Annotated in this window: 36 protein-coding genes; 20 read left to right on the top strand and 16 right to left on the bottom strand. The window is 43.8% G+C overall.

Annotated features, from left to right (window positions below; all coding sequences use genetic code 11):
- Positions 1-169 precede the first annotated feature (169 nt).
- The gene (locus K0625_RS20230; protein WP_220111309.1) at positions 170-922 is read right to left on the bottom strand and encodes a Nif3-like dinuclear metal center hexameric protein; all 753 of its coding nucleotides are present in this window, start codon (positions 920-922) and stop codon (positions 170-172) included.
- 236 nt (positions 923-1,158) lie between these two features.
- Between K0625_RS20230 and K0625_RS20225 the strand changes: the two genes are divergently transcribed.
- Positions 1,159-1,509 (top strand): hypothetical protein, encoded by a 351-nt coding sequence (locus K0625_RS20225; RefSeq protein ID WP_220111308.1) that lies wholly within the window; start codon positions 1,159-1,161, stop codon positions 1,507-1,509.
- A gap of 44 nt (positions 1,510-1,553) precedes the next feature.
- Here the strand turns inward: K0625_RS20225 and K0625_RS20220 are convergent, their stop codons facing one another.
- The gene (locus K0625_RS20220) at positions 1,554-2,030 is read right to left on the bottom strand and encodes an outer membrane lipoprotein (protein ID WP_220111307.1); all 477 of its coding nucleotides are present in this window, start codon (positions 2,028-2,030) and stop codon (positions 1,554-1,556) included.
- A gap of 55 nt (positions 2,031-2,085) precedes the next feature.
- Between K0625_RS20220 and aat the strand changes: the two genes are divergently transcribed.
- The 3 genes from aat to infA all read left to right on the top strand — a co-directional run bounded on the left by aat (position 2,086) and on the right by infA (position 3,852).
- Positions 2,086-2,796, top strand: a complete 711-nt coding sequence (aat, locus tag K0625_RS20215; RefSeq protein WP_220111306.1) for a leucyl/phenylalanyl-tRNA--protein transferase — start codon at positions 2,086-2,088, stop codon at positions 2,794-2,796.
- On the top strand, positions 2,786-3,496 hold the full coding sequence (locus K0625_RS20210; protein ID WP_438944517.1) for an arginyltransferase: 711 nt from the start codon (positions 2,786-2,788) through the stop codon (positions 3,494-3,496). The genes aat and K0625_RS20210 overlap by 11 nt, the downstream gene beginning before the upstream one ends.
- Before the next feature lie 137 nt (positions 3,497-3,633).
- The gene (infA, locus tag K0625_RS20205; protein ID WP_011865366.1) at positions 3,634-3,852 is read left to right on the top strand and encodes a translation initiation factor IF-1; all 219 of its coding nucleotides are present in this window, start codon (positions 3,634-3,636) and stop codon (positions 3,850-3,852) included.
- A gap of 128 nt (positions 3,853-3,980) precedes the next feature.
- Here the strand turns inward: infA and clpA are convergent, their stop codons facing one another.
- Both clpA and clpS read right to left on the bottom strand, forming a co-directional pair.
- The gene (gene clpA / locus K0625_RS20200; protein ID WP_220111305.1) at positions 3,981-6,239 is read right to left on the bottom strand and encodes an ATP-dependent Clp protease ATP-binding subunit ClpA; all 2,259 of its coding nucleotides are present in this window, start codon (positions 6,237-6,239) and stop codon (positions 3,981-3,983) included.
- Positions 6,240-6,275: 36 nt separating this feature from the next.
- Positions 6,276-6,584, bottom strand: a complete 309-nt coding sequence (gene clpS / locus K0625_RS20195) for an ATP-dependent Clp protease adapter ClpS (RefSeq protein ID WP_012325314.1) — start codon at positions 6,582-6,584, stop codon at positions 6,276-6,278.
- A 249-nt stretch (positions 6,585-6,833) separates the two neighbouring features.
- Between clpS and cspD the strand changes: the two genes are divergently transcribed.
- Positions 6,834-7,040 carry a cold shock domain-containing protein CspD gene (cspD, locus tag K0625_RS20190; protein WP_012142231.1) on the top strand — a complete coding sequence of 69 codons (207 nt, stop codon included), beginning with the start codon at positions 6,834-6,836 and terminating at the stop codon, positions 7,038-7,040.
- A 109-nt stretch (positions 7,041-7,149) separates the two neighbouring features.
- Here cspD and K0625_RS20185 read toward each other — a convergent pair whose 3' ends face one another.
- Positions 7,150-9,372: an NADP-dependent isocitrate dehydrogenase gene (locus K0625_RS20185; protein ID WP_220111304.1), complete on the bottom strand. Its 2,223-nt coding sequence runs from the start codon at positions 9,370-9,372 to the stop codon at positions 7,150-7,152.
- 412 nt (positions 9,373-9,784) lie between these two features.
- Between K0625_RS20185 and K0625_RS20180 the strand changes: the two genes are divergently transcribed.
- The 6 genes from K0625_RS20180 to K0625_RS20155 all read left to right on the top strand — a co-directional run bounded on the left by K0625_RS20180 (position 9,785) and on the right by K0625_RS20155 (position 15,508).
- The gene (locus K0625_RS20180) at positions 9,785-10,486 is read left to right on the top strand and encodes an rRNA large subunit pseudouridine synthase E (RefSeq protein WP_220111303.1); all 702 of its coding nucleotides are present in this window, start codon (positions 9,785-9,787) and stop codon (positions 10,484-10,486) included.
- A 38-nt stretch (positions 10,487-10,524) separates the two neighbouring features.
- Positions 10,525-11,001 (top strand): NUDIX hydrolase, encoded by a 477-nt coding sequence (locus K0625_RS20175; protein WP_220111302.1) that lies wholly within the window; start codon positions 10,525-10,527, stop codon positions 10,999-11,001.
- Between the two features lie 134 nt (positions 11,002-11,135).
- Positions 11,136-12,269 carry a tRNA 2-thiouridine(34) synthase MnmA gene (mnmA, locus tag K0625_RS20170; RefSeq protein WP_220111301.1) on the top strand — a complete coding sequence of 378 codons (1,134 nt, stop codon included), beginning with the start codon at positions 11,136-11,138 and terminating at the stop codon, positions 12,267-12,269.
- A gap of 3 nt (positions 12,270-12,272) precedes the next feature.
- Positions 12,273-12,887 carry a high frequency lysogenization protein HflD gene (gene hflD / locus K0625_RS20165; RefSeq protein ID WP_220111300.1) on the top strand — a complete coding sequence of 205 codons (615 nt, stop codon included), beginning with the start codon at positions 12,273-12,275 and terminating at the stop codon, positions 12,885-12,887.
- A gap of 28 nt (positions 12,888-12,915) precedes the next feature.
- Positions 12,916-14,286, top strand: a complete 1,371-nt coding sequence (gene purB / locus K0625_RS20160) for an adenylosuccinate lyase (protein ID WP_220111299.1) — start codon at positions 12,916-12,918, stop codon at positions 14,284-14,286.
- Positions 14,287-14,383: 97 nt separating this feature from the next.
- On the top strand, positions 14,384-15,508 hold the full coding sequence (locus tag K0625_RS20155; protein WP_220111298.1) for a ribosomal protein uL16 3-hydroxylase: 1,125 nt from the start codon (positions 14,384-14,386) through the stop codon (positions 15,506-15,508).
- A gap of 97 nt (positions 15,509-15,605) precedes the next feature.
- Here K0625_RS20155 and K0625_RS20150 read toward each other — a convergent pair whose 3' ends face one another.
- Entirely contained in the window at positions 15,606-16,049 is a 444-nt protein-coding gene (locus tag K0625_RS20150) for a DUF4826 family protein (RefSeq protein ID WP_012325322.1), read from the bottom strand.
- 260 nt (positions 16,050-16,309) lie between these two features.
- Here K0625_RS20150 and K0625_RS20145 point away from each other — a divergent pair, with 260 nt between their 5' ends.
- Positions 16,310-17,341 carry a Leu/Phe/Val dehydrogenase gene (locus K0625_RS20145; RefSeq protein WP_064792053.1) on the top strand — a complete coding sequence of 344 codons (1,032 nt, stop codon included), beginning with the start codon at positions 16,310-16,312 and terminating at the stop codon, positions 17,339-17,341.
- Positions 17,342-17,552: 211 nt separating this feature from the next.
- Complete coding sequence (locus tag K0625_RS20140) at positions 17,553-17,897, top strand: hypothetical protein (RefSeq protein ID WP_220111297.1); 345 nt, start codon at positions 17,553-17,555, stop codon at positions 17,895-17,897.
- A gap of 437 nt (positions 17,898-18,334) precedes the next feature.
- Here K0625_RS20140 and K0625_RS20135 read toward each other — a convergent pair whose 3' ends face one another.
- From K0625_RS20135 to ppsA, 4 genes are all read right to left on the bottom strand, one after another.
- Entirely contained in the window at positions 18,335-18,763 is a 429-nt protein-coding gene (locus K0625_RS20135; protein WP_220111296.1) for a MarR family winged helix-turn-helix transcriptional regulator, read from the bottom strand.
- 114 nt (positions 18,764-18,877) lie between these two features.
- Complete coding sequence (locus tag K0625_RS20130) at positions 18,878-19,321, bottom strand: DUF1285 domain-containing protein (protein ID WP_220111295.1); 444 nt, start codon at positions 19,319-19,321, stop codon at positions 18,878-18,880.
- A 52-nt stretch (positions 19,322-19,373) separates the two neighbouring features.
- Positions 19,374-22,445 carry a D-2-hydroxyglutarate dehydrogenase YdiJ gene (gene ydiJ / locus K0625_RS20125; RefSeq protein WP_220111294.1) on the bottom strand — a complete coding sequence of 1,024 codons (3,072 nt, stop codon included), beginning with the start codon at positions 22,443-22,445 and terminating at the stop codon, positions 19,374-19,376.
- A gap of 106 nt (positions 22,446-22,551) precedes the next feature.
- Positions 22,552-24,921, bottom strand: a complete 2,370-nt coding sequence (gene ppsA, locus K0625_RS20120; RefSeq protein WP_064792048.1) for a phosphoenolpyruvate synthase — start codon at positions 24,919-24,921, stop codon at positions 22,552-22,554.
- A 126-nt stretch (positions 24,922-25,047) separates the two neighbouring features.
- Here ppsA and ppsR point away from each other — a divergent pair, with 126 nt between their 5' ends.
- Together ppsR and K0625_RS20110 are read left to right on the top strand one after the other, a co-directional pair.
- A complete protein-coding gene (gene ppsR, locus K0625_RS20115) occupies positions 25,048-25,860 on the top strand; it encodes a posphoenolpyruvate synthetase regulatory kinase/phosphorylase PpsR (RefSeq protein WP_012325329.1) in 813 nt (270 codons plus the stop codon).
- A gap of 201 nt (positions 25,861-26,061) precedes the next feature.
- The gene (locus K0625_RS20110) at positions 26,062-27,126 is read left to right on the top strand and encodes a 3-deoxy-7-phosphoheptulonate synthase (RefSeq protein WP_220111293.1); all 1,065 of its coding nucleotides are present in this window, start codon (positions 26,062-26,064) and stop codon (positions 27,124-27,126) included.
- A gap of 89 nt (positions 27,127-27,215) precedes the next feature.
- On the opposite strand, the gene K0625_RS20105 is transcribed toward K0625_RS20110, so the two are convergent.
- Together K0625_RS20105 and K0625_RS20100 are read right to left on the bottom strand one after the other, a co-directional pair.
- Positions 27,216-28,397, bottom strand: a complete 1,182-nt coding sequence (locus K0625_RS20105) for a lytic polysaccharide monooxygenase (RefSeq protein ID WP_232847200.1) — start codon at positions 28,395-28,397, stop codon at positions 27,216-27,218.
- A 141-nt stretch (positions 28,398-28,538) separates the two neighbouring features.
- Complete coding sequence (locus K0625_RS20100; protein WP_220111291.1) at positions 28,539-31,928, bottom strand: glycosyl hydrolase family 18 protein; 3,390 nt, start codon at positions 31,926-31,928, stop codon at positions 28,539-28,541.
- Positions 31,929-32,336: 408 nt separating this feature from the next.
- Between K0625_RS20100 and K0625_RS20095 the strand changes: the two genes are divergently transcribed.
- Positions 32,337-32,765 (top strand): acyl-CoA thioesterase, encoded by a 429-nt coding sequence (locus K0625_RS20095; RefSeq protein WP_220111290.1) that lies wholly within the window; start codon positions 32,337-32,339, stop codon positions 32,763-32,765.
- 218 nt (positions 32,766-32,983) lie between these two features.
- Complete coding sequence (locus K0625_RS20090; RefSeq protein ID WP_220111289.1) at positions 32,984-33,643, top strand: response regulator transcription factor; 660 nt, start codon at positions 32,984-32,986, stop codon at positions 33,641-33,643.
- A 77-nt stretch (positions 33,644-33,720) separates the two neighbouring features.
- On the opposite strand, the gene K0625_RS20085 is transcribed toward K0625_RS20090, so the two are convergent.
- The 3 genes from K0625_RS20085 to K0625_RS20075 all read right to left on the bottom strand — a co-directional run bounded on the left by K0625_RS20085 (position 33,721) and on the right by K0625_RS20075 (position 39,312).
- A complete protein-coding gene (locus tag K0625_RS20085; RefSeq protein ID WP_220111288.1) occupies positions 33,721-35,010 on the bottom strand; it encodes an NAD(P)/FAD-dependent oxidoreductase in 1,290 nt (429 codons plus the stop codon).
- A 235-nt stretch (positions 35,011-35,245) separates the two neighbouring features.
- A complete protein-coding gene (locus tag K0625_RS20080; RefSeq protein ID WP_220111287.1) occupies positions 35,246-35,857 on the bottom strand; it encodes a fumarylacetoacetate hydrolase family protein in 612 nt (203 codons plus the stop codon).
- Between the two features lie 32 nt (positions 35,858-35,889).
- Complete coding sequence (locus K0625_RS20075; protein ID WP_220111286.1) at positions 35,890-39,312, bottom strand: hybrid sensor histidine kinase/response regulator; 3,423 nt, start codon at positions 39,310-39,312, stop codon at positions 35,890-35,892.
- Positions 39,313-39,488: 176 nt separating this feature from the next.
- Here K0625_RS20075 and acs point away from each other — a divergent pair, with 176 nt between their 5' ends.
- The 3 genes from acs (at position 39,489) to K0625_RS20060 (ending at position 43,636) form a co-directional block, all read left to right on the top strand.
- Positions 39,489-41,441: an acetate--CoA ligase gene (gene acs / locus K0625_RS20070; RefSeq protein WP_220111285.1), complete on the top strand. Its 1,953-nt coding sequence runs from the start codon at positions 39,489-39,491 to the stop codon at positions 41,439-41,441.
- Positions 41,442-41,561: 120 nt separating this feature from the next.
- Positions 41,562-43,304 carry a DNA repair helicase RadD gene (gene radD / locus K0625_RS20065; protein WP_220111284.1) on the top strand — a complete coding sequence of 581 codons (1,743 nt, stop codon included), beginning with the start codon at positions 41,562-41,564 and terminating at the stop codon, positions 43,302-43,304.
- A gap of 62 nt (positions 43,305-43,366) precedes the next feature.
- Positions 43,367-43,636: a GrxA family glutaredoxin gene (locus K0625_RS20060; RefSeq protein ID WP_220111283.1), complete on the top strand. Its 270-nt coding sequence runs from the start codon at positions 43,367-43,369 to the stop codon at positions 43,634-43,636.
- A gap of 99 nt (positions 43,637-43,735) precedes the next feature.
- Here K0625_RS20060 and K0625_RS20055 read toward each other — a convergent pair whose 3' ends face one another.
- Entirely contained in the window at positions 43,736-44,875 is a 1,140-nt protein-coding gene (locus K0625_RS20055) for a DcaP family trimeric outer membrane transporter (protein ID WP_220111282.1), read from the bottom strand.
- Positions 44,876-45,382: the final 507 nt, after the last annotated feature.

Below are 45,382 nucleotides of genomic sequence, written 5' to 3'. Positions count from 1 at the left end.
CATGTTTTTTATCCTCTATGACTTCGCTAAAAGTTAGAGTTCAATTAACATGAGTAGATATTCAGGCAAAGCCTAATTGATGATAACCACCTACTGAAGTAGGTGGTTTAGGGCTGAAAATAAAAAACGCCCAATTGGGCGTTTTTTGTTGCCGAAAAATAGCTAAAACCTACACAGGATTATCGATATCAACAAAGTGGTGAGTTAAACCAAACTCACCGGCCAAATGCTCACCTAATGCCTGAATGCCATAACGCTCAGTCGCATGATGCCCTGCTGCAAAATAATGAACACCAAGTTCAATAGCGCTGTGATAGGTACGCTCGGACACTTCACCGCTGATAAAGGCATCGACACCTAGGTCAGCTGCAATATCGATGTAATCTTGCGCCCCTCCACTGCACCAGGCTAATGTTTGGATCTCTCCCTCTTCATCACCAATATGCAGCGCTTCACGATTTAATACTTGCGCTAATCTCGAAGAGAAAGCTTTAGCACTCATCGGCTTATCAAGTCGCCCCTGCCACACTAACCCTTGTGCAACCCCTTCAAGCGCTTCTGCACCAGTAATATCGAGTCTACGGGCAAGCTCTGCATTGTTGCCTAACTTAGGGTGGCCATCTAACGGAAGGTGGTAACCGTATAGATTAATATCTTGACCTAGTAGAGCCTTAATTCTTCTCTGCTTCATGCCTGTTATCACTTGTGGCTCACCTTTCCAGAAAAAGCCATGGTGAACTAAGATAGCATCGGCATTTAACTCAATGGCTTTATCGATCAGTGCCTGACATGCGCTCACACCAGTCACTATTGTTGCAACCTCCTCTCGGCCTTCAACCTGTAACCCATTTGGTGCGTAATCTTTATATTTGGCGACCTGTAAAAATTCACTAAGATACTGACTTAACTCTGAACGTGTCATGAAGCGACCCTTTAATATTTTGCTGGCAGTGTAACCCATCAAGCGATATTTTTTAACTATACTGATTGAATGTAGTGCTAATCAAAGCCTTGCACAATTTAACGATATTAGTCCCAATATGGTCATAAAATCGATAAAAACAGCAGATTTACAGTGAAAATTGGACTTTTTACCAGTTTCACCTATAAAATCCCCCCAAACCTTCGAGTAAACATTAAAAAAAATAGGTTATAACTATGTCAAAACTGACCAAAGAAGAGGTGATCAGCGCGTTAGAGTCTGCCCTTGCAACGAAACAAGGTAGTGCTGTAACGATTGAGCAGAAAGGCAGCTGGTACAAAATCGATGGCGGTAAGTCACTTCGCTTTAGCGAACTGGAAGTTATGCTTACCGAACTATCCGGTGATGCGCCAGCTCCAAAAGCGGTAGAAAAGAAAGCTGCACCAGTCGCTAAACCTAAAGCTGCCTCTAAAAAATCACCAGCAGTTAAGAAAACCGCTCCAGCCAGCAATAAAGGTGGCAAGACACCTAAAGAGCTATGGCGTGAAAAATTGGCCGGAAAAGGTCAACTGCCTCGCGGTTTCTAATTAATCATTAGAAAACTAAAAGGAGCCTTTCGGCTCCTTTTTTATTACATCGCAATGTCTACTCTAACACTGCCTTGCAGATAAACCACCCTGACCTCATCTCCGGCATTAAAGATCATACCCGGATCTAAGTCTTGTATGATCATCACCTGCTTACCGTCTTCTTGCTTGATCATCAATTCGACCAAACTCAGCTCCTGATAATAGCTGTTGTCACCATATCGATTACCAACACCCGCACCAATTAATGCACCAAGAACAGTCGCCACATCTTGACCACTACCGCCACCCAATTGATGACCAACGACACCACCAATTAGCGCCCCACCAAAAGTTTTCCACCCTTGGTTTCGATCTTCAACGAGCTGCTTTTGGGTGATATTCCTCACCGATACAACACTGCCATACTGAACTTGCTCAACGGCGACCGCTTGATTTCGTTTATATCCAGCTTCAATCGGGCTAATTACACCAATAAACAGGCAAACGATAGCTAAGCTGGTGATCCAAGGTTTCAACATAATCATTTTTCCGCTAACTTATAATAAAGTCGAATTAAGATAATCTTACTCAATTGTGAACTCACTGTCTTATTTAAATCATGAACTCGAGCAGTTCCCCTCACCGGAATTTGCGCTCACCGATCCCAACGGTCTTCTTGCCGTAGGCGGAGATTTGCAACCCAAGCGCTTACTGAATGCCTATTATGAAGGGATATTTCCTTGGTTTAATATTGATGATCCTATTCTTTGGTGGTCCCCAGATCCAAGAGCGGTTTTTGTTCCAGGGAATATGAAGACCAGCCGTTCACTGCTTAAACATCTTAAAAAGCAACCTTGGCGTTACAGCATCAACCATGCTTTTTCTCAGGTCATTGAAGGATGTGCAGCCCCCAGAAGCTCACAAGATGGAACCTGGATAACCCCAGAGATCCAAGAGGCCTATCTTAAACTTCATGAACTAGGTAAGGCCCACTCTATCGAAGTCTGGCATCAAGATGAGCTAATAGGAGGTTTGTATGGTTTAGCCACTGGACAGGTTTTTTGTGGTGAGTCCATGTTCCATACACAAACAAACGCCTCTAAAGCTGCTATGCTTTTGTTACACCAGCACCTATTAAAACAAGGTTTTAAACTAATCGACGCTCAGGTTATGAATCCACATCTAGCGACATTAGGAGCCACAGCATTGAGAAGAAAAGACTTCATAAATCTACTGAAGCGTTTTAGAGATTTACCCGTTGCAGCTGATGCTTGGGCCAGATCCGAGGTATCACTTGAGCTATAAATCACACCCTATCGCCGTTGGCGTAACACAAGCCTTTACCTGTAGTTACCTTGAAGATGAATTAGAACAGCTCCTTGTCCTTCAAGAGGAAACCATTAACTTGGAGCTGTTTGAGCAGTTATTAGCTCTGGGCTTTAGACGCAGTGGCGGCACAATATACAAGCCACAATGCCCTAGCTGCAACGCTTGTATGCCGATCAGGATCCCAGCTAAAGAGTTCATGCCCTCAAAACGTCAGAAACGGACATTAAAAAACAATAAAGATATTGTCTGGAAAGTTATCGATAAACAGCAGGAGTATCATTACGCACTCTATGAGCGCTATATCAATGAGCGGCATCAAGATGGCCCTATGTATCCCGCCTCTAGAGAGCAGTATGAGCATTTTATTAATTCAGGCTGGCTTGAGCCTAGCTTTATCGAGCTTTGGCACAAACAGAGGCTGATTGGCGTTGCGGTCACAGACGTAATGCCCAATAGCCTCTCCGCTATCTACAGTTTTTTCTGTCCCGATGAACACAAACGCTCCTTAGGCTCACTGCTTATTCTCATTCAGTGTAGGCTTGCCAAACTCATGAATAAAGATTTTGTCTACCTTGGTTATCAAATCGATGAATCGAGAAAGATGAACTACAAACGAAGCTATCTACCTTATCAGATATTAACGCAAAGCGGATGGCAGCAAATAGCTGATGAATAACTGATATTTCAGTTTATGGATAATTTTCAATCAAAAACGAAATATCACTCTTACGACTACATTCCCTTTACAGCAAGGGGAATTTACGGCATGATATGCCCGATTTAATACTTGAAGGCTAACAGGATAACTGATTAATGGCGAAAGAAGACAACATTGAGATGCAAGGCACGATCCTTGAAACCTTGCCGAACACAATGTTTCGTGTAGAGCTAGAGAATGGTCACGTCGTGATCGCACACATCTCAGGTAAAATGCGTAAAAACTACATTCGAATTCTGACCGGTGACAAAGTTACGGTTCAGCTGACCCCTTACGATTTGAGCAAAGGTCGCATCGTCTTCCGTTCACGCTAAGTTAGCTAGTACAGATTTTAAAAGCCGGCCGTGCCGGTTTTTTTACTTTTTAATAAAGTATCGAATTAAAAAAGGCTGCAATCGCAGCCTTTTTTTATATCTAATCAATCGGTATAAAACTAAACGAATCAGTGACTCACTTTCTCAAGCGACTCAACAGAGATGGTGATCTCATCTTTGCTGATATCCACATGAGCCACACCACCTTTCTCAAGCTTACCGAACAAGATCTCATCGGCCAATGGACGTTTAATCAACTCAGTGACCACACGTGACATCGGTCTCGCGCCCATCGCTTTATCGTAACCTTTTTCAGCAAGTAAAGTTCTCGCCTCATCGCTGACATCCAAAGTAACCCCTTTCTCATCAAGCTGAGCTTGCAGTTCAACGAGGAACTTATCGACCACTTTAGCAATAACGGTAAGATCAAGATGATTAAACCAGATGATCTCATCCAGACGGTTTCTAAATTCTGGTGAAAATACCTTATTAATTTCAGACAAGGCGTCTTGACTATGATCTTGCTGTTTAAAGCCGATAGACTTTCTCACCGTCTCCTGCACACCAGCATTTGTCGTCATAACCAAGGTCACATGCCTAAAATCGGCTTTGCGTCCATTGTTATCGGTTAAGATACCATGATCCATCACCTGCAGCAGTAAGTTGTACACATCTGGATGTGCTTTCTCAATCTCATCCAATAACACAACACAATGAGGGTTCTTAATCACAGCGTCAGTTAACAAGCCCCCTTGATCATAACCAACATAACCAGGTGGCGCACCAATCAGACGAGATACCGTATGACTCTCCATATACTCAGACATATCAAAACGTACTAAGTTAAGGCCAAGGCATTTAGCTAATTGACTGGTGACCTCAGTTTTACCAACCCCAGTTGGACCTGCAAATAGGAAGCTACCAACAGGTTTATGCTCACCACTTAAGCCACTGCGAGACAAGCGAATAGCAGAGCTAAGGCTCTCTATCGCTTTATCTTGCCCAAACACAACCATCTTAAGGTTACGGTCTAGGTTTTTGAGCATATCCTTGTCAGTCGCCGATACGGACTTCTCAGGAATACGGGCCATCTTAGCGATAATAGCTTCAATTTCATTCTGACCAATGGTCTTCTTCCTACGACTCGCTGGCTGCATCGCCATGCGTGCGCCAGCTTCATCGATAACATCGATCGCCTTATCGGGCAGGTGACGATCGTTAATGTGCTTGTCTGATAGGCGTGCTGCAATGCTCAAGGCCGCCATGGTGTACCTTACCCCATGGTGCTCCTCATACTTAGACTTAAGTCCCTGTAGGATCTTGGTTGTCTCAGCAACGGAGGGTTCATTAATATCCACTTTCTGAAAACGTCTAGCCAACGCCCTATCTTTCTCAAAAATACTTTGATATTCCTGAAAAGTCGTTGAGCCCATACACCTTAATTTACCGCCAGACAGTAACGGTTTAAGCAGATTAGATGCATCCATCACCCCGCCGGAAGCTGCACCGGCGCCTATAATGGTGTGGATCTCATCAATAAATAAAATCGCATGTTCATCGCTTTCAAGCTCTTTAAGTAAACTTTTAAAGCGTTTTTCGAAATCACCACGATACTTAGTTCCAGCTAACAAAGCACCGAGATCAAGTGAGTAAACCGTCGCCGTACTCATCACCTCTGGCACTTCATTTTTAACTATTCGGTACGCTAATCCCTCGGCAATCGCGGTTTTACCCACCCCAGCTTCACCGACTAATAATGGATTATTCTTTCTTCTTCTACATAAGATCTGAATCGAGCGCTCAATCTCATCACTACGACCAATCAGGGGATCAATACTTCCCTGCACCGCTAGTTCATTGAGGTTAGACGCAAACTGAGACAGTTTACTCTTCTCCTCTTCGCCCTCGGTTTGATCTTCTATTCGCTCCTGTTGAGAGCTGTGCTCAATCTCATCTTTTGACACACCATGAGAGATAAAATTCACCACATCTAAGCGGGTAACTTCACCATTACGTAACAGATATACAGCTTGAGACTCCTGCTCGCTAAAGATAGCGACCAAAACATTTGCCCCAGTAACTTCATTACGACCTGAAGACTGAACATGAAAAACTGCTCTTTGCAAAACTCGCTGAAAACCTAATGTTGGCTGAGTTTCTCTCTCATCTTCTGGATCAGCAATAATTGGTGTTGTTTGCTGAATAAAATTAGATACATCCTCTCTCAATTTATCAAGATTTGCTCCGCAAGCCACTAAGGCCTCTTGAGCAGCTGGATTATCTATTAAGGCGAGCAGCAGGTGTTCCACCGTCATATATTCATGACGTGCATCTCTGGCTTGCTGAAATGCCAGATTTAAGGTGACTTCAAGATCTTTATTTAGCATAAGCACCCCCTAAATTTACAACTAAAATAACCCAATTCAGGCTTTCTCTAATGAACACAGTAACGGATGTTGGTTTTGTCTTGCAAATTGATTTACTTGTGCAACCTTAGTTTCTGCAATTCCAAAGGGGAAAATTCCACAAATTCCTTTCCCCTGATGATGGATTGCAAGCATGATATCTGTCGCTTGCTCCTCAGTTTTTTTGAAAAAGAGCTGTAACACCTCAATCACAAAGTCCATCGGAGTATAATCATCATTGTTTAAAATCACCTTGTACATCGAAGGCGGCATGACTTCCGATTCGACACGCTCTTCAACGTGCTCAATATTTCCTGCTTTACCCATGGTTCAATATTAGCCTCTAGTCATCACTTGTACCAATTAAAGAGATTATTCAGTAAAAACTCTTCCTCTACAATCTTCTATCAAGTTCATCAATTGATACAAATTTTACACACAAATGTTGACTTTTTGTTAAAATACTCTTGACATACAAACTCACTGCTTTCATTCTGTTCAACAGGCGGTGAATTGTCCCCGCTTATTTAGTTTTACTATCTTACTGGCAAGTAGACAACAGAAGGAAGTGGAAGTATGGCAAACGGAACTGTTAAATGGTTCAACAACGCCAAAGGATTCGGGTTTATCTGCCCTGAAGCTGGTGGTGAAGACGTTTTTGCACACTATTCTACCATTGAAATGGAAGGCTATCGAACGCTAAAAGCAGGCCAACCAGTCCAATTCGAAGTGGAAGCGGGTCCTAAAGGTATGCACGCGTCAGCTATTTCGCCAACCAATTAGTATTGGCGATGTAAAAAGTAAAAAAGGCAGGGTTTTCCCTGCCTTTTTATTTTCCACAAAAATAGTTCACAATTGATGCGAAGAGGGATCCCTCTTCGCAGTAACCAACTTATGCAGTAAACAATCCATTCAATGTCGCACTTGGACGCATCTCTGTCGACGCTTTATCGGCATCTAAACGGTAATAACCACCAAGATCTGCTGCTGCACCTTGCGCAGAGTTCAGTTCATCAACAATCTTAGATTCATTGTTAGTCAAAGATTCTGCCAGTGAAGCAAAGTGCGCTTTGAGCTCCGCATCTTGGCTCTGCTTAGCGACTTCCTGAGCCCAGTACATAGCAAGATAAAAATGACTGCCACGGTTATCGAGTTGACCGACACGACGTGAAGGCGACTTATTTTGATCTAGGAACTGACCGATAGCGGCATCCAATGTATCAGCTAGTACCTGAGCTTTAGGATTATTGTTCGTTTGACTTAGGTGCTCAAGAGACGCAGCTAATGCCAAAAATTCACCCAGTGAATCCCAACGCAAGTGCCCCTCTTTTTCAACTTGCTGAACATGCTTAGGCGCACTACCACCTGCACCAGTTTCAAATAATCCACCGCCATTCATTAGCGGTACGATAGAGAGCATTTTAGCACTCGTGCCTAGCTCTAAAATTGGGAACAGATCTGTTAGGTAATCACGCAATACGTTACCAGTAACAGAGATAGTATCAAGCCCATCTTTAGTACGCGCCAAGGTGAAACGTGTCGCTTCAACCGGAGACATAATGCGGATATCTAGCCCTTCAGTATCATGCTCAGGTAGATATTGATTAACCTTTTTAATGATCTCCGCATCATGACTACGGTTTACATCTAACCAGAATACTGCGGGTGTTGAAGATAGGCGTGAACGCTTAACTGCAAGTTTAACCCAGTCACGGATAGGCGCATCTTTTACCTGACACATTCTCCAGATATCACCAGCTTCAACGGCATGGGAAAGAAGTACTTCTCCTTGACCATTAATCACCTTGACGGTTCCTGCTGCTGGGATCTCAAATGTTTTATCGTGGCTACCATACTCTTCCGCCTTTTGAGCCATCAAACCAACGTTTGGTACACTGCCCATGGTCGTTGGATTAAATGCGCCATGCTCTTTACAAAAAGAGATAGTCTCTTGGTAAACACCCGCATAACAACGATCTGGGATCATCGCTTTGGTATCTTTTGGTTGACCATCCACGCCCCACATCATGCCTGATGTACGAATTGCAGCAGGCATTGAAGCATCGATAATCACATCACTTGGCACATGTAAGTTGGTGATCCCTTTATCTGAATCAACCATCGCAAGCTCAGGACGGCTTTCATATATAGCGGCAATGTCTGCTTCAATCGCGGCTTTTTGCTCAGCTGGAAGTTGAGCTATCTTGGCGTAAACATCGCCAACACCGTTATTAACATCGACACCTAGTTCTTCAAATAACTGTCCATGCTTTACAAACAACTCTTTATAATAAACTTTAACCGCATGACCAAACAAAATGGGATCAGAGACCTTCATCATGGTAGCTTTTAAGTGAAGTGAAAGCAGTACACCTTGGTTTTTAGCCTCATCGATCTCACGCTCAAAGTAGCTGATAAGTGCTTTTTTACTCATCACAGCAGCATCTACTACCTCACCAGCTAATAGCCCCAATGACGACTTCAAGACCTGCTCAGTGCCATCAGCTTTAGCCAGCACTATGTTGACCTGTTGATCTGTCTCTAGGGTTAATGACTTCTCACTACCGTAAAAATCGCCTTCACTCATATGTGCAACGTGGCTTTTAGAGTCTGCGCTCCATGCGCCCATTGAATGAGGGTTTTTCTGTGCATATTTCTTTACAGAACCTGGTGCACGACGATCTGAGTTACCTTCACGAAGAACAGGGTTTACTGCGCTTCCTTTGATCTTGTCAAAACGCGCTTTTATTTCACGCTCTGCATCATTTGCAGGCTCATCTGGGTATGAAGGAATATCGTAGCCTTTGTTTTGTAGCTCTAAAATACAGGCTTTAAGTTGAGGGATAGAGGCACTGATATTCGGTAGCTTAATGATATTCGCTTCTGGCTTACCAGCTAGAACACCTAGCTCAGCTAGGGCATCACCTATTTTCTGACTGTCTGATAGTTTTTCAGGAAAGTTTGCAATAACTCGACCCGAAAGAGAGATATCACGGGTTTCTACATTCACGCCTGCCGCTTGAGTAAAAGTTTTAATGATAGGCAGTAAAGATAGGGTGGCGAGTGCCGGTGCTTCATCTGTTTCAGTATAGATAATGGTTGAATTGTCGGTCATTTTTCGTCCTACATTATTGTAAAATAGAGAATTTAAAATATTATATTTTTACACTGCTTATTTTATGAACTGCAGTTGAATCTGTGCTTTTAATTAGCACTTTTATTGAGGCCTTGGTCATGCCCAGACCCGATAATCTTGTTATACCCAATTTAGGTATCAGAGGCATTGAAGAAAGGATAAGGTGCCGTATTGAGTGGGACTATTCCCTTCAAAATAGACACTGTCTAAACCTTCATATCACGTAATGCCGCTTAAGCTGAACTTCTCAAAATACTGTGACAACTTGGCTTAGATCACACTTTTGTCGCGCACATCATAAAACATTCTTGGCAATATTCAAATTCCACTAATGGCGAATGCAAAGTACACTGTAAACATTAAGTCATTTTCTGACAGAAGATAAGTTAGCGTGAGTCACACAATTAAACAAAAGTCTCAATCCAAAAGAGCGACCACAACCTCCAAAAGAGTCGATCAGAAGCGAGCTTCTTGGCCGAATAAAGCCCAGCCAAAATCTAAAGCTCCTCAAATGCGCTCTGGTAAAGGTAAAGCTGTTGAACCTGTTATCGTTCTTTTTAATAAACCCTTTGACGTGCTGTGCCAGTTTACCGATGAGCAGGGACGCCAAACATTAAAAGACTTTATCCCTATTCCCGGCGTATATGCGGCAGGAAGGCTCGACAGAGACAGTGAAGGACTGCTACTGCTTACCAATGACGGTAAGCTTCAATCTAAACTCACTGAGCCTAAGAAAAAGACATTTAAAACCTATTGGGCTCAGGTTGAAGGCGCACCAGATGAAGCTCAATTAGAGCTGTTACGTAAGGGCGTCGAACTAAAAGATGGCATTACGCTACCAGCAAAAATCAGCATCATATCGCAGCCCACTGTTTGGGAACGTGTTCCACCGATCCGAGAGCGTAAAGCAATCCCAACCACTTGGTTAGAGATCCAGATCTGTGAAGGGCGTAACCGTCAAGTAAGAAGGATGACTGCCCATATAGGTTTTCCAACCCTCAGACTCATTCGCTATAAAATAGGTCAATGGAGTCTTGATGATCTCACTCCAGGTCAATACCTGAGTATTGATATGAAAAATAAACCGGTGTAGAGCGAATTAATGTTTTCAACCAATTACAGAGTTACACCATGAAGCCAAGATACAGACCCAATGTGACTGTAGCTTGTATTGTGCAGTGCCAAGATAAGTATCTTATGGTTGAGGAGCTCATCGATGGGCAAACTCGTTACAACCAGCCCGCAGGTCACTTAGAGAAAGGTGAATCAATCACACAAGCTTGCGAGCGAGAGGTATTGGAGGAAACAGGGATCAAGCTCAAAGTTCAGGAGCTTGTTGGGATCTATCAATTTAGCCCTGATGACACACTAGCCTTTCTTAGGTTTACCTTTTTTGCTCAACTTTCAAGCTTCGCAAAAGCAACGCCTCAAGATACTGATATTCAAGCTGCACATTGGTTAACTTTTGATGAAATTCTGGCGCTAGAGCCTAAATTAAGAAGTCCGCTAGTACTGAGCAGTCTCGATGACGCCAGAAATAAAACACACTATCCGCTGGAACTGCTCAATAGCCAGTATCTCAGGTTAGCTCCAAGCCAGAATGCGTGATAGAATACGCCCCCGAAAATATAGCTTCTTTTTTAGATGACTTATCTAGCCTCACATGGGTTTAACTCAAGGCTATATATCACGGCTCATCTCTCTTTCAAGCTATCTAGGTATATTCAACGGTTTTAGGAACTATGGCGATAATCGAACCAACTGCGGCATTAATCGAACCCACTGCTAATAAAAAAGTCATTGTCGGCATGTCCGGCGGTGTTGACTCATCTGTTTCGGCTTACTTGTTACTTAAACAGGGCTATCAAGTCGAAGGTCTTTTCATGAAAAACTGGGAAGAAGATGACACCGATGAATATTGTGCTGCGGCTGATGACCTTAAAGACGCGCAAGCGGTATGCGATAAGCTGGGCATAAAACTGCACACAGTAAACTTTGCCTCTGAATATTGGGACAACGTTTTCGAATACTTTCTGGCAGAGTACAAGGCTGGCAGAACGCCAAACCCAGATATTATCTGTAATAAAGAGATAAAATTTAAAGCATTTCTTGAGTTTGCAGATGATATTTTAGACGCTGACTACATCGCCATGGGGCACTACGTCCGCCGTAGCGATGCCAGCGGTCAAAGTCAGATGCTACGAGGTATCGACGGAAATAAAGATCAAAGCTATTTCCTCTATACACTGAGCCATGAGCAAGTTTCCCGCTCACTCTTTCCTGTCGGTGAGCTTGAAAAAAGTGAAGTCAGAGAGATTGCCAAAGAGATGGGACTTATCACCCATGATAAGAAAGACAGCACAGGGATCTGCTTTATCGGTGAGCGTAAGTTTACAGACTTCCTCAGCACTTTCCTGCCTGCACAGCCTGGTAATATTGAAACTGCTGAAGGTGAAGTCATTGGAACCCATCAAGGCTTGATGTATCACACCCTTGGACAACGTAAAGGCCTAGGGATCGGCGGAATGAAAAACAGTAACGATGATCCTTGGTATGTGGTAGATAAAGAGATGGACCGCAATGTGTTAGTTGTGGGCCAAGGTGGGAACCACCCTCGCCTTATGTCAACGGGCTTTTATGCAGACCAACTTCATTGGGTTGACCGTATTGGGCCTGATAATGGCGCAAAAATTACAGTTAAAACTCGTTACCGTCAAAGAGACGTAGCCTGCAGCTTACATTACGATGGCGAAGACAGGATAAAAGTACTCTTTGATGAGCCTGTTGCAGCAGTGACACCGGGCCAATCAGCCGTTTTTTATGATGCCGAAGTATGCTTAGGCGGCGGTATCATCGATTCACTAATCAGAGAATAAGATGTGAGCGAGCTTTTAGATGAACGCACGATGGCATTTGCAGGGATCTTACAGGCTATTGGCCAGGTTCAGCATATTGCCAGACACGGTAATTCAGACAACGACAGTCTAGCTGCGAGTCTGAATACTGTACTTGTTACCAATCCTGACTCCACCTCAGATGTATACGCTGATAAGACGGCATTGAATAAAGGCTATCAGCTTATCGTCAATCAACTTGGTGATAGTAAAGATAAAGATGTTGAGATCACCCGCTACTTAGTTGGGATTTTAGCCCTTGAACGTAAGTTATCTCGCGGTAACGCCATGGGGCTCTTAGCGGAAAGGATCAATCAGGTTCACCGCCAACTGCATCACTTTAGCATCACTGATGAACAAGTGATCGCAAACTTTGCAGGGATCTACAGTGATGTGATCAGCACACTTGGTCCTAAAATTCAGATATCAGGTAATCCTGAGTTTCTGAAACAGAGTCAGGTTCAAGAAAAAATTCGAGCATTACTGTTATCGGCCATGCGCAGTGCAGTTTTGTGGCGTCAACTAGGTGGCAAGCGTAGACATCTGGTCTTCGCCAGAAAGTCCATCCTAGATATTGCTAATAAAAGTCTTACCCTATAATAAGTTAAGTTCATTAAGGAGCTTCATAATGGAACTATCCGCACTAACTGCTATCTCTCCTGTAGACGGTCGTTATGGTAGTAAAACCGCCTCATTGAGAGGGATCTTCAGCGAGTACGGCCTGACCAAGTACCGTGTTCAAGTCGAAATTAACTGGTTAAAGCTACTCTCTAGCTGCCCAGAGATTGAGGAAGTTCCTCCATTTAGCGAAACCGCTTTGGCGCTACTTGATAGCATCAAAGATAACTTTAATGAAGCCGATGCCCTGCGTATTAAAACCATTGAAGCAACAACAAACCATGATGTTAAAGCAGTTGAATACTTCATCAAGGAGCAGATCGCAGATAATGCCGAGCTTGTTGCCATCGATGAGTTTGTTCACTTTGCCTGTACCTCAGAAGATATTAATAACCTATCCCATGGTTTAATGCTTCTTGAAGCCCGTGAGCAGGTACTTGTTCCATACTGTCAGCAGATTGTCGATGCGATTAAAGGCCTAGCAAGAGAGCACCGCTCTGTGCCATTAATGTCGCGTACTCACGGGCAGCCAGCTTCTCCATCGACTTTAGGTAAAGAGATGGCGAACGTTGCTATTCGTCTTGAGCGTCAACTTAAGCAGATCGAAAGCGTTGAAGTGATGGGTAAAATCAATGGTGCTGTTGGTAACTACAACGCCCATCTATCAGCATACCCTGAGGTTGATTGGCACGCAGTTTCTGAGCGTTTTGTCACTAGCCTAGGCCTTAACTGGAATCCATATACGACTCAAATCGAGCCACACGATTACATCGCTGAGCTATTTGATGCAATAGCGCGTTTCAACACCATCTTGATCGATTTCGATCGTGATATCTGGGGCTATATCGCATTGGGTCACTTCAAGCAGAAGACCATTGCAGGTGAGATTGGTTCTTCAACCATGCCTCATAAAGTTAACCCTATCGACTTTGAAAACTCAGAAGGTAACTTAGGCATCGCTAACGCGCTAATGCAGCACTTAGCGGCTAAACTGCCTGTTTCACGCTGGCAGCGTGATTTGACTGACTCTACAGTGCTACGTAACTTAGGTGTTGGTATGGCTCATGCTTTGATTGCATACCAATCAACCCTAAAAGGGATCAGTAAGCTTGAAGTAAATGAAGAGCAACTTCGTGCAGAATTAGACAAAAACTGGGAAGTATTGGCTGAACCTGTACAAACCGTGATGCGCCGCTACGGCATCGAAAAGCCATATGAAAAACTAAAAGAGTTAACGCGTGGCAAGCGTATCGATGGTGAGCAGCTAGCTCTGTTTATCGACGGCTTAGCGCTACCTCAAGAGGTTAAAGTTGAGCTTAAGAAGATGACACCGGCTAACTACATCGGTCGTGCGGAAGCTTTTGTAGATGAGATGAAGTGATCTGCATTTAGATTAAACACTAATAGTATCGATACGAAAGCGGTAAGCTAACACTTACCGCTTTTTTTATAGATAAACACATAACCGAATTAAGTATATGTATAAACTAAATCTGAATGTGCCTGAGTTTTTAACTCAATACTGGCAAAAGAAACCCTTTGTCATTAAAGGAGCCTTTACTAACTTTATCGACCCAATTGGTGCCGATGAGCTTGCAGGGCTTGCATGCGAAGAGGAGATTTCATCTCGAATCGTGCTAACAAAAGAGCGCGACTGGGAGATCATTCAAGGCCCTATCGAAGATTATGATCAGTTTGGTGAAAAGAACTGGCAACTACTGGTTCAAGCCGTAAACCACTGGTACCCAGATACGGCTCCGCTTATTGATGCTTTCAGGTTTATTCCCGACTGGCGCTTTGATGATCTCATGGTCTCCTTTGCCACTCAAGGTGGAGGAGTGGGTCCCCATATCGACAACTATGATGTCTTTCTGCTCCAAGGTGAAGGCACTAGACGCTGGCGAGTTGGTGCTAAAGGAGATTATACGCCAAGGGGCGGCGATACCAATACCGCGTTGATTGACGATTTTGAGCCCATTATTGATCTGGTTCTCGAAGCTGGGGATATGCTTTACATACCACCAGGGTATCCCCATTGCGCAGAAACGCTCACTACCGCATTAAGTTACTCTATTGGATTTCGAGCCCCAAGCCAGCAGGAGCTATTTAGCAGTATTGCCGACCACCTGCTCGATACCAATACTGGCTTAAAGCGCTTTACTTCATCGAGTGAACCCACATCGGCGTCAACAGTCCCCCTCGAGCATCAACAAGGTATGTTAAGCCAGATAAATGAACTGTTTAGTCAGCCTGAATTTTACCAAACAGCGTTAGGACAACTGCTAAGCCAAAATCGATTTGAGCTTGATTTATCAACTCCCGATACCCCATACGATCTTGACGACTTGAACCATGCCCTGTCTGAAGGTGCTGAAGTCCACAGAGTGGGTGGTTTAAAGGTGCTACAACTCGAAGGTGACAGCAATAGACTCTTTATTAATGGAGAGGTGTTTAACTGCGAGCAACTCAAGCAGAGTGATATTACAAAGTTAGCTGACACATTTGCTCTCGATAACCAGCAAGCAACCGCCCTGTGTCAATCAAGTAAAATTAAAGAGCTCATTCTAGCGTTACTTAATCGAGGCTACTATTACTTAGCTTAGGCCTTAGCCTCTATTAAGAGTATTAAACTAAAATGGCACCTATATTAGGTGCCATTTTTATCTGCTGCTTGTTTAAAACAGTAGAGATTTTACATCACTAGCCCCAGAGCTTTTCATCACCTTGGATCTGATAAAGGCTCTCTGCACGGGAAACCAAAAGTTGAGCAAACTTAGCTTGAGTGGGATCTTGAGTTGCCCCTGATTTAATCAGATTCTCCGCCTTCATCTGCCACATCATCGAAAAGTGACGCAGTGCATCACGAGCAGTTTCTGCAACTTTAACATCGACATAATCACTGGGGAGATCACCTGACATAACCCAAAAAGTTTGCTTAGTCGGTTGCTTAGACTCCATCTTCCAAACCGCAACATAAGGGGCTAAATAGCGGCTATCATCAGCAATCACTTTACTTGGTATCACGCCCTTTTCAGCTAGAAATCGATTCGCTTTTTGAAAGTGCTCTCTAATCCACTCCTGCCTCAAAGCCTCTTGTTGCTCTGCATTTAACTCTGGCGCCTGAGTGTCTACTTGTTCAGTCATATCTGCATCCTATCTTATTGTTATATGTAAACCTGTAACCGCTTTCCCAAAAATAACGTGACCGACTCGTGATAAACACCACTCAGATTGACGTTAACGTAAAGTGGAAAGCAAAATTGCCACACAGATCACAATTAATCCAAACCTTTACTTTGTTGAGAGTATCCCTAAATGCTATCGTTCTGCAATAATTTTAATAAGGCACCGAATAAACTCTTTATTAAGTGCTTGTGTTTAAATCCCTAGGGGAGAACCGTTACGTGGCTGTATTCAATCATATCTCTTTTGACGAACATGAACAGGTCGTTTTTTGTCAAGATAAGGAGAGCGGCTTAAGAGCCATCGTTGCTGTCCATAATACTAATTTAGGCCCAGCTGTTGGCGGCTGTAGAATGTGGAACTACGAGTCTGACGATGAGGCACTCAACGATGTGCTTCGTTTATCACGCGGTATGACGTATAAAAATGCCCTTGCAGGCTTGGAGATGGGGGGTGGAAAGTCTGTCATTATTGCCGATCCAAAGACCCAAGACAGAGAAGCCCTATTTCGCGCTTTTGGCCGCTGTATTGATGGATTAGGTGGTAAGTATTATTCAGCTGAAGATGTGGGTGTGTCGACTGCCGACATTATGATCGCTCACGAAGAAACTCCCTATATGGCTGGACTTGAAGGAAAAAGTGGCGATCCTTCACCTTTTACCGCTTTAGGTACCTACTTAGGGATCAAGGCTGCTGTCAAGCATCAACGTGGTATCGATAGCCTTAAAGGGCTTAAGATTTCCGTTCAAGGTGTTGGTCATGTGGGTTACTACTTGTGCCGTCATCTGCATCAAGAAGGCGCTGAGCTAATCGTTACCGATATCAACCAGTCCTCTTTGGATAGGGTTGCTACAGAGTTTGGTGCGACCGTTGTGGCTCCTCAAGATATCTACCATCAGGATGTCGATATTTATGCGCCTTGTGCTCTGGGCGCAACGATCAATGACACCACGATTCCGCTGCTTAAGGCCACTATCGTTGCCGGATGTGCAAACAACCAGTTAGCAGAAGCCAGACACGGTGAGAAACTAAAAGAGCTTGGTGTCTTATACGCTCCTGATTACGTTATTAATGCGGGTGGGATCATTAATGTCTCGTTTGAGAAAGATTACGACGCGACATTAGCAACTCAAAAAGTTGAAGAGATCTATAACACGCTAACACGTATTTTTGTACAAGCAGATAAGCAAGATCGCACCACGGCATCGGTTGCCGATGACCTTGCTCGCGCCATCATTGAAGCCGCTAAATAGTCGCTTAATTTTGTAAAAATACGACCAAATGATCATAAAGCAACCAAGGGGTAGAATATCAATTCTATCCCTTTTTTTTATGCCAAAATTTATTTTCGCAAGCCTACCAAAGAGATAGTTAAACAGCACAGAAAATTAATCATTGTGAACTGGATATTGTCATATTTGTCTGCTTGACTTAGAGGCTCGTTACCTCGCTTAGGAAAACAATATGGTTACTTTCAAGTATGATCTCAATCAAGATATTGTTGAACTTCAAGCAAGCAATTGGTGTGGGCTTGAACAGGTATACATTAACGGGAAACGAGTCTCGAGAAAGTTAAACTTTGGACAGCACAGTGAGCATGAAGTTAAACTCCATGATGGGAATCCTTGTAAATTTCAACTGCTTATTGATCCTGCATCTGAGCAGATGGTATGCAGGATCTACAGGAAAAACAATCTTGTTGCCAGTATAAAGCAGGGTAAGGAGAACTTGAGTCAGAGCAGAAGATCACTGCAAAACTGGGCAATATTCTTCACACTCTCTAGCTTATTGTTATTACTGTTAAATTAAAAAAGAGCAGGCTGCCAAGCCTGCCCTATCCTTTTTAGCCTAATGACTCACACAGGCATTTCCATTAAATAATACCAATCAGTATAAGAAGTTGATCTACTCAGAGTGTCTTTTGGCAAACTAATTCAAGGCGAATGGATGATATAATGGTTGTTCCCTTGTGAATGCATTCAACGCAGAAGTAGGCAGCCAAAAACACTCCTTACAGGCGAGTTTTAGCAGTTCTGATGCTGTGTTAACGAGCTTGACCGTAGAATAACTATGCTCTTCACTCGTTGCCTTGCCTCAGGACCGCTAAACTCTCGCTGAGCGATCAAATCTTTATACTGATTGGTATACTCTCCTCTCTTTAGACTAATACCACAACTGTACAAGTCATAAAGGGATAAACAGAAACTACCAGCCTCATACCAGTCAATATAAGAGGTTGAAAACGGTTAGGCTTGGTCTGGGGGGAAGCGGTTAATTTTATTAAGTAGGCTTACAAACGCGAGACGCTCATCCATTGATAAGTTCTCTAAAAAGTGTTCGTTGACTCGCTCTGCTTCAACAATAAGATCTTGCTCTAACGCTTTGCCTGAGTCTGTGAGGAATATTTTAAAAGCACGACGATTATCGGCTTCTTGATGACGAGTAACAAGCCCTTGAGTCTGAAGCTGATCCAAAATACGTGTCATTGTATAGTTGGCTACATCACAACGTTTGGAGAGTTCAGTCTGAGTGATCCCCTCCTCTTGCCATAGGGCAAAAAGAACCGGCCACAACTTAATATCCAACTGGTAACGTTTAAGCTTTTGATCCAATGCATTTTGCAGATCAACATTCAAATGAGAAACCAGATAGCCTAAACTTTCTGACTGTTTCAAGCAGCACCTCCACAATACGAGCACCTGATTTAATATTACCACTTAGTTGGCAAGAAACTAGCAATAGCGGAAACAAATTCACATTTAAAGTGTAATGTATTGTTTTAAAATAGATTAATTATCTACTAAGATAAACTCATTAATAAAACGGTAGTAGCATGCACGACCTAGTTTTGCAGTGCACTCTCTTTCAAGTGTGAGCGTGATCTCTTCATCCTTGATATCAAAATCTTGAATTCCTGAGGTTTTATGCATGATGCCCAGTGAGGTCACGACATCAATCCCCACCTCATTGCATCGCTGGTAATCCACAATAACCAAGGGGTGATCGACGACTTCTACTTTGAGTTTTTCAGCAGGAGTAATGAGGAAATATTCGCCATCAATTTGATAAAGAATTGATGAGAACAGGCGCGCAAATTTACTGGGCAATGGCTCCTCAAGATAGAACCAATCCCCTTTACTATCTATCTTAAACAACACCGCTTGAGTACACAACTCTGTCTCTTTTGTCAGTTGAGTCAGAGTTTGCTCTACGCAGATTCTCTTATCACTCATACCACCTCCATGAGGCCAGAACAAACTCGCCTCATCGCCTATTGAGATTGAATTATATTAAGCTAAGTAGCGCTTCAAGAGGGTGTTTAGGCTTAAAGCCACCAAAACGTTTAACCTGACTGCGACAGGAGTAACCTGAAACTAATATCTGCTCCTGAGGTAACGCCTTTAATGCCTGCTCCCAAGACATACTAAAGAGTTCGCGGGAACGTTGCTGGTTCTCCAGTTCATGGCCATAAGTTCCCGCCATGCCGCAGCACCCCATATTGGCCGTTTTAAGCTCTGCACCAAAGTGTGCAAATATCAACTGCCACTCTTTTGCGGTATTGGGCTTAGCCGTTGACTCAGTACAGTGGCTAAACCAGGTGAACTCAGGTTTCGACTCGGGCTTTAACCCAGAGCTTGGCCTGTTGACAGTGTGGGACTTTATCGCCTCCAATAACCACTCGTTTGCTAGCTTTACTTCAAAATCACCACACTCATCACCGAGTACCTCTCGGTATTCATCACGATAACAGAGCACCATAGCGGGATCGACGCCTACCATAGGGATATTAAGTTTATGCACCTGAGCTAAAAAATCTGCCGACGACTTGGCCGTTTTAGCAAATTTATCTAAGAAACCTTTAATGTGAATAGGCTTTCCATTTGGCTTAAAAGGAAGCAGAACAGGTTTTAAGCCCATTTTCTCAATCAGTTTAATAAAACGATAAACCGTGCCTGCCTCGTAATAACTGTTAAATGGGTCTTGCACAACCAACACATATTCACAGCGTTCGCCATCAGGAATACCTGCTAACGTCTCAAGATCATATCCCCTGCTACCATGGCCATCCAGACGCTGTTTAAGGGTAGGTACTGATAATGCAGGTGCATCCACATACCCTAGTGCTCGTTTTATCACCCACTGGCTAACAGGGTTCTGAGAAACGGCGTTCGTTAGCTTTGGCATACTGGCCATGACAGGAAGCGCATCTTCTATGCCCGCAACCAAGTAATCCTTTGTTGGGCGCAGATACCTCTGATAATAGATATTAAAAAACTGAGCCCTAAACTTAGGCACGTCGACCTTAACCGGACATTGAGATGAACATGCCTTACAGGCTAGGCAGCCCTTTAGCGATTCCATCACTTCATGGGAGTAGTCGTATTCACTCTCTATCTTTAAACTATTTTGTGCTCTTTGAAGCAACCCTAATGGTTTGGCTTTAGCTAGAGCATCAAGATCCACCCCTTCACTTTCAAGTAAGCGAAGCCATTCACGCATTAAACCCGCTCGGCCTTTCGGTGACTGTACTCTGTCACCGGTCACTTTAAATGAGGGACACATGGGTGAATAATGGCTGTAATTAAAACATAACCCATTGCCGTTACAGTTCATCACATCAGGGAAAGCATCACGAGTCTTAATTGGGATCTGTCTGTCAAAACTACCACGCTTAGCACTGTCAACATTGTAGATAAGCGCCCCCGCCCCTTTAGGAGCAACAAGCTTACCTGGATTGAGCTTGTTATGAGGATCGAAGAGGCCTTTTACCTCCTCAAGTAAACTATAGAGCTCATCACCAAAAACTGCAGGGCCGTATTCACCACGTACCCCTTTACCGTGTTCTCCCCACATTAAACCGCCATACTTGAGGGTCAAGTCAGCAACCTGATCCGACACTGTCTTAAGCAGCCTTTCATCATTAACATCACACATATCCAGTGCAGGCCTAACGTGCAAAACACCTGCATCGACATGGCCAAACATGCCATATTGCAACTCATGGCTATCAAGTAGCGCTCTGAACTCCATAATGAAATCGGCGAGCTTTTCTGGTGGTACGGCAGTGTCCTCAGCAAATGCCAGTGGCTTACGCCTTCCTTTTGTTGCACCAAGCAGACCTACCGCTTTTTTCCGCATAGCATAGATCATGTTAATACTGGGTTTATCGCTGGTAACCTGATAGCCAAGTAATCCACCAGCAGAGGCTTTTATCTGCTGCTCAAGAACAGATTCAAGTGCTGCAACTTTGGCTTCAACCTCCTCTTTATCTCCAGCAAACTCAACCATATTAAGACCATCGATAACACTACCAGGCACCTCTTTTATCAAGTCTGAAACCGAATGCCAGATAATGTCTTGCTGGGCAAGGTTGAGCACTTTAGAGTCGACCGTTTCAACCACCGTCGCTTTAGCTTTGACTAAGTCTGGCGCGTGCCTCAATGCCGACTCAAACGAGTCATACTTGATATTGACCATCATGCGCACACTTGGCAGTGGTGTGATATTAAGTTTAGCTTCGGTGATAACCGCGAGGGTTCCCTCAGATCCTGTTAAGATCCGAGATAGATTGAACTCACTGAGCTCATCATTCCACACATTTTTCAGATCATAACCTGTCAGAAAGCGGTTTAATTCAGGAAAACGCGCTTCAATTTCAGCGCGGTTATTACGACAAATTGAAGCTACCTCTTCGGTTAACTTTTGCCCCAAAGCATTCTGCGTAATGTCGTCTATACGAGCCAGTTCATCATTTGATACAGCGCAGGTCTCAAGTACGCTGCCATCATAAAGCACACTCGATAACGCAAGCACATGATCGGATGTTTTCCCATACACTAAGGAGCCAGCACCTGATGCATCGGTATTAACCATGCCGCCTATGGTGGCTCGATTGGATGTAGAGAGATCTGGACTAAAAAAGAAACCATGAGGGCGCAGCGCATCATTAAGTGCATCTTTCACCACACCAGCCTGCACCTTTACCCAGCCCTCCTCAGCATTGATTTCAACCACTTTGTTAAGGTAGCGCGACAAGTCTAAAATTAATCCGTGGGTAAGTGATTGACCATTGGTTCCCGTGCCGCCACCTCTGGCACTAAACACCACTTTATCAAACTCACTTTTTGCCGCTAATGTCAGAGCAATGCTGACATCTTGTTGATCTCTTGGATAGATAACCGCTTGTGGTAAAAACTGATAGACCGAATTATCTGTGGCTTGGGCTAAACGAGCACTATAACGTTTATCAATATCACCACTGAACTCGCTCTGGGCTAACGCACCAAGAAAGGAGAGGTATACAGGTTCAAGCGTTTGTTCATGGGATAATTTAGGCAAGCTCACGTTCGGTGACATAGTAGTTTCTATCTATATTTTTTTATTAGTTGGCTAAACAGTATAAACAAAAAAAAAGCCGCTAAGTAGCGGCTTTTGTGATTAGCTTATTCTATTTTAAGAATAATTAAGCGTGCTCTTTACCTAGGTACAACCAAGTATCGATAACGGTATCTGGGTTTAGTGATACAGTATCAATCCCCTGCTCAACCAACCAAGCCGCAAAATCGGCATGATCTGAAGGACCTTGACCACAAATACCAACGTAAGCGCCCTTAGCTTTAGCCGCTTTAATTGCCATTGCTAGCAATGCCTTAACCGCATCGTTACGCTCATCAAATAGATGACTGATGATACCTGAGTCACGATCTAGACCTAATGTCAGTTGTGTCAAATCGTTTGAACCGATAGAAAAGCCATCGAAATGCTCTAAGAACTGATCAGCTAACAGGGCGTTAGATGGAAGCTCACACATCATGATGACACGAAGTCCATCTTTACCACGCTCAAGACCTTGCTCTTTCAGTAGCTCTATCACCTGTGATGCTTCACTGACTGTACGAACAAATGGGATCATGATCTCAACGTTCTTCAAGCCCATCTCATTACGAACGCGTTTAATCGCTTCACACTCAAGTGCAAAACAATCACGGAAGGATTCAGAGATATAACGGCTAGCACCACGGAAGCCCAACATTGGGTTCTCTTCCTCTGGCTCATACCTATCGCCACCCACCAAGTTAGCGTATTCGTTTGACTTAAAATCAGACATACGAACAATCACTTTCTTTGGATGGAAAGCTGAAGCTATCGTCGCAATCCCTTCAACCAAACGCGCAACATAGTACTCAACAGGAGAATCGTAACCTGCAATCATCTCATGTATTTCAGCCTGAAGCGCAGCATCTTGTTGGTTAAATTCAAGAAGAGCTTTAGGGTGAATACCTATCATGCGGTTAATGATAAACTCAAGACGCGCTAGACCAACCCCTTCATTAGGAAGACGAGCAAAATCGAATGCTCTGTCAGGGTTACCTACGTTCATCATGATCTTCATCGGCAACTCAGGCATTGAATCGACACGAGAGCGAACAACATCAAACTCTTGAACACCTTCGTAGATAAAGCCAGTATCACCTTCGGCACAAGAAACTGTCACTTCCTGACCGTTCTTAATACGCTCAGTCACATCACCACAACCTACAACGGCTGGAACCCCAAGCTCACGAGCGATAATCGCTGCATGACAAGTACGTCCGCCACGGTTGGTGACAATCGCGCTAGCGCGTTTCATGATAGGTTCCCAATCTGGATCTGTCATGTCAGTAACAAGTACATCACCGTCTTGGATCTGGTCCATATCATCGATTGATGACAGCACTTTAGCAACACCGCTACCTATCTTATGACCGATTGCGCGGCCTTCACAGATAACATCGCTCTTAGTCTGTAGATGATAACGTTCAATTAACTGCACATCTTCACGAGAACGAACTGTCTCTGGACGAGCTTGAACGATATAAAGCTTGCCATCATTACCATCTTTAGCCCACTCGATATCCATTGGACGACCGTAGTGCTTCTCGATGATCATAGCCTGCTTAGCCAGCTCCATCACTTCATCGTCATTCACTGAGAATTGGCGACGTAGATCGGCTGGTACATCTTCAATCTTAACCTGTTTACCATGTTCAAGATCATCTGAATAAACCATCTGTATCAACTTGCTACCAATATTACGGCGTACAACCGCTTTATTGCCTGCAGTTAAGCTTGGCTTATGCACATAAAATTCATCTGGGTTAACCGCACCTTGAACAACCATTTCGCCTAGACCAAATGAAGAGGTAATAAATACCACATCATTGTTACCAGACTCAGTGTCCATGGTGAACATAACACCAGAAGCGGCGGTATCAGAGCGAACCATACGCTGAACACCGGCAGATAAGGCAACACCTTTATGGTCATAACCTTGGTGAACACGGTATGAAATAGCTCTGTCGTTAAACAAAGAAGCAAAAACATGCTTAATTGCGACCAAAACAGAATCATAACCTTTAACGTTCAGGAATGTTTCTTGTTGGCCAGCGAATGATGCATCAGGCATATCTTCAGCAGTCGCAGATGAGCGAACCGCAAATGAGGCATCTTTAGTTTCTGAGGAGAGCTTATCGTATGAATCACGAACAACTTGCTCAAATTCGCTATGGAATGGGGTATCGATCACCCATTGTCTGATCTGTGCACCGGCTGTAGCGAGTGCGTTCACGTCATCTACATCTAAAACATCTAGAGTGTCGTATATCTTCTGGTTAAGTCCACTTTGTTCAAGAAACTCATTGAACGCGTGAGAGGTGGTTGCAAAACCGCCAGGCACTTGAACACCTGCGTTAGATAAATTGCTAATCATCTCTCCAAGAGAAGCGTTTTTACCGCCTACCTTGTTGACGTCACCCATGCTTAATTCTTGATACCAGAGTACATATTGTTGCACAGTTCTATCTCCGCAAGTTTATTTCAGTGTGGCCCCTTCACAGGAGGGCAGCGGCATTTTACACTCCAGCACAACGCACGTAAATCTATAATTTTATTTGTAATTTTATTACTACAAGAGGTCAAAATGTTACGTAAAGTATTTTATATCTCAGACGGGACAGCGATCACAGCAGAGGTGTTTGGGCATGCAGTTTTGTCTCAGTTTCCTGTTGAGTTTGAAGCACTTACCATTCCATTTGTTGAGACAGAATCTAAAGCAAATGAAGTAAAGGCTCAAATCAATGATTGTTTTATTACAACAGGTGAACGCCCTTTAGTCTTCCACTCCATCGTTAAAGCGGAGATCAGAGACATCATCTATAGCAGTGAAGGCCTTGATTACGACTTTTTGAACACTTTTGTGGCCCCATTAGAGCAACAATTAGGTATTTCTGCGACTCCCGTCGTTCATCGTACTCATGGAAACATGAACGAGAGCTATGAAGCGCGTATCGATGCAATAAATTATGCGATGGATAACGATGATGGACAGACTTTAAAACATATCGATAAGGCCGATTTGGTACTGCTTGGTGTATCTCGTTGTGGCAAAACACCAAGTAGTCTCTACCTTTCAATGCAGTTTGGTATAAAAGCCGCTAACTACCCTTTTGTCGAAGATGACATGGATAATCTTAAGCTACCCGATGCACTAAAAAAGAATAAGAGCAAACTATTCGGTCTAACCATCGATCCCGTGCGTCTGCATGAGATACGTCAAAGTCGCATGGAGAACAGCCGATACTCATCATTAAGGCAGTGCCGAATCGAGGTGAAAGAGGTCGAAATGATGTATAAACGCGAGCGGATCCCTTTCGTTAATACGACCAACCACTCTGTTGAAGAGATCGCAACGAAAATTTTAGCCATGACAGGACTCGAACGCCATATGTTCTAATCATGACTGCCTATATAAGATGCAATATTGGCTCAGCCATTCGACCTATATAGGCAGAACAGTCCCTTTTTGGCAATTAATATGCACGGTGCACCATAAATACTCCAATTTTTCCCGAGTTAGGCACTGTGCATCCTGTCATGATTCGTTATAATCCGATGCAATCAGGCAAAATGCCCATACGAACGCTCGGTATAATGAATGACCATTAAAACAGATGAACTACGCACCACTTTATTATGTAAAGCTATCTCTCCAGCTAAGTTAGCCTCTGAGTTTCCGTTAACACAAGATGCTGCCGATTACTTAGTACAACAACGCCGTGAAGTAGAAGCCATTTTAAAAGGCGATGATCAACGACTATTAGTGATCATCGGCCCATGCTCAATCCATGACACGACAGCTGCAATAGATTATGCAAAGCGTCTTGCTACGCTGCACCAAGAGTTAAAGGATGATCTATGCATTTTAATGCGTGTCTACTTTGAAAAGCCTAGAACGACTGTCGGCTGGAAAGGCTTAATTTCAGACCCAGATCTCGATGGCAGCTTTAATGCCAACAAAGGCTTACGTTTAGCACGTCAATTATTACAAGAGATCACTGAGCTTAAACTGCCTATCGCCACTGAGTTTCTCGATATGGTGAACGGTCAATATATTGCTGACCTCATCACTTGGGGCGCTGTCGGAGCCCGTACTACTGAAAGCCAGATCCACCGCGAAATGGCATCAGCACTCTCCTGCCCTGTCGGTTTTAAAAATGGTACCGATGGCAACATTAATATCGCTATCGATGCGGTGCGCGCAGCTAAAGAGCCACATATTTTCTACTCACCAGATAAAGATGGTGCCATGGCAGTGTATCGCACCAGCGGTAATCCGTATGGCCACATCATTCTACGTGGCGGTAAACAACCTAATTACCATGCAGAAGATATCAATACTGCAGCAGAGCAGTTAAGTGATGTTGGTGTTTCTCATCGCATGGTCGTGGATTTCAGCCACGGTAATAGTCAGAAGAAACACGCCCAGCAGTTGAATGTAGCCGATAGTATCATGGAGCAGATGCGCCAAGGCTCAACCGCTATCGCTGGTATTATGGCTGAAAGTTTTATCGAAGAGGGCAACCAAAAAGTCATTGCTGGTGAGCCCCTTGTCTATGGTAAGAGCATCACTGATGCCTGCCTGCATTGGGAAGACTCTGAAACACTACTTCGTGCACTGGCAAAAGCATCAAGAGACAGGATTAACTTGCTTAACAAGTAGTTCCTATCGGTATAGTTTCCTATTTCTAAAAAAGGCTTCCCAGTGTCAACTGTGAAGCCTTTTTCTATACCATTAGAATGTAAAACCAACTAGAGGCAAGGGCCTAAATCTTTCCACACGCCCCATTCTCTTGAGCTTGATGGCACATCCCCTTTCGTCCACCACAGTGCTTGATAACGAATAGAGTTATAGACGACCTCCCCACCAGTATTATAAACAGTAGCCACATTCCATGGCGTTAACTGGCAACTCGGTGGCTCACTGATGGTTTTCACATCGAGCCTAAAGGTGATGTCTAACTGTTTGCTCCAGACTTTATTTAGCGCTAAGTCATCAGAGTAAACCAGCTCACCACTGGCTCCCTTAACTCCAACCTGCACTAATTCACCATGTTGTGACATCACAGACTCGGCTAGCTGACGAGCCCACAACTCTGTCTGCAAGTTTGCCGAAGTCACCTGCAACTTATCAAACACTAGCTCATCACCTTGTGCACTAAAGAGACGAAACCAGACCTCATCCCCTTCATTAGCGGTTAACCCGTTAGCAATATATTGCTCTAATGCGGCCCACTCCTGAGGCTGAGAATCATTAATGATGTTGATGTCGCTGCAGTTGTAAAAACCTTCACCAGCAGCATCTTCACGCTGCCAACGGGTATACAAAGTTGCAGGCCCTACTCTATCCAAAGGAAGAGAGATCATGATTTGGTATACCTTTTTCCCATTGACCTCACTGACTCCAACATTGCCTACCTGAGTTATTAGATCCAGCTTCTCCCAGCTGAGCACCTCATTTGCCACATCAAAGGTTTCATCAGACAGATAAAACTCCCAGAAACTCGGGTTATGGGGCGTGTGAGCATCAAATATAATGGAGACTTGTCCATTGATATCAGGAGTCACATCTGTTCGTTGCCAATGCATAGACGGTGTATCCATACCGGACTTTTCACTATCTCCACCCGCGCACAATTGACCGTTTGGAATCGCCTGTTTTACTGCTGCGAGATTATGATAATCAACCACATTTTCAGAAAATTCATTGTTTTGAACCAACTGCTTAGTTCCAGTCTCTAAAAAGGCCGCCCTACAAGCCAAGTTAGGGATTGCGGAGCCATCATCTGGCCACCAATAGCCGCCATCATCAACACAGAACTGTTGACGAGCTTTTGGTGAATCCATATAGCCGTGGGCATGCAACTCTTGAGTTAACACGCTACTAATAAGCAAGACACCAAGTAGAGAGGATAAACATGTTATCTGTTTCATAAATTTCTCGATGTTAATAAAATGAGAGAAGCTCATCAGAAAATGAGCTCTCATTGGATAGGAAGATGCCTCTTGCAATAAGAGGCAAAAATCATTTAAAGCGGTATATTCAGCACATGCCGCTCTCATGTCTTGGTAGGATTAATCTATGTTACAGACAAAATCCCAATCACCACTTGCGGCACTGGGTTTGGCATTCGTCCACCAAAGTGCAACAAATACTGCAGCCTCATCTTTCATCCTATCTCCACCAATAGCGTGACTTGGGTTACCAGCCCAGTCAGTTTGAGGAAAATTAGGATATGCTGGAATAGTTGCAGGGTTCACATTGGCTGCACTGCACAGATCTGATGTTGGTGGTGTTGTGTCTCCACAACCTGGCGCTGTTGGATCAAGCTCACATTCGTCTGGCACAGTGTCACCAACTTGACCAAAGTCATAGGTCACTCCATCAAATGTGACAGTGAAGTTCGACGGCATGGATACAGGCAGGTAATACTTAATCGTGCCACCAAAGTCGGCATCTGGTGCAATGGATTTGTAGCTTGGCAGAGTAAACTGCACACGATGGAAGTCATTTTCTAACCCCCCTACGTTACCAGCTCCCACATTTGACCCATCAGATATAACAGTCAAATTCATACCAGATTGGTCACTAATTTGAGATGAGGTAGAGGTTGATATATCAAACTCAAATACAGCGCCACCAGGAATGGTACTTTGGCTGTTGTTGGTGATAGTCAAAGTTGGCGTAATTGGGTAATTACTATCACCCACTTTATAGCCAGATAAGCTCGCACTCATTGCTATGGTATTGGCCAAGGCTGGAGAGTTACTCACCTTATTGCCATATGGCGTTGCAGCAGCAAATTTATCGTAGGCAATAGTCGTCATTGTCTCACCGATAAAGTACTCGCCTTGACCACCATTGCGCTCTGGATACCAATCAAAGTCACCAGCAAGCTCCCAGAACATCACACCGCCGATCCCTTTGTCTACCACATACTGAACCTTAGCGTTCATCGCTTGCTCATCTTCAGTAGACAAATAGACTTTTTTAGCCGGGTTCCAGAGCCATGATGATTGAGCCACATTATCGTAATGGCGCTCATAGGTTCCTGTCAGTTGATCGGCAGGATCGTTCACAGGATCGAGTCCATAAACGGGTAGATAACTACCAGCAATCCCCTGCTCTAAGTTCTTCGCATGCCACATAGGATTAGAGCCGGCAAACATCTCATTACCCGCTTTATCAAGATCATGCCAAAGGTTGTCTATTCCCTGTGCACCATAGCCACATTTGTTATCACCTTCACCCGTTCCATCTGGGCAAGTCGCTTGATCTGGCAGTGCTGCTTTACCCCACAGACCATTGACACCGCCTGTGACTCCCTGCCAACCGCGAGTATAGTAAGGCAAACCTATATTGATGCGCCCAGCAGGCATGGCGCCACGGAAGTAGTGGTAAGCCCAGTCAGTATTTAAGTAACCTATCCCGCCATACTGCGCCGTTGAATACACATCCCAAAATGCCAATTCAGCGTCTTCACCAGTATCGAAAAGTGCAGCATTGTGACCGACAAAATCATTCCAAGCGCCATGAAGGTCATAGCTCATGATATTGACGTAATCGAGAAAACGTGACATTTGATATGCTTCCATACCACGCAACAAGTAACCAGAAGCGGGCGCGGCAACAGTTAACATGTAATGTTTACCATCTTGCTTACTGGCAATATCCAACTTTTCTCGCAATGTTTTCATTAGCAAATCATATTGGGCAAACAAGGTCGCCCTTAGGGGATCTGCCACAGCAAAATCATCAGGGTTACCCGACTTAGCCATAGAGGTTGCGTATTCATAATCGATATCTGCACCATCGAAACCATAGGTACGTAAGAACTCAACCACAGAATCTGCGAAGGTGTTTATCCCTGCCTGAGTCTTGGTCATCTCGTAGAAGCCACCACTGGCGACTCGCACGCCATTCTCATCAAAATAGCCCCCCGTCTCAGCCCAACCACCAATTGAGATGAGCGTTTTCACTTGTGGGTGTAACTTCTTGTATTTATTGAGTAGATTAAAGTGGCCTTGATAACTGTATTCAGGATCCATCTCGGCGCCCGCAACACCCGACCATGTCATGCCAGTAGCAGGATTATCGACGCTGTTTGGATTGCCGACAGAGACTTTATTGTCACTATTAACATGAGCAAAGGCGTAGTTGATATGAGTGATCTTATCCCATGGAATATCATTTACCAGATAGCTAGGTTGACCATTGGTACCATTTCTCCAAGAGGTAAAGTAACCAATCACACGTCGTGCATGATCGGCGCCCATCTTCTCGCGACCCTGCTCATCATAAATATCACAATAAACTGAGTCCCCCTCTAAACCATCTGGACGACAAATTTCGTGGCTAGTTGGCCTATCACCAACATAGCCCATCACGGCAGATGAGGACGTATTTGCACCTAAGTTATCTGTCGCCTGCGCTGTAATCGAGAGATCACCAGCCTCTATTCCAGTGTAGAGTGCCGTAAACGGCGCTACAGTATCGGTTTCAATAAGTAGACCATTTGCATAGAAACTCACACTTACCACCTCACCATCAACATCTTGCGCATCAGCACTAATAGTAAGTTCACCATTAATAGGTAAAGAAAAGTTGGCATTTGGTGCTGATAGAACAACACTGGGTAGCTGATTAGCTGCGCTAACATTGATATTTACCAACTCAGAGACAGCGCTGTTATTTTGTAGATCAAAAGCACGAGTTTGCAGTGTATGACCTCCTTGGCTTGAAGCTGTCCAGTTGAACTCATAGGGAGAAGTAAGATCAGTGCCTGAAACCACGCCATCTACAAGCAATTCAAGCTTAGCGATGCTATCACCCGCATCTGGATCGGAAGCCGTTGCAGAGATAATAAGATTATCGCCAGAGGTGACAACGCTGTCATTTGAGGGCGAAACAATCGAAGTGACAGGAAATTGATTTTGCCCATTAATAACTGTAACTGATACGCTTTTCTCTGTGCTGGCACCATCATTGTCGGTAGCGGTTAATGTCAGAACCACACCGCCTTTCTCCTGAGCAACCCAAGGGGAAGTAACCACAACTCCATTAGCCGTCCACACCTGAGAAGTTAAGGTACCATCACTGTCAGTCACCTCAGCATCAAGAATAACAGAGTCATTTAAGAGCACGCGTGCATCGGCTAAAGGGGAGAGAATATTAACCACAGGGGGTTGATTTGATATGCCATCACATTGACCTAAGGTTTCCCAAACTCCCCATTGTCCAGCCTCAGATGGAGACTCATTCGTTGTCCACCACTTATTTTGATAGAGGCTATTTGATTGCGTGACTTGTGTCGTGGTGGCGTATACGGTATCAGCAGACCAAGGTGCGACCCCTTGGCAATCGACGGCGTAAGCCTGATTAATCACCCCTTGACTCATCAAGGCCGTGCTTATTAACAGAGCTAAGCGGCGACGCCTGCTCAAATATGCAGTTTTGTTACTCATGGTATTATTCCTATTATTATTTAGTTTTACCGAACAACCTAAATATAGAGACAACTCACTCACAACATAACCACAGAGGCAACAGCATCGGCTATATTAATCTACACATAAAACAAGGGTTTGGTTATTATTTTATTATATTAATACCGACCTAGCTTATAACACTTTTAAATTTAACCTTATCTATCAATAACTAAGAAATAAATTTTATTTTGTTAATTATTCAAAAATATTAACTTTAAAATCAAATATAGCTTACTGATTATTGTTTTTTCGCACACATAATAATATTAAATTAGCAGTAATCTATTTTAAAATGCATTATTAATCACCTTATCTAATGTTTCTTTAAAGCCACAAAATGATATAATTTGGGGCTGTTTAAACCGCATAACCTTAGGTTGCCGTATGCCATTGACTCACTCCCCTGAAACTCGCTCAGATGCCATGAATAAACGAATTCAAAACTCTGAAGCAAGAGTTATAAAAGCTATTTTTCCCTCTATTACTAACCACCACAACACACTATTTGGTGGTGAAGCACTGTCTTGGATGGATGAAACAGCGTTTATCGCAGCGACTCGATTCTGTCGTAAGCCTTTAGTCACTGTCAGCTCAGACAGAATCGACTTTAAAAAAGCGATCCCAGCGGGAAGCTTGGCTGAGATCATCGCCAACGTCATACACGTAGGTAACACCTCCCTTAAGGTTGAGGTGAATATTTTTGTTGAGGATATGTACCAAGATGTGCGTGAACACGCCATCAGAGGTGTATTCACTTTTGTTGCTGTAGATGAAAACCGAAAGGCCACTAAAGTCTGGACTGACAATTTATAATAAAACTGCAGTTAAGCGACTGCATACTTTGTCTTTATCTGGTCAACCACCACACTACTGGTGGTTGTTTTTTAGCCGCAAATCATTAGACTTAAGTCTAACAAACCGAATTTAAACACAATTTTTTCTCTAATAACCAATAAACCAATAGAATCGAATGTCATTTTTCTGTTACATTGGCTTAATCTTCACGAGCAACTAACACAACTATAAAAGCCATGAAGCTAGAAAATTTAAATATAATCATCGCAGATGATCACCCGTTATTTCGCAATGCACTTCGTCAGGCTCTGAGCGGCCCCTTTGCAGATACTCATTGGTTTGAGGCAGATAGCGCAGAAGCACTTCAAACTCTGCTTGAAAAAGCTGATGTTGAATATGATCTTGTCTTACTGGATCTTCAGATGCCGGGCTCACACGGCTACTCAACGTTAATTCACCTACGCACCCACTATCCTGAGCTGCCTGTTGTTGTTATTTCGGCCCACGAAGACAACATCACCATAAGCCGAGCAGTACACTACGGCAGTGCAGGTTTTATTCCTAAATCTTCATCCATGGATTCTCTTGCAGAAGCCTTAACTTCAGTACTCTATGGAGATATTTGGCTGCCACAAGATGTTGAGCTACAAGATATTGAGGAGGATGCGACGGCGCTGATCGCCAGTAAGTTATCGGATCTCACTCCACAGCAATACAAGGTGCTGCAGATGTTTGCCGAAGGGCTGCTTAATAAACAGATCGCTTATGACTTAGGTGTGTCAGAAGCCACCATCAAGGCTCATGCCACCGCAATATTTCGTAAACTCGGAGTACGAAATCGAACTCAGGCCGTGATATCACTGCAGCAGCTTGAGATGGAAAAAGTCGAACTGTAAATATCAAAACCAGTTTCCATTAAAAAGCCGATCATTTGATCGGCTTTTTATTTCAAGTTAGCAAAAGTTATTTCAAGTTAACGGAAGTTTTCCATCATACGATAATAGAGCATGCCTAATGCCATCCCTTGGTTACCTAACCACTCACCAACCGGTAAGCGTATATGTTTCATACCAGCAAAAAGATCAAACTCTGTCAGCTCCCCAATGATGGCATTGGCCATGATCTCTCCCATGATGTGACTCGTTGCGACTCCATGTCCCGAATAACCTTGGCAGTAAAAAACATTTTTGGATACCTTGCCTAGCTGCGGAATTCTGTTTACCACAATCCCAGCCATACCTGTCCATTCAAACTCAATCTCCACCCCTTTCAATCGAGGAAAAGTACGCTCAATTCCTGGGCGTAACTCTTTAGCCAGATCTTTCGAATCACGACCAGAATAGTTAGTTCCTCCGCCAAACATAAGCCTATGATCGGCCGTCATTCGAAAATAATCCAGCACAAAGCGACTGTCATATACCGCAATATCGTGCGGGTTAATCGCCTGAGCCACCTCTGGAGTCAGCTTCACTGTTGCGCAGTTGCCCAGTGATGCGGGAAATAACATACCAGCTAAACGCTTTCTCGCCAGCTTATGGTAGGCATTACCCGCTAACAGAACGCTATTAGCCGTTATCGAGCCATGAGCCGTAGTCACGACCGGTAAGTTGCCATCAGTAATATCGATAACAGGAGAGTTTTCGAAAATAAGCGCTCCATGATGCTCAGCCGCTCTAGCTTCACCAATACACAGATTCACCGAATGCAGATGCATATTACGCTTGTTGAGCAAACCACCGTGATAAAGTGGTGTTTCCAGATATTGAGGAATATCTTTCTTAGAGAGCAAAGAGACCTCATCCCCCATGCCACGTTTCACCGCCTCATCATAAGTTGCTTGCATCTCAGCCATATGGGTAGGTTTATAAGCGGTATGTAGATGACCAAACTTAAGGTCACACTCAATGTTGTATTTATGAACGCGAGATTTAATGATCTCATGACCACGCCAGCGCAGATCCCAAACAAACTTTTCAGCCTCACAACCTAACTTGTTGTTTAATTGCTTGGTCATAGCTTGATCACCAGACAAACTGCCTGTTACCTGACCGCCATTTCGTCCCGTTGCTCCCCAGCCAATTTTATTCGCTTCTACAATAGCGACCTTATAGCCTCGCTCAGCAAGCTCAACTGCGGTTGCAACACCAGTAAACCCTCCGCCAACAATCACCACATCAACTCGATGCTCTCCCTCCAATCTAGGATATTGAGTCTCATCATTAATCGTCGCATTATAATATGAGTTACACCTTGGCTCTGGCATGCAAGCTCTCCGTTTGTTAAAACAAACTTTACGTTTTATATTTTTTACACTGTTAGCCCGAGTATATAGAAGGAATTATATTCGTCAATCCTATTGCCCTGTTATTTGAAATAAGAAATTGTGCAGGGTGAGAGAATCGAGGTGTATCTTACAAGTAGAGTAATAAGTAATTTATATTTTACAAAGTAGCCTTAAAAAGAGATCTGAAAGCGGGCCAGACTCATGACCCGCTCTCTTACTTAGCTTTCCAAGATGCCTTAGTCAGTTCAACCTCTGCGTCAAATAGAGTTAACTCAAAGCGATCACTCTGATGGATCTCGCCGACACCTTTTGGAGTCCCTGTCATCACAACATCGCCATCCTCTAAACGCATAAATGAGGTTATTTCATTCAAAATATGCTCAGGAGAGTTCATCATCAACTCAATATGACCACTCTGGGCTAAATTACCATTGATGGTTAGTTTAAAATTGAGATCATTACTTATCTTCTCGATATAAACAAAAGATGAAAATAGCGCAGAGCCATCAAACGCTTTTGCTCTCTCCCAAGGTAAACCTTTGGCTTTCAACTCGCTCTGCAGTGCTCGTTTGGTCAAGTCCAATCCGAGCCCAACAGCACTAAACCTGCCCTTCTCATATAAAAAGCTAAGTTCAGCCTCATAGTGCAACACTTCTTGGTGAAAACTCGCTAGCTCTGTCGAAATGGCTGAGTTTGGTTTAACAAATAGCAGAAGCTCATCGGGAACGTCATTATTTAACTCACGAATATGCTCCACATAATTTCGTCCAACACAGATAATTTTGGAAGGACTAATATTTTTACCATCGACACACACTGTATTCACAGCAACTCCTGCTTCTAAAAATCTAAATGACACTACTTAACTAAACTCGAAATCAACGCCCTCAATGCTGCTGGCTTAACCATCTTGGCCATATAGTGATACCCTTGGCTATGCACATCATCAATCAAACGTTTACTGGTGTTGGCTGTGATCAATATGCCAGGAAGATGACTGCCATACAGAGCACGTATACCGTTGAGGGCATCGACACCATTTTGCCCATCGTCAAGGTGGTAATCCGCTAAGACAATATCGGGAGCAACACCTTTAAGACCAAGTTTAATACGCGCATCAGCCAGATCTTTAGCGCTAATAACCTCACACTTCCAGCGACTAAGTAGGCTCTCTAATCCGGCCAAAATAGCTTCTTCATTATCAATACAGAGCACTTTAACGCCAGCTAAAGGTTGTAACAGGCTTGGGATCTTCTTAGGTTGAGGCTCACTGACTGCTTTACCTAGTGGCACCCGAATCGAGAATACTGAGCCCCGACCTAACACAGATGAGACATCTATTTTATGATTTAAGACCCGGCTTATTCTGTCAGCAATCGCTAAGCCTAGCCCTAAACCACTCACACTGTTGCTGGTAGGATTATCGAGTCGTTTAAACTCTTTAAAGATCTCTTTGGTCTCAGCTTCATCTATGCCACAACCTGTATCAAGCACTTGGATCTCGAGCTCATCCCCTCTATGCCTACAACCAAACAGCACCTTACTTCCTCTGGCATATCGATACGCATTAGTGAGAAAGTTCTGTAACACCCGCCTCAATAGGTTGAGATCTGAATTGATACTGGTACTAGAGGAGACCATTTTAAATTTAATCTGATTATCATTGGCCATGGCTGCGAACTCGACTCCCAACCCATCGATCAACTCAGAGACAGAAAAGTCACGACGATTGACCTCAATCATGCCAGAGTCTAGTTTGGAGATATCAAGCAGATCGGTAAGCAGCTCCCCCGCTATTTTAAGAGAGCTATTGACATGTGACAGGGTCGTTCTGCCCTCTTGATCTAAATTAGGGTATTGAGACAACGAAGCGGTAAACAGCCGCGCCGCATTTAACGGTTGCATCAAATCATGGCCCACGGCGGCAAGAAACTTACTCTTAGACGCGTTTGCCATCTCCTCTTGAGCTTTGGCCTCAAGCAGTTGACTGTTTAGCATCGCCAACTCGTAAGTCCGCTCCTTTACTCTTGCCTCTAGCGTGTCATTCATCTCTTGAAGCGCTTTAGCATGCTCTCGATATTGAGTAATATCGGTAAAGGTCATCACAAAACCACCACCGGGCATAGGATTACCCTGAATTTTGATCACCTTGCCATCTTTGCGTCTGCGCTCAGAGACATGGGCAGTACCGTCGCGCATATGCTGAACCCGTGTATTGACCTTCTCTTCAATGTCGCCTTCACCACAAAAGCCTCTGCTAGCATTAAAACGCACCACATCGCTTATCGGCATCCCCTCCTGCAAAAACGAAGCTGGATATTGATACAACTCAGCATATTTATAGTTCCAGGCCACCAGATTAAGATCTTTATCGACCACACTCATCCCCTCATAAGCGTGCTCAATCGCCCCCCTAAGCATATCTTGACTTAAAATAATTTTGGATGACGCTTCATCGACTAAACTAAACACCTCATCGAGGGCGAGATCTCGTCCCTGCTGCACTGAATCCATAACCAATGAAGCACTAGAACCACCGAGGACACCCGCTAACATATGCTCGGTATGGGCGATCAATTCAGGAGGCGCAGATTTATGCCAACTGTCACTTTTTACCGCCTCCTCTGAGAAACGAGAAAAACTCTCATAGGCACGCGTTGGACTGACAAATCGACTGGCTAAGATCAATAGATCTTGCTGAGAAACGGCCGCAGCTTTACGCGTACTATTGCTTTTCAGATTTCCAGGAGAAACAAACTCACTGGCCTGTATCCGCTCAACAACGCCGGCTCTAAACCAGATTGAACCCAACATATAGCAGGCACAATTTGCCAACAATGCCGTTAAAATATCGCGCACATTAGGGTTAATCGAATCCAATAAGCCAAAATCATTATTAAAGACACCTGAAACATCGCTCGCGCCCTTCAACAAGATGTAACACCAGAGGCCAAAACCAACGATAAGTCCCATTAAGACTCCCGAGCGATTGCCATGCTTCCAATACATACCACCAATCAAAGCTGGTGCTAACTGAGCAAAGGCACCAAAGGAGAGCATACCAAGACCCGACAGTGAATCACTGTCAATAAATGACAGGTAACTAAAGTAACCTAATCCTAAAATGATAATGATAGAGAGTCGTCGTGCATTAAGTAGAAACAGAGAGAACTGACTGAAATTTTTCTGCCTGATCTTGCCAGTTCTCAACATCATAGGAACCAGCCACTCATTACTGACCATAACACTGATGGTTACCACCGCGACTATCACCATTCCCGTCGCTGCAGACAAGGTCCCAAGCAGAGCGATCACCGCGATTATGGGCTGGTCGAGCGCAAGAGGCATATTAATAACATAGGTATCTGCCGCAACGCTATCGCCTAAAATTAGCTTCCCGGCCAAGGCCAAAGGGGCGACAAACAGCCCAAAGAGCAGCAGATAAAGAGGAAATAACCAACGCGCTTTAAGCAAGGTGTTTTCGTTACTGCACTCAACCATCATGACGTGAAACTGTCGCGGCATACATAAAAACGCCGCCATACCAACCAAGAGTTGCGGCATCAAAGCGCCAACACTTAACTCAGGGGCACTAATAAGGTTTTTTTGCTCAGCTTGTTGCCAGATATCACCAAAACCATCGAAATAACCAAAACTTATTACTATGCCCACAATCAAAAAGGCAGCGAGTTTGACAAGAGATTCAAACGCGATCGCCAGCATCATCCCAGGGTTATGCTCTGTAGCATCAAGCTTGCGAGTACCAAACAAGATAGCAAACATGGCCAAAATGGCAGTGATAATAAGCGAGACCTTAGCGCCATCGAAAGGTGAGTCCTCAGGCTGGAATAAGTTAAGACTAAATACCATCGCTTTTAGCTGCAAAGCGATATAAGGCATGATACCAAACAGCGCAATAAGAGTGACGATAGCCGCAAGAAGCTGTGACTTGCCATATCGTGCAGCGATAAAATCCGCAACCGAGGTGATGTTATGGGCCTTAGATACGATCACCATCTTACGCAGTAACCCAAAACCAAAGGTAAAAATAAGAATAGGCCCGACAAAAATAGGCAGGAATGACCAGAGATCTTGAGCCGATTGTCCCACTGTCCCTAAAAAGCTCCATGATGAACAGTAAACAGCCAAACTGAGGCCGTACACCCACACTTGAATTCGCTTAGTAAATTGACTGAACCAGCGTTCAGCCCCCCAAGCTAAGAGAAACAATAAAAAGACATAAAGGACGGCAATCACGCCAACGAAAATGGTTAAGTTCATAAAGCTCTCGTTTTTTCCTCTATTGTGCGTTAATTATCTGATTAAATCTAGTTCACCAACAACTCTCAACGCACTAAAAACAAAGGAGATTATTACACTAGACCAAGGTCTAATAGTGCTATAAGGTGATATGACTCCATACTTGAGCCACGCATTATTAGATTAAGGGAAGCCCAATGAGCACGCAGTCTCTCTACAAAGTTTCAAGCGAAATAGCTGAAAACGCACATGTAAATGAAGAACAGTATAAAAAGATGTACCAAGAGTCGATTGTGAATCCTGAAGGTTTCTGGAGAGAGCACGGTCAACGTATCGATTGGATCAAGCCATATACCAAGATTAAAAAAACCTCGTTCGACGATCATAATCTGTCGATTAACTGGTTTTATGACGGCACATTAAACGCGTCAGCCAACTGCTTAGATCGCCACCTTGAAAAAAGTGCTGATAAAGTCGCTATCATCTGGGAAGGTGATGATGCAAAAGATCAACGAACAATTACTTATGGTGAGCTTCACAAAGATGTTTGTAAGTTTGCCAATGCACTGCGTAGCCAAGGCGTAAGACGTGGTGATGTTGTTACAGTTTATATGCCTATGGTCCCTGAAGCGGCCGTGGTGATGCTTGCCTGTGCTCGCATCGGCGCTATCCACTCAGTGGTATTTGGTGGTTTCTCTCCTGATTCGATCGCCTCTCGCGTGATTGACGGTAAATCCAAAGTCGTTATTACAGCCGATGAAGGTGTACGTGCAGGCCGAATCATTCCTCTTAAAGCTAATATCGATGAAGCCTTGTCTCATCCTGATGTTGATTGCGTCGAAAAAGTTATCGTTTATGAGCGCACTGGCGGTGATGTAAACTGGGTAGAAGGTCGAGATATCAAGTGGAATGCATTAATGGATACCGCCTCTGAGCACTGTGAAGCTGAAGAGATGGGCGCGGAAGATCCGCTTTTCCTACTCTACACCTCAGGCTCAACAGGCAATCCAAAGGGCGTTTTGCATACTACCGGCGGTTACATGGTTTATGCTGCAATGACCCATGAATATGTCTTTGATTACAAAGATGGTGAGGTTTACTGGTGTACCGCGGATGTCGGTTGGATCACTGGTCACTCCTATATGGTATATGGTCCATTGGCAAATGGAGCAACCATTCTTATTCATGAAGGAGTACCTAACTACCCTAGCCCATCTCGCCTTGGTGAAATGGTGGATCGTCACAAAGTGAACATCCTCTACACTGCACCAACATTAATCCGTGCCCTTATGGCGGAAGGCAAGGAGCAGTTTGCTGATTTTGACGGCAGTTCTCTGCGCATTATGGGCTCTGTTGGTGAGCCGATAAACCCAGAGGCATGGCGCTGGTATAACGAAGTCATCGGCCATGAGCAGTGCCCTATTGTCGATACTTGGTGGCAAACAGAAACAGGCGGTATCTTAATTAGCCCACTCCCTGGTGCTACTGACACAAAACCTGGCTCAGCGACACGTCCTTTCTTCGGCGTGCAACCTGCACTGGTCGATAACATGGGTAACATCATCGAAGGCGCCACCGAAGGTAACTTAGTGATGCTCGATTCATGGCCTGGACAGATGAGAACCGTATTTGGCGATCATGAGCGTTTTGCACTTACTTACTTCAAGACATTCCGCGGCATGTACTTCACCGGTGATGGTGCAAGGCGTGATGAAGATGGCTACTACTGGATCACGGGTCGTGTTGATGACGTCATTAACGTTTCAGGTCATAGACTTGGAACCGCTGAAGTTGAAAGCGCATTAGTATCTCATGAGAGTGTCGCTGAAGCGGCTGTAGTTGGCTACCCCCATGATATTAAGGGGCAAGGTATCTATGCCTATGTCACCTTAACCAAGGGGACGACAGAGACTGAGGAGTTACGTCAAGATCTCAGAAAGTGGGTACGTAAAGAGATTGGCGCTTTAGCAACGCCAGATCTTATCCAGTGGGCGGGTGGTCTACCAAAAACTCGCTCAGGAAAAATCATGCGCCGCTTCCTACGTAAGATAGCAGCCAATGAAGTAACTAACTTAGGCGATTCATCGACACTGGCAGATCCTGCTGTTATCGATACGCTAATTGAATCACGCTTAAACCGTAGCGAGTAATTAACACGTACAAACTGATTAAGACTCTCCCTAGCCCCTCTAACGAGGGGCTTTTTTTCTTCACCAAGCTCCCCTCACTTGTTATTCTTCACTTTAAAACACTAACGTGATTAAATTTTTGTGCAATTAAGAGACTACCAACAGCAAGCTGTCGATGCTGCAGTAAAACATTTCAGATCCAGTAGTGATTCCGCGGTATTGGTGCTTCCTACGGGAGCAGGTAAAAGTATTGTCATTGCCGAACTTGCCCGAATCGCCAACGGCCGCGTGCTGGTGCTCACCCATGTTAAAGAATTGGTTGCTCAAAATGCAGAGAAAGTCGGGATATTGACCACAGCAGCCAGTATCTATTCAGCCGGGCTTAAACAGAAATCAACGAAAAACAAAACAGTGGTAGCAAGTATTCAATCAGCAGTTAGGGCTCCTGAGCAGTTTAATGAGCCCTTCTCTTTAGTGATCATCGATGAGTGCCACAGAGTCACCTCTGAGGAAACAAGCCAATATCAGAAGCTATTAAGCTATCTTAAGCAAAAGAATTCAAAAATAAAGCTACTCGGGCTCACAGCAACACCCTACCGATTAGATCTTGGCTGGATCTATCACCAGCACTACCACGGCAAAATGGGCAACCCAGATAAACCAGTATTTCAACAGTGTATATTTGAGCTCCCTATGCGGCCCCTCATTAAACGTGGCTACCTAAGCCCGCCTAAGATGTTTGATGGACTCTCTGTTCAATATGACTTTAATGCGTTACAGCCATCTGTAAACGGTGATTATCAAGAGAAAGAGGTTAATGATCTACTTAGTCACTGCGGACGCGCAACCACGGCAATAATTAAGCAACTTATTGAGATAGGCTCAACCAGACAAGGTGTCATCATCTTCGCAGCCACAGTACGCCACGCTGAAGAGATTATGAAGCAATTATGCGATGAGAAGGCAGCTCTTATCACCGCAAAGACCAGCACGGAAGATAGAGATAACATCATCACTTCGTTTAAGGCACGTGAGATCAAATATCTAGTTAATGTCGCCGTACTCACCACAGGCTTCGATGCGCCACACGTAGATCTAATTGCCATTTTAAGGCCAACAGCATCAGTGAGCCTATTTCAGCAGATGGTGGGCCGAGGACTTAGAATTTGTGAAGGTAAAGGTGAGTGCCTAGTTATCGACTATGCCGCCAATGGTTACGATCTCTACTTCCCTGAAGTGGGTCAACATAAACCCAATAGTAAAAGTGTCCCAGTTCAGGTTCACTGCCCTGTGTGTAATTTTGCCAATATATTTTGGGGGTTAGTAGATAATGATGGTGATATCATCGAACACTTTGGTAGGCGATGCCAAGCATTGATTGAACGAGATGGAGATAAAGTCCAGTGTGACTTTCGTTTCCGTTCTAAATCTTGCCCTAATTGTGGCGAAGAAAATGACATTGCTGCCAAAATTTGTCATCACTGCGACTCAATGTTAATTGACCCCGACAAGCGGCTTAAAGAGGTATTACAGCAGAAACATCACCACCTGTTTAAATGCCAGACAATGCTCTTTGTAAAAGATGGCGAACGACTAAAAATTCAATATATTGATCTAGATGGTAACGACTATTGCCGTTACTTCAATTTTAGAACAGAGGGCCAACGACGAGCCTTCTATGTGGTGTTTGTCATATCCCACACTCGAACTCCAGGGTTAAAACATCAGAAATACAAAAGTGTAGAGCAAGTTATTCAGGCCAGAGACAAGTTTAGAATGCCGGATCTTCTGTTATTAAAGAAAGACAAAAAAGGTTGGGATTTGGTTGAAACCTTTTTTGATTACCGTGGGCGTTATCAAACTGAGAATAAGTTTATTCAATAGGGAATATGCAAGCTCAACACTCTTATGGTATAAAGTATCGAATCAATTTTTCAGGAGTCACTATGTTTGTTGTAATTTTTGGCCGTCCAGGCTGTCCGTACTGTGTTAGAGCTGTTCAACTGTCAGAGCAACTTACCGAAGCCCGCAGTGACTTTAAATTTAAATATGTTGATATTCATGCAGAGGGGATCTCAAAGGCTGATTTAGAGAAGACAGTGGGTAAGCCTGTTGAAACCGTACCTCAGATTTTTGTTGATAAAGAACACGTTGGTGGATGTACTGAGTTTGAACAGTACGTAAGAGACAATCAACTACTAGCAGCCACAGTTTAACGAATTAAATTGTATTTTAAATCTGCTAGCAATGAAAAAGGAGGCCTCGCCTCCTTTTTTGATCTTACACTCATTCAAAGTCTTGAGTGCATTAAACGACTAAAGCACATATTTAACAGAGAAAATTACCCTGTTTAATTCACCTTTATCACCACTCTCTTTAGTATTCTCGGCGTACATATACTCAACACCCACAGTCATAGGCTTAACTGGAGAATAAAGTAAGTTCACATATCCAGAATAGGACTCCTTGTTTACGCCAAGCCCAGTTAGTGATTCGGTATTATCAGCTTTAAAACCTGAAAGAGTAAAGCTTGAGCGCCACTTATCATTCCACCAGTGACGGTAAGATGCAAAACCACCATATGAACTAATGGTTTCAATATCACCATTGTTATCAATCACACCTGCATTGGCATAGTTCAGAGCCATATAACGGCCCATGCCGTCACCCACAGTTGCAGAAACTTTAAAATCATCATCACCTACAGGGACAACACCAGTAAAGCTCACACCGTAACCTAAGGTTTGAGCATCCAAGCCATCTTTCTCAATATTAAGCTGCCGAGCTAAACCTGCAACGGTAAACTTAGCACCTCCCTCAGTTTTAAAATTGTAGCGTGCCACGAAGTCAGGCACCATTCCGCTACCACTAGTAATTCTTCCACCGCCACCATTTGGCGTTAAGGTGGTTTCAGGGTTCTCAACTGCAAACTGGAACCCGCCATTGGTGTATCTCACCATGCTTTGACGAACGAAAGGTGTTCCCTCTGCTGCACCAACAAAATCTAAATTTTCAGGTAGTGCACCTGGGTTTTGAAAAGTTGTCCAAGTTTGACCTACTGTCCAGTTATCAAAACTCACAATAGCGTGACGAATACGAGGGGAGTAACTGTTTGAAACACGCTCATTACCATCTGCATGTGTCATAAAATCCAGCTCAATAAAGCCGCTTAACTTATGGCCACCAAGATCTGTTGAGGTTTTAAAGTTAAATCGAGACTCACGAGCATGAAAATCAACAACTTGCTCACCATTTCCCTCTACACCGTATATGGTACCAGGCACATAAAACTGTCTGGATAAACTACCTGAATCAGGCGCTCCGTTACTATAATCGCTGAACATAACATCAGCTTTTACATAACCGCCAAATTTAAACTCTGTATCACCAGCCGCGGCAGAACTTGCAGCCAACATCGTCGCCATTGCTATAAGGCTTAACTTTGCTTGTTTCATCTCACTCTCCCGAATATTTATTTTTATATCACCATTAAATATGAAGGAGTTAACATGCGAACAACATTAGCAATACGTCTATCAGACAAAAGTATAACAGCGGTAACTAATTAAATAGAAGAGACTTTAATAAAGCCTTAGGCTAGCTCATGTTTTGGCCGCTGCGAATACACTTGAGAATAGAAAAAGTATGAGATTTAAAAGTGACAAACTATCATCCTAATTGATGAGCAGAGTTTGAATTCATTATCTAATTAAAGGAATAAAAGAGAGGATATAAGACTTAAAAAAGAAGTGGTGGGTCGTGAAGGATTCGAACCTTCGACCAATGTGGTAGTTAAGAGTAAAGCCAACTGCGCTCTTACAATAAAGCATCGACTGAGCTCATTATTACCCCCTTTATCTTTTACCACTCAAAGGAAGTGGTGTTTCGTGAAGGTTCTAACCATTCGACTGATGGTTAAAAGCCAACTGCCCTATCTTTCATAAAGAATCGACTGAGCTAAC

Origin of the sequence: Shewanella nanhaiensis, assembly GCF_019457885.1 — a bacterium.
Lineage (GTDB): Bacteria > Pseudomonadota > Gammaproteobacteria > Enterobacterales > Shewanellaceae > Shewanella > Shewanella nanhaiensis.
This window is presented reverse-complemented; position numbering and strand designations above follow the sequence as displayed.

What these genes read in the sequence shown, in the direction of transcription:
- K0625_RS20230 (WP_220111309.1), bottom strand. Translation starts at nt 922, where the DNA reads ATGACACGTTCAGAGTTAAGTCAGTATCTTAGTGAATTTTTACAGGTC.
- K0625_RS20225 (WP_220111308.1), top strand. Translation starts at nt 1,159, where the DNA reads ATGTCAAAACTGACCAAAGAAGAGGTGATCAGCGCGTTAGAGTCTGCC.
- K0625_RS20220 (WP_220111307.1), bottom strand. Translation starts at nt 2,030, where the DNA reads ATGTTGAAACCTTGGATCACCAGCTTAGCTATCGTTTGCCTGTTTATT.
- infA (WP_011865366.1), top strand. Translation starts at nt 3,634, where the DNA reads ATGGCGAAAGAAGACAACATTGAGATGCAAGGCACGATCCTTGAAACC.
- clpA (WP_220111305.1), bottom strand. Translation starts at nt 6,239, where the DNA reads ATGCTAAATAAAGATCTTGAAGTCACCTTAAATCTGGCATTTCAGCAA.
- clpS (WP_012325314.1), bottom strand. Translation starts at nt 6,584, where the DNA reads ATGGGTAAAGCAGGAAATATTGAGCACGTTGAAGAGCGTGTCGAATCG.
- cspD (WP_012142231.1), top strand. Translation starts at nt 6,834, where the DNA reads ATGGCAAACGGAACTGTTAAATGGTTCAACAACGCCAAAGGATTCGGG.
- K0625_RS20185 (WP_220111304.1), bottom strand. Translation starts at nt 9,372, where the DNA reads ATGACCGACAATTCAACCATTATCTATACTGAAACAGATGAAGCACCG.
- K0625_RS20175 (WP_220111302.1), top strand. Translation starts at nt 10,525, where the DNA reads ATGAAGCCAAGATACAGACCCAATGTGACTGTAGCTTGTATTGTGCAG.
- mnmA (WP_220111301.1), top strand. Translation starts at nt 11,136, where the DNA reads ATGGCGATAATCGAACCAACTGCGGCATTAATCGAACCCACTGCTAAT.
- purB (WP_220111299.1), top strand. Translation starts at nt 12,916, where the DNA reads ATGGAACTATCCGCACTAACTGCTATCTCTCCTGTAGACGGTCGTTAT.
- K0625_RS20155 (WP_220111298.1), top strand. Translation starts at nt 14,384, where the DNA reads ATGTATAAACTAAATCTGAATGTGCCTGAGTTTTTAACTCAATACTGG.
- K0625_RS20150 (WP_012325322.1), bottom strand. Translation starts at nt 16,049, where the DNA reads ATGACTGAACAAGTAGACACTCAGGCGCCAGAGTTAAATGCAGAGCAA.
- K0625_RS20140 (WP_220111297.1), top strand. Translation starts at nt 17,553, where the DNA reads ATGGTTACTTTCAAGTATGATCTCAATCAAGATATTGTTGAACTTCAA.
- K0625_RS20130 (WP_220111295.1), bottom strand. Translation starts at nt 19,321, where the DNA reads ATGAGTGATAAGAGAATCTGCGTAGAGCAAACTCTGACTCAACTGACA.
- ydiJ (WP_220111294.1), bottom strand. Translation starts at nt 22,445, where the DNA reads ATGTCACCGAACGTGAGCTTGCCTAAATTATCCCATGAACAAACGCTT.
- ppsR (WP_012325329.1), top strand. Translation starts at nt 25,048, where the DNA reads ATGTTACGTAAAGTATTTTATATCTCAGACGGGACAGCGATCACAGCA.
- K0625_RS20110 (WP_220111293.1), top strand. Translation starts at nt 26,062, where the DNA reads ATGACCATTAAAACAGATGAACTACGCACCACTTTATTATGTAAAGCT.
- K0625_RS20105 (WP_232847200.1), bottom strand. Translation starts at nt 28,397, where the DNA reads ATGAAACAGATAACATGTTTATCCTCTCTACTTGGTGTCTTGCTTATT.
- K0625_RS20100 (WP_220111291.1), bottom strand. Translation starts at nt 31,928, where the DNA reads ATGAGTAACAAAACTGCATATTTGAGCAGGCGTCGCCGCTTAGCTCTG.
- K0625_RS20095 (WP_220111290.1), top strand. Translation starts at nt 32,337, where the DNA reads ATGCCATTGACTCACTCCCCTGAAACTCGCTCAGATGCCATGAATAAA.
- K0625_RS20090 (WP_220111289.1), top strand. Translation starts at nt 32,984, where the DNA reads ATGAAGCTAGAAAATTTAAATATAATCATCGCAGATGATCACCCGTTA.
- K0625_RS20085 (WP_220111288.1), bottom strand. Translation starts at nt 35,010, where the DNA reads ATGCCAGAGCCAAGGTGTAACTCATATTATAATGCGACGATTAATGAT.
- K0625_RS20075 (WP_220111286.1), bottom strand. Translation starts at nt 39,312, where the DNA reads ATGAACTTAACCATTTTCGTTGGCGTGATTGCCGTCCTTTATGTCTTT.
- acs (WP_220111285.1), top strand. Translation starts at nt 39,489, where the DNA reads ATGAGCACGCAGTCTCTCTACAAAGTTTCAAGCGAAATAGCTGAAAAC.
- K0625_RS20060 (WP_220111283.1), top strand. Translation starts at nt 43,367, where the DNA reads ATGTTTGTTGTAATTTTTGGCCGTCCAGGCTGTCCGTACTGTGTTAGA.
- K0625_RS20055 (WP_220111282.1), bottom strand. Translation starts at nt 44,875, where the DNA reads ATGAAACAAGCAAAGTTAAGCCTTATAGCAATGGCGACGATGTTGGCT.